We start from the raw sequence: 57,671 nt of genomic DNA on the forward strand, positions 1-57,671 counted from the left end.
TCAACAGGGGTTATAATCTGTTCTGCACGCGTTTCCTGGGTGAAATCGATGTCTGTAGAAACCGAAACGAGGACCTTATCACGGCCCATCATTGTCCCTAACATTTGTTGCAGATCCCGCTGCAAATCACGTTCAATTTCTCGTTTGATCGTCCTTTGCTGCTCGTAGGCAGATAACGACGAATCAATGGATTCACCATCTCTATATTCAAAATGCTCAAACATTTGATTCATAATGACGATATCTTCTATAGGAAGGTTAGGAACACTTTTTGCCACTAAGTGGTAAAGAGTCTTGACCTGTGTTTGGTCTAATTGATAACCAGGCGCCATATCAACCACAATCGATGCCGAAGATGTTTGTCCACTATCAGAGATCCATAAAGACTCTTCAGGTAGCGTGATCATCACATTCGCGTGATTGACGCCGTCCATGTTCCTAATTAAATTGGCCAGTTCTGTTTGCATGGCAGCACGTTCCATGACAGAAAACTCATTATCTGTCATTCCAAAGCCCATTTGATCTTGGATAAATGAGTAATCTATGCTACCACTCTCGGGAATTCCTTCTGCTGCTAATTCCACTTTCAGCGTATCGACCATTGTTTCAGGGACGCTAATCGTTGTCCCATTATCTGTGATTTCTGAAGTAACGCCCCTGGCATCTAACGTTTCTTTAATTTGTCCAGTTTCTTGGGCAGAAAGGTTCGTATACAGAGGTACTAAATGTGTTCTTGAACCTAACATCGTTAGCAGCACAAGGATGAGGATGAGAAGAAATACTGAGCCAAGAAGTATACCTTTTTGAAGCTTTGTTCGAGAAGTCCAAAATGCTAATCCTTTATCTTTATATATCATTAACTTTTCGTTCATGTCTCCTCCTACCCTGCAACACCAAACAAAGGTATGATTTTATCATACTAACTATACTTGCATCCTCATAACCTCTTGATAAGCTTCTATGACTTTATTTCGAACCTCTACCGTTGCTTGCAACGCAATGCTAGCTTTTTGACCGGTAATCATGACTTCATGTAGATTATCTGTTTCTCCTCGCGCCAGCTTTTCCGTCATTTCACCAGACTTCAACTGAGCCTGGTTTACTTCGTTAATTTTTTCTTTCAGAAGTGTTTTAAACTGGCTCTGTGCTTCAGCTGGAGTTACTCGTGGTTGCATCGGACTCTCACGATGTTGCAACCGTTGTAATGACTGTATCGATAACTGATCCATTAATCCCCCTCCTTATCGTCCAATTTCTAAAGCTTTCATCAGCATATTTTTAGTTGCATTTAATGTCGTCACATTGGCTTCATACGAACGAGTCGCCCCCATTAGACCCACCATTTCTTTTAAAGGATCAACATTAGGCATTTGGACATAACCTTGATCGTTAGCATCTGGGTGACCGGGATCGTATACCATTTTAAACGGACTTTGATCTTCAACAATTTGGGACACTTTTACTCCTGCGCCCACTTGATCATTCTGGTTCATCGCTTTACCCAAAAGAGAGGAAAAGTTCTGTTGATTCGGCTCCATCACGACCATCTTTCTTCGATATGGCTCCCATTCCCCATCAACCATTCGTCCTCTTGTTGAATCTACATTAGCCATGTTTGACGAAATTACGTCCATGCGTAAACGCTGTGAGGTAAGCGCTGATGACGTTGCATTAAAACTATTAAATATCGACACGGTTACCTTCCTCCTCCAAGTACTGTTTTAAGACTATTAAAGCGTCCATTGACTCGCTCTATTAAAGCATTGTAATAGATTTGGTTTTTAGATAACTCTGCCATTTCATGGTCGATATCGACATTATTACCATTGCTATTGTACATCGTATCCCTACTCGTCGTGACGATTGGTCCGCGACTTTGTTCTCTCTTAAAAGAAACATGACGTTCATCGGTTCGTTGAGCAATGAAATTTTGTTGTTCACTTGCTTGATCCAATGCTTGTTTAAAAGACACTTTCTTTGCTTTGTAATTTGGAGTATCTACATTAGCTATGTTTTGTGAAATAGCTTGCTGTCGTAATGCAGAGCCATTTAATCCTTGCTCTAAAACTCTCATCGTTGAACCTGAAAATAGATCCATCGTTCCCCACACCTTTACGTTTTGTACTAAATTATGTCTAACACCGTTACTACACTATAAAGATTGTATAGAACGTTGCACATTTTGTCTAACTTTGTTTTTAATTTCGTTTTTTTCAATGAAAAAGACCTAGTTTTTTCTCGGACGATGGTCATAAAAACCAAACCTTTGTCGAATCTTATTATATTATAGATTGAGGTGGATGTGTGTATATAAATATTTCCTATTTTTTAACGCCTAAATATATACTTATATAAAACATATTCACACTATAGCAAACATACAAAAAGGGCTTTCTCATTGCGTAATGAGCCAGCCCTACTTTTGTTACTGCTTAACTAGTTTTAATTTTTTCTAGTTCAACTAAAAACTTATCATTTAACACTTTAATATAGGTACCTTTCATACCTAACGAACGTGATTCAATCACACCCGCACTTTCGAGCTTCCGAAGAGCATTTACAATCACAGAACGAGTAATCCCCACTCGATCAGCTATTTTACTTGCAACTAGTAAGCCTTCCTTACCATCAAGCTCTTCAAAAATATGTTCGACCGCTTCAAGTTCACTATAAGATAACGAGCTAATCGCCATTTGAACAACAGCTTTGCTTCGCGCTTCCTCTTCAATCTCTTGTGCCTTTTCATGAAGGATTTCCATACCAACAACAGTTGCCCCGTACTCTGCTAAAATCAAATCATCATTCGAAAACGAATCACTCAAGCGAGCAAGTACTAACGTACCAAGACGCTGTCCCCCTCCGAGGATCGGCACAATCGTTGTCAAACCACTCATAAACAAATCTTTGTTTTCAATCGGGAATGCTGTGAATTCACTTTCGATATCAAGGTTTGCTGACGTTTCTTCAATTTTAAATAAGCCACTCGTATATTCTTCTGGAAATTGACGATCTTCTAGCATCTTCTTCATACGATCATTTTCAATTTCTTGTTTAATCGCAAACCCTAAAAGTTTTCCACGACGGCTGACTACGAAAATATTCGCCTCAATTACATCGCGTAATGTCTCCGCCATATCTTTAAAGTTTACATGTTGCCCTGCAGATTTTTGCAGCATTTCGTTAATCCTTCTCGTTCTTGTTAATAAATCCATTTTCCATCCTCCTGATTGAACTATAAAATAAATTGACTTAAATCACGATTTTTTGCAATTGAAGTAAGTTTTTCTTCTACATACTCTGGTGTGATCACAATTTCTTCTAGCGTAACGTCGGGTGCCTCAAAGGATAAATCCTCTAGTAACCGTTCCAATAATGTGTGCAACCTTCTTGCACCGATATTTTCTGTATCTTGATTGACCTCGGTGGCAATTGTCGCAATCTTATGAATAGCTTCGTCAGAAAAAGTAACTTTTATACTTTCTGTTTCCAATAATGCTTGATATTGTTTCAATAGCGCTTGATCAGGTTCAATTAAGATTCGCACAAAGTCATCAACTGATAAATTCGCTAACTCAACACGTATCGGGAATCTTCCTTGTAGCTCAGGAATTAAGTCAGATGGCTTTGCCATATGAAACGCACCTGCGGCAATGAATAAAATGTGATCTGTTTTAACTGGTCCATACTTGGTAACGATTGTTGATCCTTCCACGATCGGTAAAATATCTCGCTGTACCCCTTCTCGTGATACCTCTGCCGAATTTTGATTTTTCCCGGCAACTTTGTCAATCTCATCGATGAAGATAATACCCAAATGTTCTGCTTTTGAAACAGCTTCTTGTGTGACTTCATCCATGTCAATTAACTTTTGTGCCTCTTCTTCGGTCAAAACCTTACGCGCGTCTGAGACCGGCAACTTCCTTTTTTTCTTCTTTTTAGGCATCATGCTCCCAAGCATATCTTGCATGTTAATCCCCATCTGTTCCATCCCAGAACCTTGGAACATATCAAACATCGATTGACTCTGTTCTTCCACTTCAATCGTAACGATACGATCTTCGAGTTCCCCAAGTGCAAGTTGGTGTGCAACTTGCCTTCGTTTTTGCGCAATCGATTGCTCATCGCCTTGAGAGGTCGACGGTTCTGCTTCTGCTTGCCCTTGATTTCCAAAAAGCATTTCAAAAGGGTTTTTGTATTGATTCTGCTTTTTTTGCGATGGGACTAAAAGTTCGACGATCCGTTGATTGGCATGTTCTTCTGCCTTATCTTGTACTGCTACCATCTTTTCTTCTTTAACAATTCGAACCGAAGTCTCAACTAAATCACGAACCATTGACTCAACGTCTCGGCCAACATATCCAACCTCTGTGAACTTTGTCGCCTCGATTTTAATAAAGGGAGCACCTACTAATTTGGCTAAGCGACGTGCAATTTCCGTTTTCCCAACCCCAGTAGGACCAATCATTAAAATATTTTTAGGTGTTACCTCATCACGCAGTTGTTCATCTAACAAACTTCGACGGTAACGATTTCGGAGCGCAACCGCCACCGATCTCTTCGCCTGTTCTTGGCCGATAATATATTGATCTAACCGTTCTACGATTTGACGTGGTGTTAGCCGGTTTTGCATATCATCATCCTCCACTTTAAATTAAAGTTCTCACAGCTCTTCAATGACTAATTCATTATTGGTATAGACACATATTTCACCAGCAGTTTCTAACGCTGCTGTAGCAATGTCCTTTGCTGACAAATGTGGGGCATGCTTTTTGAGTACTCGACCTGCTGATAGCGCGTAATTTCCACCCGAGCCAATAGCTAAAACTCCATCATCAGGCTCAATCACTTCACCTGTTCCTGACACAAGTAACAAATGGGATTGGTCCATTACAATTAACATGGCTTCTAAACGTCTTAAAACTTTATCACTTCGCCATTCTTTTGCTAGTTCCACTGCCGCACGCTTTAAGTTCCCATTATATTCCTCAAGACGCCCTTCAAATTTTTCATACAATGTGAACGCATCGGCTACCGATCCTGCAAATCCTGCTAATACCTTTCCATGATAAATCTTTCTGACTTTTTTTGCTGTGTGTTTCATCACAACAGCATTCCCAAATGTTACTTGCCCATCTCCAGACATTGCACAGCGCCCATTATGTTGAACGGCAAAAATCGTCGTTGCATGAAAAGATTGTTCCATACAATCTCCTCCTTTCCAAGCCTTACGCTCTTGGGTGATGATTTCGATAGACTTCTTTTAATCGTTCTTTTGTTACATGAGTATAAATCTGCGTAGACGACAAATGCTCATGGCCTAACAACTCCTGAACCGCTCTTAAGTCAGCTCCTGCATTTAATAAGTGAGTTGCAAACGTGTGTCGTATTACATGTGGGCTTATATTTACAGTTAAAGATGTTTTATTAATCCTTTTTTTGAGCATTTCACGGATACTACGCGCCGTTAATCTACCGCCACGATAATTCAAAAACACTCCTCGTTCTTCTGTCTCCTGCGATTTTTTCAATAACTCTTTTCTTCCATCTAATAAATATGTATGTAAAGAGTCCAAAGCAAAACTCCCAATTGGAATAAATCGTTCTTTCCTACCTTTCCCGGTAACTAACAGCGTCCCAATAGAAAAATCAATATCAGAAATGTTCAGCTGCTCGCATTCACTCACACGAATGCCAGTCGCATACAACACTTCAAGAATTGCACGATCCCTTTGGTTCAGCGGACTTGTGCCAGCAAATGAGGTAAACAATTCCTCGAGTTCTTGTTCATAAAGGAACGTTGGTAATCGACTCGCTCCCTTTGGAATAGCAGTCATTACAAAAGGATTATCAACAATCCTTCCTTCTCTAACTAAAAACCGAAAAAAACTTCTGAGGCTTGAGACTTTTCGAGCAACAGTTTTTCTCGCGTATTGCTTTTCATGCAGCAAGGTTAAATACTTTCGTACGAATACATAAGAAACAGCAGCATAATCAAAAATTAAGTGCTGCTTCATAAACGTAAGGAAGTGATCTATATCTTTTTTGTAATTCATTATCGTATGTGGTGAACAGTTCTTTTCAACCTGTAAATAACGAACAAATGAATCCAGTTCTAAGCGAATCGCCTCATCGTTCAACTCAAATCACCTCTTTAGAGCCACTAAAGTCTATCATAATTCAATGACTCTGACAATAAAGTTTACAATTTATTCACAAAATTCTAAACCGACACAATGGTACATGTAGTGAGTTGTCATTTTCTTCCTTCTGTGACGAGGTTTTCCCTAGCGATAACAGTCAACATCCGCATTCATTGGTAGGAAATTGTCTGGACTTTCTGTTGTCATGCCTTTTGTCATACTTCCTAGTATGGTCGTCTCAGGTAAAGTTAAACCATTCAATCCCCATATCCACGAATAATTTTTTCAGCAACACCCTTTTTAAGTAAGTATGGGAACCAATCAAATAAACGTCCCTAATTAATTATCCTGGTGCAGTTGCCCAACGCCAGATTGGCGCTCATCGGTTGTGAGAACCTTCAAAATAACTTCCTTTATAGACACGATCTTTGCCACAATAAGTGTATCAATCAAAGAACCGACCGAACTTCCCCTCTGTTATCGGAAAATTAGGTAAGCTGCATCACCTTTATTATAAATTTAACGTAATTTCAAATAAAACCTTCGCACGACCAATGCTATCCATTTCAAAGGTCATTGCTGCAACCCACCGAAAATATAAATGACGGCTTCATTATCAACTAAACCAGAACTCGTTCCTCAGGTATGGTTGTTTATCAGCGTGAATAGTCTTCGGCAATATTGGAAATTCCTTTTGCCTTCAGTAGATCGATGCCGCTATTATCATAAACCATCACGTCTCACTGTTCAAGTAAAATGTAACGCTCGACTAGGAAGAAGCTAATTTGCCTCTTCCTTATAGTCACACGATGTACACTGTACATGGACACCTTTCTTTGTTTTCTTCTCAACCAGCAAGCTTTCACATTTTGGACACGGCCGGGCGATTGGTTTATCCCAAGAGACAAACTCACACTCAGGATAGCGGTCACAGCCATAAAATGTCCGACGCTTTTTACTTTTTCTTTCGACGATATTTCCTTCCTTACAATCGGGACATGTTACCCCAATTTGCTTCACAATTGCCTTCGTGTTTCTGCAATCTGGAAAGTTAGAGCAGGCCATAAACTTACCATATCGCCCCATTTTATAAACCATTTCGTGACCGCACTTTTCACAATCTTCTCCAGCAGGTTCGTCTTTAATTTCAACTTCTTTCATTTCCTCTTCGGCTACTTTTAATCGTTTTTCAAACCCTTGATAAAACTGATCGATAATTTCAATCCAGTTTTGGTTTCCCTCTTCAATATAGTCAAGGTCATTTTCCATTTTTGCAGTAAATTCAACGTCCATAATTTCAGGGAAGAATTCAACAATTAACTCTGAGACGATCTCTCCAAGCTCAGTTGGAACAAAACGTTTATCTTCTAAGGCGACATATCCGCGACGCTGAATCGTATCAAGCGTTGGCGCATATGTCGAAGGCCGTCCGATCCCTAACTCTTCCATCGTTTTTACGAGTCTTGCTTCAGTGTATCGCGGAGGTGGTTGGGTAAAGTGCTGATTGGGCGTAATTTCCTCTTTCTTCACTTTTGCTCCTTCTTCTAGGTCTGGTAAAAGGCGATCCTCTTCCTTTTTCCCATCATCATTGCCCTCCACATACACTTTCATAAACCCTTGGAATTTGACTTTTGAACCTGTCGCCCGAAACGTCACACCTTCATTTGTTAAGTCAACAGTCATTGTATCCATAACTGCTGGTGCCATTTCACTAGCGACGAGGCGCTCCCAAATGAGTTTGTAAAGGCGATACTGATCACGAGATAAATAATTTTTAAGCACTTTAGGATCCTTTAACACAGAGGTTGGCCGAATCGCCTCATGCGCATCTTGTGCTTTCTTATCTTTTTTGACGGCTCGTTTTCCTTGCCGAGCATACTCTTCGCCATACTGATCAACGATATACTGTTTCGTTTCTTCTTGGGCGGTTTCTGAGATTCGGGTAGAATCGGTACGCATATACGTAATTAACCCGACAGTACCTTCTTTTCCTAAATCAATTCCTTCATATAATTGTTGCGCGACCATCATTGTTTTTTTGGCACGAAAGTTTAACTTTCTCGCCGCTTCTTGTTGCAAAGATGATGTTGTAAACGGCGCTACCGGATTACGCTTTCGTTCTCGTTTCTTTACGGATTCGACTAAAAGCGTGTCTCCCTTAAGCCGCTGTAACACTTCATTTACTTCTTGTTCGGATTTTAACTCAACTTTCTTCCCATCTACTCCGTAAAATTTCGATTCAAAACTTTCTTTTCCAAGTGAAAGCTTTGCTTGAATGCTCCAATATTCTTCAGGTACAAAGGTTTGAATTTCCTTCTCTCGTTCGATAATCATTTTTACCGCTACGGATTGAACCCGACCTGCACTAAGGCCTTTTTTTACTTTTTTCCATAGTAAAGGACTAATATTGTAACCAACTAGCCGATCTAGAATACGACGTGCTTGTTGCGCATCAACTAAATCCATATTGATTTGACGTGGTTGTTTAAATGCACCCTTTATTGCATCCTTCGTAATTTCATTAAAAACAACGCGACACTTTGAATCTTCTTCAATATTTAAACTATGTGCTAAATGCCATGCAATCGCTTCCCCCTCACGATCGGGGTCAGCCGCCAGATAGATTTTCTTTACCTTTTTTGCAGCTGCTTTTAATTCTTTTAACACGGGGCCTTTACCACGGATCGTAATATATTTGGGGTTATATTCATTTTCAACATCGACACCCGTTTGACTTTTCGGTAAATCCCTTACATGTCCCATTGATGCCTTTACAATATATTTTTTACCTAAATATTTACCAATCGTTTTTGCCTTAGCGGGAGATTCAACGATTACTAAATAATCTGCCATATTTGTTTCCTCCCCCTTCAGAGATAATTTAAAAATCTTCCCTATTATTAAACAGACCTAAAGCTTTTGTCAAACATTAACTGAAAAATACCTTATTATTTGCATATTTGCCTATTTTTCTGGAATTAATTCGTTGACAATGTCAGTATCTGTCATAACCAATTTTGCCCCTTGTTGTATTAAACGATTTGTACCCATCGATCGTTCCTCTAATACTGAACCAGGCATAGCAAAGACTTCACGACCTTGTTCAAGTGCTTGATCCGCTGTAATTAGTGATCCACTCTTCTCTTTCGCTTCTACAATCAAGGTTCCTAAACTGAGACCACTAATGATACGATTTCGCACCGGAAACTGCCAACGTTGTGGTTTTTGGTGTGGTGGGTATTCGGAAAGTAACAAATGCTCACGTGATAGGTGGGCAGCTAATGATTGATTCTGCTTCGGATAAATATGAAAAAAACCTGAACCTAACACCGCGATTGTTCTCCCTTGTCCAACCAGTGCGAGCTTATGCGCATATGTGTCAATGCCGATCGCAAGCCCACTAATAATTGTCCAACCTTGTCCGATCAGAGGGGTTAGGATTTTTTTCATACTATGTAACCCATTGCTAGAAGGCTGCCTAGTTCCGACAACCGCTATTGTCAGCTGATGTTCGAGAAGTTGAAGGTCCCCCATACTATATAACACCCATGGTGGATCATAGATCTGTTTTAACAAGGTTGGGTAGGACTCATCAACAATTGTAATTGGAATAATATTCTTGCGTTCATACAAACTTAGCATAAATTGAATCGAATAGGAATGCAAATCTTCATAAAAGTATTGAGCATTCTCTGTTTTCATCTTAAATGTTTTCATCAACTCTGCTATGCCCATTGAATAGATCGATTGTAGTGTAGAATCGAATCGAACAAACCGTTGAATCGTTTTCCAACCAACACCGCGACAACTATGAATATGTATTAGCCTTTCTTTTGCCCCTTCCACCTCATCTACCCCCTATGATCATCATGAGAAAAAGCCCCCATTTCGGGGGCTTTTTGACCTATTTATGAGTTGTACACTTTTCTAATAGCCCTTTTTCCTTTAAAACAGAAATGAGTGTTTCACCCATGTCTGATGGAGTTGGAGCTACTTTTACGCCGCAGCTTTCAAGTGTTTTAATTTTTTCATCAGCAGTACCTTTACCACCAGAAATAATCGCACCAGCATGGCCCATACGTTTTCCTGGAGGTGCTGTTTGACCACCAATAAAGCCAACAACTGGTTTCTTCATATTTGCTTTAATCCACTCCGCTGCTTCTTCCTCAGCCGTTCCACCAATTTCACCAATCATAATTACTGCATACGTATCTTCATCTTCATTGAAAAGGTTCAATGTATCAATAAAGTCTGTCCCATTTACAGGGTCACCACCAATACCTACTGCAGAAGACTGACCAATACCTGCTGTAGATAATTGATGTACAGCCTCATACGTCAATGTACCTGAACGTGAAACTACACCTACATGACCTTTTTTATGAATGTATCCTGGCATAATACCAATTTTACATTCTTCAGGTGTAATGACACCTGGGCAGTTTGGTCCCACTAATCTTGTTTTCTTACCTTCCATGTAACGTTTCACATTAACCATATCCATAACTGGGATACCTTCTGTGATACAAATCGCTAAATCTAACTCTGCATCAACTGCTTCCATAATCGCATCAGCTGCAAATGCTGGTGGAACATAAATGACTGTCGCGTTTGCACCCGTTTCTTTCACTGCATCTTCAACAGTATTAAATACAGGAATACCCTCGATCTCTGTACCGCCTTTTCCTGGCGTTACACCTCCAACGATTTGTGTTCCGTATTCAACTGCTTGCTTTGTATGGAAGAGGCCTGTTGCCCCTGTAATCCCTTGAACAATTACTTTTGTATCTTTATTAATCAGGATACTCATTCTCCACGTCCCGCCTTTCCTATTTCACTAGAGATACGATTTTTTCTGCACCGTCAGCCATTGAATCAGCTGCAGTAATATTTAAACCAGACTCATTTAAAATCTTCTTACCTAAATCAACATTTGTTCCTTCAAGTCGAACAACTAAAGGGATTTCTAATCCCACTTCCTTCGTTGCTGCAACAACACCTTCAGCGATTACATCACATTTCATGATTCCACCGAAAATGTTAACAAAGATACCTTTTACGTTTTTATCTGAAAGGATAATTTTAAACGCTTCTGTAACTTTTTCAGCTGTCGCACCGCCCCCTACATCAAGGAAGTTAGCCGGGTCTCCATGATAATGTTTAATGATGTCCATCGTTGACATCGCAAGACCTGCACCATTAACCATACAACCGATGTTTCCATCAAGTGAGATATAGCTTAAGTCAAATTTAGAAGCTTCAATTTCCTTTGGATCTTCCTCATCAAGATCACGGAATTCTAAAATATCTTTTTGGCGATATAAGGCATTTGAATCGAAATTTAACTTCGCATCAAGAGCCATAACTTTCCCATCACCTGTTGTAACAAGTGGGTTAATTTCAGCAATTGAGCAATCTTTTTCAGCAAACACTTTATATAGACCCATCATAAATTTAACCGCTTGACCAACCAATTCTTTTGGAAGGTTGATATTAAATGCTAAACGGCGTGCTTGGAAGCCTTGAAGACCTACAGCAGGGTCAATAACTTCTTTGAAGATTTTTTCAGGAGTCGCTTCTGCCACTTCTTCAATTTCTGTACCGCCTTCTTCTGATGCCATCATGACGACACGAGATGTCGCACGATCAAGAACAAGACCGATGTAATATTCTTTTTGAATATCACAGCCTTCTTCAATTAGTAAGCGCTTTACCTCTTTACCTTCTGGACCTGTTTGGTGAGTTACAAGCGTCTTACCGAGAATTTCATCAGCGTATGTACGTACCTCATCAAGGTTTTTTGCAACCTTTACACCGCCAGCTTTCCCACGTCCACCAGCGTGAATTTGTGCCTTTACAACGCTTACATCTGAACCTAATTCTTTCGCCGCTTCTACTGCCTCATCAACAGAAAAAGCAACTTTACCGTTTGGAACAGCAACCCCATACTTACGAAGGAGTTCTTTTCCTTGATACTCATGGATATTCATTCTCTCTCCATCCTCCTATCAATTCCATACAATTTCTCATGCATGAGAACATGCATGTCTTTATAAACTATTCGCTATGTTTCAACAAATCCCTTTTTTTATTTTATTTTTTTATAAATTTTTTAATTTTTGTCGATTTTTTATTAAAGTTACTGAGATCTCAACAGTGAATAAGCTTCCAACGATAAAAAGAGAAGTAAGTACACACTCACTTCTCCTTACGTGTAGACTTTTTTATTGGTCTTGTCCCTGTCCAGGAATCATTTCCATAACTGACATTAATAGAAGGGTGCATAAACAAACTTTTTGGCGGCGTCACCTTTTCTTTAACCACGTCACACTCACCACTCTTGAACCAACCGATTTGTTCTAAGGGGGCATTTTCCATTTCAACCCAAAAGTCTCCTGACATAAGTGCTGGGTCTATGTTTTCGTCCCAATGATCGAGTGGCGTCTCCGGGTTGGGGTCAAAATCTCTCTTTTTTTTCATCGCTTAGCTGTCCTTACCTTCTTTCTCGTCTTCTGTTTGCATAAGAAGTTGCTTTGTCATATCTCTACTACTTGCATCCATTTCTTGGACCGACCGATACATACCAAATTCATGCGCAATTTCTTCCTTGTACGTGTTAAGAAAATCTTCTGTCCCTGGAACAAGTAGTAAGTTTTTCATAACCATTATAGAACCACTCCTTGTTATTGTTTTCGGTTGGTTCACAAATAGTATACCCAAATCATCGTTTCCTATCGTTAGCGGATGATTCAATATTTCTGTCGATCCGATAAATAAAAGCAAATACTTCAGCGACAATTTCATATAGCTCTGGTGGTATCGACTGGTTCAACTCTAACTGACTTAATAGTTGGACCAATGAGGGATCCTCTTGAACCGGAATCTGATGTTCATTTGCCAACCTGAGAATTTCTTTTGCAACCTCATTATGTCCTTTAGCTATAACTTTAGGAGCGTCCTGAATCGTCTCGTCATACCCGATGGCCACCGCTGTTGTTTTCTTACCATCTTTTTTCATACCCGTATATCCACCCCCTGATAATCAACCCTTTGATATGGATTATGTCGCTTGCCTTGTACTGGGGATTCTTTAATTTCCTTCCACGTTAACGAAGAAAGTTCAAACTGGCTTTCTTTTAATTTTTCTTTTAACAACGGTTGCATGCTTTCAAAAAGAAACGAAGGTCTTGGTTGCTCATTAAAAATTTGTAGCGTTACAACCTTGTTTTGAATTTGCATATCAACAATCGTTTCCTGTAATTGTTCGAGTTCCAAATAAAACAAAATCCGACAATGCTCCGGATCAATCTTTCCATCCTCCCGTTTACGCCCCTCCCATTGAACCGTCATGTTCGTCTGAAATTCTCCAAGTCGTAACGGGAGCTGCAAAGCAATCTGATGAAGCGGCCCCATTTGATCAACGGCTAACAGCTGTTGCCCAGTCATCCGCTGTAAAATCGCCTCTGCACGATCTTTAATGGATTGCGGAAGATCCATTTGCTGTGCTTGAAGAAGTAGCTGCTTAAGATGGTTTGGAACTGGTGGTTGTTCATTGCCCCCTTTTTGCTGACCTTGAAATAGCTGCAATAGCTCATTTTCATATTGTATACCTAAACTGCTAACCAACCGTGCTAATTGTAAGGCGATTTGCGATCTTCCTTCTTCCGCAACTGACTCATTGGGCACAGACATCTGAAGCATGTTTACCATCACCTGCTTTTCAGATGCCTGTAACTGTTGATACTGTCCAAAGAGTGATCTAAGCCGCTCGGTCATTAGACTGGGTTGCGCCTTGGGATTCAACAAAGATAGTAACTGCTGTAAGCGCTCCTGACCTACAGCCGTCTCCGACTGGCTTACTCTTGGAATTAGCAACTCAAATAAGGTCTTCGCCTCTATTGAGCCAAGATTTAAGTTACCGGTGTGCTGGTTAGCTAAGAAAGGCCATAATTGTTCAACGACGTTGCGGTTATTCGGATGAATGACTGCTTGTTTAAACTGCTCATAGACCTGCTCTTTCGTAGAGTTAGGATCGATCAACCCAACACGCTTCAATAGCTGATGCGCCCCCTCATGAGCAATCGGATCTTGATGCTGTGCAAACATGGCTAGCAAATGCCCCATGTTCTGTCCACCCTGCGGTACAACCGTCTGTTGAAAGTGTTTGCGCAACGCCTCTAGAAAGATACTCGTTTGTCCACTCTGTGAATGGCTCGTTGCTTCCTTCATAAGAGAAGACAACTGCTCCGCAAGAGGCTCTCCATATTGGACCGCACGCATCGCCTGAAAGGTTTCGAGCGTTAACGGCAAATTTCGCTGCAAAAGCGACTTTAACACCTCGATACCATGTTTGTCTCCTGCACTCGCTTGTCTAAGCAACGCAGCCCCCTGACTAATATCTTCTTTCGTAAAGGGTACTTGTTCTGCCGCTAATTGGCGCACGAGTAATTCATTCGTTTTCGTCGCAGCTAAACCAAATTGTTGTAATACATGTAAAGCAGAATTCTGAGAAGTGGACGCTTGTCCCCGGACTGTATTATCATCAAGCACTTGTAGACGTGGAATCCCCTCATCCGATTCCACTTGAAACCAATACGTTTTCCCAGCCGTTAACGCTACTTGCAGTTTAGCTGTTAATGATAACTGACCGATTCGAAGAGCAGCTAATTGATGTGGGAAGAACTTTTGAATCTGCCCTTGGAACACTTGTCCCGGCTTTAACTGTATAGATTTCGCTTGTGATGATTGTACGTTTCTTCCATATAAAGAATCGACTGTAATCATAGTGCCCCCCCTATTTACAACATCAATTTCAGGCATCGTCTTTCAACGGCCGGAACGATAATCGATGTTCAGGTGTTACGCCAAATTGTTCAATCGCATCTAAATGTTCTTTCGTACCATAGCCCATATGTTTCTCAAAATGATAGGCAGGGTATGTTCTTGCTAGCTTTTCCATATAGCGATCACGTGTTACCTTCGCAATGACTGAACTCGCTGCAATCGATATACTTTTTTGATCACCTTTTACAAGTGAAGTTTGCGGAAGCGGCGTAGATAGATCCATCGCATCGATTAGCAAATGCTCAGGACAAACGGCTAACTGCTGTACAGCGTCATTCATGGCCTTTTTTGTTGCTTGATAGATGTTAATCTCATCAATCTCTTTTGCAGAAACTACACCGATTCCTGTAGCAATAGCCTTATCGACAATTTGTTCGTAAAACTGTTCACGAATTAACTTGGATAACTTTTTAGAATCCGTTAACCCTAATAAATAAAAATCTTTTGGTAATATTACAGCAGCCGCCACTACAGGACCAGCAAGCGGTCCACGCCCTACCTCATCAATACCAGCGATATAGACAGTACCCTGCTTGCGAAGTGCAAATTCGTATGTACTCATCTCTTCAAATTGTGTTCGTAATTGTTGCTGTTTTTCCTGCTCACGATGATACTTTTGTAACAGTTTTTGCACCCCTTTACGTTCGTCTTGCGCGAGTTGCTCGACCAACTCTTGGGTACGTTTATGCTGCTTTTCTTCAAATAGGATTTCTTTAATCTCTTTGATTGCGTATGTTTTCATTGTTTCTCCCCACTAACTCCTTCTCCTCATTTATCTATTATATCGGCATAACCTTCTTAATTATGAATGATTAAGCTTAAAAATAACACCTTTAAACAACTTCTCCTACTCCAGTGTACTACCCTCATACTCCAATCTAAGGCGGTGCGAGTAAGCTTTCTTCTATGATTTCTCCTCATTGCTGGCGCACTCCGCCCCTTTACCAACAAAAAAAACACACGAACCATGTTCGCGTGCCCTTTTTACTCATAATCACTTGGACGCTCTAATGATAGTCGCCCTAACTTACCCGCTCGTAGTTCACGAAGAATAATCTCAGCTGCTTTATCATAATCAATATAACCACCACTCAGAAGACACCCTCGTTTTTTTCCGATATCATCGTATAGTTGCAAGGCATCTTCAGGAATCTCCTCAAGCTTATAGCGTTCCTTGATGCGCTCAGGATAATGAACCTTTAAATAGCGCAGGGCAAAGAGTGCAATTTCTTGAAAGTCTAAAAGCTCATCCTTAATCGCTCCTGTGGCAGCTAATCGAAAGCCTGTCGTCTGATCTTCAAACTTCGGCCATAAAATTCCAGGCGTATCTAATAGCTCCATTTCTTTGCCAACTTTGATCCATTGTTGTTGTTTTGTCACACCTGGTCGGTCGCCCGTTTTTGCAATTTTTTTAACAGCTAAACGGTTGATTAATGTCGACTTTCCGACGTTCGGAATTCCTAATATCAAGGCTCGAATCGCTCTAGGTTTCATCCCCTTCGATTTTAACTTATCTAAAAGCGGTTTTGCTAACTCTTTTGCTGCACCAGGAATTTCCCTGGCACCCTTACCTGTTTGTGAATCAATCGCTAACACTTTACTCCCCTGATCTTCAAAATACGCGGACCATTCATCCGTTATTTTTGGATCCGCTAAATCCGCTTTATTTAATAGCACTAGTCGTGGTTTATGGGAGACGATCTCATCAATCATCGGGTTGCGAGAGGAAAGCGGTACTCGCGCATCTAACAACTCGATGACGACATCAATCATTTTTAATTTTTCCGTCACTTCTCGACGGGCTTTTGCCATATGTCCTGGAAACCATTGAATAGTCACAACCAACACCTACCTTGCTATACGTATTTCTGACATGGGCCAGAAAACGAGATTTGCTTTGCCGACAACCTCATCATACGGAATCGTTCCAATGTTGCGGCTATCCTTACTGTGACGTCGATTATCCCCAAGAACGAACACATGTCCTTCTGGAACAACCTCTTCACCAGTCACTTCTTCTAACGTAAAATTTTGCGTTAATAACCCCTCACCATCGAGATCAGCCTTTAATGCATCAAGATATGGCTCTTCGACAGGCTCTCCGTTAATATAAAGAATATCATCTTCATAGGCAATTGAATCACCTGGTAAACCGATGACCCTTTTGATATAATCCTTGTCTGCTGTTGCATGAAAGACAACAACATCAAACCGACTAGGGTCTGAGATACGATAACCAATTTTATTTACAATTAATCGGTCTTGATCTTGGAGCGTCGGCATCATTGATTGACCTTCAACAATAATCGGCGCAAATAAAAAATAACGTATGACAACTGCTAATAAAAGCGCAACGACTAACGCTTTTGTCCACTCAAACCATTCACTTTTTCCTTTAGCCATCACGACTCCTCCAACCATAGAATTTAACAATCAACTAGAGGCTATACTAATCCCATAGCCTACATTATTTTACCATATGTAGTCTAAAAAAAGGAGCTTGCTACACAAGCTCCTTTCTTTTTCAGTATTATCGGATCTCTTTAATACGAGCCGCTTTACCACGAAGCGCACGTAAGTAGTATAGTTTAGCACGACGTACTTTACCGCGACGCTTCACTTCAATCTTATCGATTTTCGGTGAATGTAATGGGAATGTACGTTCAACACCTACACCGTAAGAAATCTTTCTAGCTGTAAACGTTTCACTGACACCAGATCCACGACGCTTAATTACAACGCCTTCGAATACCTGGATACGCTCACGAGTCCCCTCAACAACTTTCACGTGGATACGTACAGTATCCCCCGGACGAAATGATGGAAGGTCAGCTTTTAATTGATCCTTAGTAATTTCACGGATAATGTTGTTCATCGTATAATTCCCCTCCTTCCGTACAGATGCTCTTGCAGTTCATCTACAGCGGAACATCGTAATAGATGGCCAAGACCACAAAGAATATAATAACATAACGACAAATGAAGTACAAGGATGGTTTTTAAATAACCTTCACTACTTCATAAGTTTTTTTAGTGATGACCTTTAATTAACTACCTTACTCTCTCTCACGATCACTTTCAAACTCTTTTAACCATTGTTTTTCCTGACCTGTTAACGAGCGCTCCTCAAGTAAGTCCGGTCTTCTTTGGAACGTTCTTCGCAACGCTTGTTTGTGTCTCCACTCATTAATATTTTTGTGATGACCAGACAATAGTACATCTGGAACTTTCAAACCTCGAAATTCAGCTGGACGCGTATAATGTGGGTGCTCTAACAATCCAGTACTAAACGAGTCCGTTACCGCCGACTCATCATTACCTAAGACACTAGGTAGTAGACGTGTTACGCTATCAGTGATCACCATCGCTCCTAATTCTCCACCGGTTAATACATAATCACCAATCGAGATTTCGTCAGTAATTAACTGTTCGCGAATCCTTTCATCATAGCCTTCATAGTGACCACAAAGCATAATTAAGTGATCTTCCCTAGCAAACTCTTCAGCTTTTGCTTGTGTGTAACGCTCCCCTTGAGGGCAAAGTAAGATCACGCGTGGCTTCGTGTTTTTTTCGGCTGTTAAGTGTTCAACCGCATCAAAAAGCGGTTGCGGGCTTAAAACCATGCCTGCACCGCCGCCATACGGATAGTCATCAACCTTTTTATGTTTATTCGACGAAAACTCTCGAAAATCGATGACATTGTAAGAAACTGCACCCTTTTCCTGAGCTTGTTTTAAAATTGAATGACCAAAAACACCGGAAAACATTTCTGGAAATAACGAAAGAATGTCAATTTTCATCTTTTACTCTAACCCTTCCATCAAATGAATCGTAATGATCTTTTCAGCAACGTTAACATCCTTCACGACATCAGAGATGTATGGAACCAAAAGATCTTTCCCACGATTCTTGCGTTGCACCACCCAAACATCATTCGCACCAGGAGATAATATTTCTTTGACCTTCCCAATCGTTTCTCCTTTTTCGTCGACTACAGCACTTCCAATGATTTCATGATAATAGAACTCGTCTTCGTCTAACTCACCTAATTGCTCTTCAGATACTTTTAATAAGGCACCTTTGAATGATTCTACTTCATTGATATTGTGATAGCCTTCAAACGTTACTAGATCGAAATTTTTATGCTTGCGATGAGATGCAACGACGAGCGGAATGCGTTCATCTGTATTTTGTTGCTCTAAATACAAGGTTGCTCCAATTGCAAAACGCTCCTCTTCAAAATCTGTTGTGGCAATGACACGAACTTCTCCTCTTACACCATGAGTGTTTACGATTTTTCCTACTTTAAACCATTTTGTCATCATTAGACCTTCCTTTACGAATTTCATGGACAATTCCGTCTTTTATGATAATCTCTTGACCTGATACAACGTCATCCCAACGATCACCAACGTTAACTTCAATCATGGAGTCGATCGATCCATCGTTTATTTCTATTCCTATTTGTAATCTGTTCAGTTGTTCTCTTTTAAATTCAATCGCTTTTAACTTCTCTTTTCGTTTGTGAATTTCATATTGAAAGCTTTCCTTTACTTCTCGCTGTTTATGGATGCTAGTTGTATCATTTTTAAGCTTTTTATGTAATTGAAATGTTAATTGCTCAATCTCCCTCTCCGCTTGCTTGTACTCTTCGGCCAGCTGATCAAGCAGTCGTTGCTTTCGTGTTTCAGTTAAGATTTGTTTAATAACTACAGGTTTGATCACATTCATTGTCTACCCCCAAACCACTTTTTAGACAACCTTATTACTACTATAAACGATTTATACAACGAAAAAAAGGGAGAGGCTATCCCTCACCCTTTCATTTCAAGATTAAACAATATCAATTCGAACGCGTTTGTTTTGATTCGTTGCTGCCGCATAAGCAACAGAACGAATGGCCTTAACAATACGCCCTTGCTTTCCAATCACTTTACCTTTATCTTCGGCATCGACAGAAAGCGCAACTGTTATCATTTGTTCATCGACAGTTTCAGTCACATGAACAGCTTCGGGATGATCGACAAGAGCCTTTGCAATACACTCAATTAACTCTTTCATAGTCTGTCCCCTTAATCACGTAGTCTTTACGACTTACTTTTGATTTTTTGCGTTGTGTAGCTTTTCCATTAGACCAGCTTCAGAGAAAAGGTTACGAACTGTATCAGATGGTTTTGCACCGTCTAACATCCATTGTAATGCTTTCTCTTCTTCAATTTTCACTTGAGCTGGTTGAGATAGTGGATTATATGTTCCAATCTCCTCAATGAAACGACCATCACGCGGAGAGCGAGAGTCTGCTACTACTAAACGATAGAATGGGGCTTTCTTAGAACCCATACGCTTTAAACGAATTTTTACTGCCATTCGTTGACACCTCCAAATTTAATTACACAATTATTTATAATATAATAATTTCTACTAGTAATCAACTAGTAAAATTTGAAACCTACATAAATGGTAGCTTGAAACCACCTTTGCCTTTTTTCTTACCTTTGCCCATGTTCGTCATTTGCTTCATCATCTTTTTCATATCCTCAAATTGCTTCAGCAATCGGTTGACATCTTGAATCGATGTACCGCTTCCTTTTGCAATTCGTCGTCTACGACTTGCATTGATGATACTAGGGTCTGTTTTCTCAGCCTTTGTCATTGAGCGCACAATCGCCTCTACCCGACTAATTTGCTTGTCATCAAGCTGAAGATTTTTCATGCCTTTCATTTTGTTCATGCCAGGCATCATTCCTAAAATTTCATCGAGCGGACCCATATTGCGAACTTGATCTAACTGTTCTAGAAAATCATCAAACGTCAGGTCCATCGTACGCATTTTCTTCTCAAGCTCACGAGCTTTTTCTTCATCGACATTGGTTTGTGCTTTCTCAATTAAGGTAAGAACATCACCCATTCCCAAGATCCTCGATGCCATCCGCTCAGGATGGAACGGTTCGAGTTGGTCGATCTTCTCCCCCATACCGGCAAACTTAATTGGTGTGTTTGTCACAGCTTTGACAGATAAAGCCGCACCACCACGTGTATCCCCATCAAGCTTGGTCAACACAACACCTGTAATGTCGAGCTGCTCATGGAAGCTTTCTGCAACATTGACAGCATCTTGACCTGTCATCGCATCAACGACAAGAAGCGTTTCATCAGGATTCGCAATATCTTTCACTTGCTGTAACTCATCCATTAATTCTTCATCAATATGGAGACGACCTGCTGTATCAATAATGACGTAATCATGATGATCTTCCTTTGCCTTTTCAATCGCTTGCTTTGCGATTTCGACTGGGCTCACTTGGTTACCAAGCGAGAAGACAGGCATATTCAATTGTTTCCCTAATGTTTCTAACTGATTGATCGCAGCAGGGCGATAAATATCTGCTGCCACTAACATCGGATTGCGGTTTTGGCTTTTACGAAGATGATTGGCAAGCTTGGCTGTTGTCGTTGTCTTCCCAGCCCCTTGCAACCCCACCATCATAAGTACGGTCGGAGGCTTGTTGGCAACAGCAACCTTACTTTGTTCGCCACCCATTAATTCCGTTAACTCTTCGTTAACGACTTTAATGACTTGTTGGCCTGGTGTTAAACTTTTTAGTACTTCTTGTCCTACGGCTCGTTCTTTAACAGCAGAAACAAACTGTTTAACAACCTTAAAGTTAACGTCAGCCTCTAACAAGGCAAGGCGAACCTCGCGCATCATCTCTTTTACATCAGCTTCTGTTACTTTCCCTTTTCCGCGAATCTTCGTTAATGTATTTTGCAATCGCTCCGCTAAACCTTCAAATGCCATAGTCGTCGCCTCCTACTCTAATTTCTCAAGAGAATCTATAAGCTCAAACATCTCTTCAGGAGTCGCTTTTTGATCACGTATAGCTGTTTTTAACGTTGAAATAAGCCGCGAACGGTCCTCAAACTTTTTAAATAAGGAAAGCTTGTGTTCATACTCTTCAAGCATCGCTTCAGTTCGCTTAATATTATCATAAACAGCTTGACGGCTAACCTCATATTGGTCGGCAATTTCTCCAAGGGAATAATCATCTAAATAATAGAGCGACATATATTTACGTTGCTTGGATGTGAGGAGTGGTTGATAAAAATCAAATAGATAATTCATTCGCAATGTTTTATCTAACACAAAACCAACTCCTTGTTAAGTGAATTCCCTTTACGAATAAACATACTACACGAAACAAAACAAAGTGTCAAGTTTTTTTCTTAACATAACGATTCTTCCTAAATGAGAGGGTGTGTCTCATTCAACTCGAACTTATTTTTCCTTCTCCTCTTCTTCTTCTTCTTCTTCTTCTTCTTCTTCTTCTTCCGCAGCTTCCAATATTTCTTTAAACAATCCAAATACAAATTGCTCAGCGTCAAATTCTTGAAGGTCATCCATTTTCTCACCAAGTCCTACCAATTTGACTGGTATGTCTAACTCATGACGAATCGCCAGCACAATTCCACCCTTAGCTGTTCCGTCTAATTTTGTTAGCACAATTCCTGAAACATCTGTTGCTTCACCAAATGTTTTCGCCTGTGACATCGCATTTTGTCCTGTTGTTGCATCGAGCACAAGTAATACTTCATGTGGGGCACCAGGAACCTCACGTTCAATCACGCGCTTGACCTTTTCTAACTCTTTCATTAAATTCACTTTATTTTGTAATCGTCCAGCTGTATCACAAAGGAGGACATCTGCCCCACGTGATTTGGCAGCTTGAACTGCATCATACATAACCGCAGCTGGGTCTGAGCCGGCTTGTTGTTTAATGACATCGACGCCAACACGGTCACCCCAAACCTCAAGCTGTTCAATCGCACCGGCACGGAAAGTATCACCAGCCGCTAGGACAACAGACTTGCCTTCCGACTTAAACTTGTGAGCCATTTTTCCGATCGTCGTCGTTTTCCCAACGCCATTAACGCCAACAAATAAAATCACCGTCATCTCATCTGTCTGTATATTTAACCTGTTATCATCATCTTCTTTTTGCAATAATTCTGCTAGCTTCTCAGAGATCAACGGTTGGATATCTTGTGAGTCTTTGATATTTCTGACTTTTGCTTCTGACTTCAGCTCATCAATTAAATCCATGACCGTAGTCACTCCAACATCAGCACTAATTAACAACTCTTCAAGTTCTTCAAAAAATTCTTCATCAACCGTACGGTAACGGCTAACGAGCTCATTCATCTTCCCTACAAAAGAGTCGCGTGTTTTCTCTAGTCCTGTTTTAAACTTCTCCGTCACTGTTTCTGTCTGGTTTGTAATTTTATCTTTTAATTTTTTGAAAAAGCTCATCTTTTTACCTCCTAATTTTTGCGATTATTACAGGCCGCACGCTCATCCAGGCGCTGTTATCCCTCGACTAACTCTTCGGTGTCTTCAAGGCGGACCGAAACAAGCCTTGAAACACCAGATTCCTGCATCGTAACCCCATAAAGTACATCTGCCTCTTCCATCGTCCCTTTGCGATGAGTAATTACGATAAATTGTGTCTCTTTACTAAACTCTTTTAAGTAGTTTGCAAATCGGACGACATTCGCTTCATCTAACGCTGCTTCAACTTCATCTAGAACACAAAATGGAACTGGCCTTACTTTTAAAATGGCAAATAACAAGGCAATCGCCGTCAGCGCTCGCTCGCCCCCTGATAATAGCGCAAGATGCTGCAACTTCTTTCCTGGTGGACGTGCGACAATATCGACCCCTGTATTGAGCATTGTCTCGGGGTTCGTTAATACGAGATCCGCCTCACCGCCACCAAACAGCTCCTTAAATACCACTTGAAACTGAGCACGAATTTGCACAAACGTTTCTTCAAATCGCTTTGTCATCTCTTCATCCATCTCTGCAATGACGCGATAGAGTGTTTCCTTGGCCTCTTGCAAATCTGCTTGCTGCTCGGTTAAAAATTCATACCGCTCATAAATGCGATCATATTCATCAATCGCTCCTAGATTTACCGTTCCAAGTTCTTCAATTGCAAGCTTAATTAACTTCACTTTCATTCGCGCCTCTTTGGCATCAACTGTTAATGGATATTGCTGTTTAGCTGCTTCATAACTAAGTTCGTATTCTTCCCGAAGGTGGGAGAAACGGTTTTCTAGCTCGACATCGAGACGATTGACGCTCACTTCCTGCTCACGAATCTCATGTTCAATCACTTTTAACTGCTTCGACAGCTCTTTTAACTCACGGTCATGGTCGTCTACTTCATTTTGTAAATACAAGCGCTGTTGTCGTTTGCCTGCAATCGTTTCAACTGTTTCATTTTTACGTTTACGACTTTCATTGATCAGATCATCAAGCGACTCTTCACCTGAAGCATTTGAAGTCATTTCTTGTTCGAGTAGACTGAACTCTTCCTCATTCTCTTGTAAAAGCTCAACCGTATCTTTATACTCTTTTGTTAATCTTAGCACTGTCTGATTTTGGTTGGCAAAACGTTCTTCAATTTTTGCGTATTCAACCTTGATTTCGGTGACTGCCGCTTGTAACTCTTCCTTTGATGTTTGTTGGCGCTTCTTCTTTTCCGTAAGGTCATCAACATCTTTTTCTAGTTGCCCAGCAAGATCATTCACCCGCTCTAACTCGCCTTGAAGTTGCTCTAGTCGCATAGTCATGCGGTCTTGCTCAGCTTGATCATTCTCTTTATTACGATCATATAGACTCAGTCGTTCGTTTACATTTCTTACTTCAACCTCAACTTCACGAAGATCCGATTTTGTTTGTTGCTCTTGATTCCTTGCCTCTTCACCTCGTTGCCTCATGTCTTCGAGTGTCTGTTCACTCGCTTTTATCTCTTCTTTTTCCCTTTTCACTTGTTGTTCAAGCGTTGATGTTTTTTCTTCCATATCAGTAAGCTTGGCTGTTAATGTTTCTAACTCACGTTGCCTTCCTAATAAAGCATTGCTCTTCTGTTTAATACTCCCCCCCGTCATCGACCCACCAGGGTTAACGACGTCACCTTCTAAGGTAACAATCCGGTAGCGATAACGTAACTCTCGAGCAAGGGCATTCGCTCCTTGTAAATCTGTAGCAATCACAACATGCCCGAGTAAGTTTTTTATCACTTGAGCATAGCGGTCATCATATGAAATAAGTTCAGCAGCAACCCCAACAAAAGCAGGATGGTCCTGAATGAGACTGAGTTGTTCTCTACCAATTGACCTCGCTTTAATCGCTGTTAACGGTAAAAAAGTAGCGCGTCCAAAACGGTTTTTCTTTAGAAATTGAATCGCACGCCTTCCATCTTCCTCAGCCGTGACCACAATGTGCTGCGTCGCCCCACCGAGAGCAATTTCCAGTGCAGTTTCATACTGTTTTGGAGTCTTGACTAATTCAGCGATCGCGCCTTCAATCCCTGAAAGCTTATCTCCTCTAGCTTTTAAAATTTCTTTTACTCCTTGAAAGAAGCCAGAAAAGTCTGCTTGCATCTCTTCTAATACATCTTTTCGTGAGCGAACTTGCTGGATGTACTGGTACGCTTCATATAATTGCTTTTCTTTCTTTTGCCATGCAGTCTGCTTTTTTTCAAGCTCTATTTTGAGGTGGCGAAACGCCGTCACTTGTTCATCAACTACACGTTGGTGATCGGATAACCGCTGTTCTAGTTTGGCTTTTTTTTCATGGACTGATTTCCTAAGTGCTAACAAACTTTCATTATCATCGTCTAAGCGCTCATTTTTTTGTTTTTGTTGTGTTAATTGATCTTGTAAATAACGAATTTCATTACGGAGCGAGGCTTGTTCATTAACAACTTCAATGTAATCAGACTTTAAACGGTCTAATTCCGCCTCAAGGTCTTGCCCTGCAATCGTTAATTCTGATTCCTTTTCACCAAGCTCTTGCTTTGTCAAAGCAAGCTTCTCTTTTTCATCCGCTAATGTCGCTTCTTCTCTATCAAGTAGAGACTTCAAATCTGTGCGCTTCTCTCTTAGCTCCTTAATATTTTCAATTAGAGCGTCACGGTTTTGATGAAAGTTCTTTTTCCTTTCCTTCAAAACCTCTTTTTTTCCCTCTGTTTTTTCGAGCGCCTCACTCGCAGAAAGCAGCTGTTCTTGAAGCTGACTAACTTGTTTATCTAGCGCTTCAATGTCTGTCCGTTTACTTTCAACTTTCGCTTCCTCAGCTGTTATTTGCGAGGATAGCTTGATTTTTTTATCTTCTAAATCCTCAAGTGATTGTCGTTTTTGCTCCCATGTTTGATGTAGCTCTGTGATTTCATGCACCATTAAAGCCACTTCAATTTCTTTCAATTCTGCTTTTTTCTCAAGATAATCTCGGGCGACTGATGCCTGGATCTGAAGTGGCTCAATTTGCCCTTCAAGTTCATGTAAAATATCTTCTACTCGGTATAAGTTTTCTTGTGTTTCCGCTAACTTTCGCTCCGCCTTTGTTTTACGTGTTTTATACTTCAACACACCTGCGGCTTCTTCAAAAATTACGCGTCGTTCCTCAGCCTTACTGCTTAATATCTCTTCAACTTTTCCTTGACCAATAATTGAATACGCTTCCCGACCAAGGCCTGAATCCATAAATAAATCAACAATATCCTTTAAACGGCACGTCTGTTTATTAATTAAATATTCACTATCACCAGAGCGATAGATACGTCGTGTCACACTGACTTCGCTATAATCAATCGCTAAGTGTTGATCCTCATTATCTAATACGAGCGAAATCTCCGCGAAATTCACTGGCTTTCGAGAGTCACTACCAGCAAAGATAATATCTTCCATTTTAGAACCACGCAGTGATTTGGCTGATTGCTCTCCAAGCACCCAGCGGATCCCATCAGAAATATTACTCTTCCCGCTTCCGTTCGGTCCAACAACAGCTGTAACTCCACGAACAAAGTCGACCGACACACGCTCTGCAAAAGATTTAAACCCTACAATTTCTAAACGTTTGAGGAACATGATTTTTCCCCCTAAATCTTAATAACAACTTATCTATTTTATCACAAAACAATTCTGACGCGAGGTAAATATGTAGCAAACCCCCGATTCGCTCTTTCATCGAAAGTAAATCATGGTACAATAAGAGTAGTACGACTTAAGCTTTGTACAAAGAAAGGATGTTTCGATGAATTTAACTGAACAGAGCCGGGAAAATATTGAATATATGATTAATGAAATCATAAAAAAATTACAGGTCGTTAACGCAGGTGCGATGAAAGCAGAGAGCTTTGACACTGACGCATACGAAGACTTAAAAGACATCTATGAAATGGTAATGAGCAAGTCATCATTTAGTGTCAGTGAAATGGATGCGATCGTCTCTGAATTAGGCCGCCTCCGTAAGTAGTTCATTCCATACGGCAAACAGTGCAAAAAATGATTCCCAACATACACATGTATGAGCGGGAATCATTTTTTTTGGATCCTAACTTTTTCCCTCGCTAATGCGAATTAAAGCTTGCTGGGCTGCGTGCTGTTCAGCCTCTTTCTTCGATCGTCCTGACCCTTTCCCTAAGCTTCGATCATTTAGCATCACTTCTGACACAAACTCTCGACTGTGAGCAGGACCGCGTTCTTGTACAATCTCATAATGAACTTGTCCCATGTTATCTCGTTGGACGAACTCTTGCAATTGACTTTTAAAATCCATCATATGAGAAAAAGCACCCTCATTTATTTTGGGATAAACCGTCTGATTTAAAAACTTGTAAACAGCATCTAGCCCTTGGTCTAGATACAAGGCACCGATAAACGACTCGAACACATCTGCAAGTAAAGCAGGGCGTTCTCTGCCTCCCGTCATTTCTTCTCCTTTCCCAAGTAAAACAAGTTTACCAAACGACAGTTCATTGGCTAAATTGGCTAGCGATGCCTCACAAACGATAGCTGCTCGAAGTTTTGTCATATCCCCTTCGCTCATCGTTTCAAATTTCTTATATAAATACTGTGAAACCGCTAATTCCAAAACAGCATCCCCCAAAAACTCGAGCCGTTCATTATCATGAAACGGACGGATACGATGCTCATTCACATAGGATGAATGAGTAAAAGCCTGAATTAATAACTTTTCCTTATGAAAGGATAGCCCAATACGTGATAACATTTGCTCAAATCTTTGCTTTTGGTTTGTACTTAACGTTACTTTACGCACGTGTCTTCTTCTCTCACTAGTTAATACTCGTTTTCGATTATTTCTTGAAGAGTGTGGCATTGGGACCTCCAAAACTATTGAACACAGTTCAGTTTAAATTAATTTTCATATCCATGAACGTATACAACTAAACGAGAACGTGTCATCCTCCTATTATTATACCAAAAGAAAACCAAATCATCATGTAAATCAAGTCCCACATCCATCGATATGGGACTTGAAGTGAAACTACTGTTGATTGTTTATGTAGTCTACTACATCCGAAACAGTAGAGATCTTTTCCGCTTCTTCATCAGAAATTTCTAAGTCGAACTCATCTTCTAATTCCATAACAAGCTCAACAACATCTAATGAATCTGCACCTAAGTCGTCTTTAAAAGAAGCTTCAGGTTTCACCTCTGCTTCATCAACACCTAGACGATCGACAATAATCTTTGACACACGAGCTAAAGTATCAGCCATTTTCGATTCACCTCCTCTCAAGAATTCACCCTCAAAACATTATAGGGGATTTCACGCAAAAAAACTAGCTTATTTTGATGAACCTTTAGTGTATCCAAGATTCATCTATCCTACATCACCATACCACCATCGACATGAAGGGTTTGTCCTGTCATATAACGACTATCTTCAGATACTAAAAACCGAATGACAGAGGCTACTTCTTCAGGTTGGCCGAGCTTTGCAAGCGGAATTTGCTTAAGCATTTCAGCTTTTACATCTTCATTTAGTTCATCAGTCATATCTGTTTCAATAAACCCAGGGGCTACTGCATTGACCGTAATATTACGATTCGCCAACTCACGAGCCATCGTTTTCGTCAATCCAATGACCCCTGCCTTTGCTGCCACATAATTCGCTTGACCAGCGTTCCCTAAGACACCAACGACAGAGGCAACATTAACAATACGCCCTGAGCGTTGTTTCATCATCTGTCTAGTAACCGCTTTTGAGCAGTTAAAAACACCTTTTAAGTTTGTATCAATGACTGAATCCCAATCTTCCTCTTTCATACGCATGATCAAATTATCACGAGTAATTCCAGCATTGTTTACTAAAATATCTAACGAACCAAATGCAGAAATGACTTCCTTCACCATTTGTTGTGTCGCATTCGCATCAGCAACATCAGCTTGAATAGCAAAAGCCTCAACTCCTAATTGCTTTACTTCTTCAACAACGGCTTCCGCTCGTTCTTGACTGCCCGCATAGTTGATCGCAACATTCGCTCCGTTTTTAGCCAATTCAAGCGCAATCGCACGCCCAATTCCACGGGATGCTCCTGTCACTAGGGCTGCCTTACCTGATAACATCTACATCTCTCCTTTTAGCTTCTCGATCATTTTTGTTAAGCTTTCCCGATCACTGACAGCAAATACTGTTGCGCGTCGTTGGACTTTTCGTACAAGACCACTCAAGACATTACCAGATCCGACCTCGATAAATGTATCAACACCAAGGTCCATTAAACGACGAACAGTATCTTCCCATAGAACCGGTGAATACACTTGTTCAATCAACTTTTCACGAATAAGACCTGCATCTGTCACTTCTTTTGCATCAACATTAGCCACTACTGGCACCTTGGCATCCTCAATCGTTACGTTTGTCAGAACATCTGACAACTTCTCAGCAGCAGGCTTCATTAATGCAGAGTGAAACGGACCACTAACTTGAAGTGGAATCACACGTTTTGCTCCTGCCTCTTTTGCCTGATCAGATGCCTGCTTGACCCCTTCAGCTGTACCAGAGATGACAATTTGGCCCGGGCAATTCAAATTGGCAAGCTGGACAGAATCCCCTGATTCAGTTACCTCATTTGTGATCGCCTCGAGCGGTTCTCGTTCCATGCCCAGAATCGCTGCCATCGCACCAACACCAGCCGGAACAGCCTCTTCCATAAATAGCCCACGTTGTCTAACAGCATAAACCGCATCTTCAAACGATAATGCCCCTGCCGAGACAAGCGCACTGTATTCACCTAAGCTATGGCCAGCCACATAGTCAGGTGTAATCTCATAGTCTTCGAGTGCTTTTAAAACAGCAACGCTCATCGTCAGTAGAGCTGGTTGTGTATTTTCGGTTAATTTTAATGTGTCTTCAGGCCCATTAAAAATAACATCTGATAATGAAAATCCTAACCGTTCGTCGGCACGTTTAAACACATTGTTTACTTCTTCTTTTTCAGCTGCTAATGCTTGGCCCATACCAACATATTGTGAGCCTTGTCCTGGAAATAAAAAAGCTACCTTCCCCATGGTTCATCTCCTTTTTTAATCTTGCATCACACCTTTTAAGTGCGATGCTATGCTTGTATTTTTTTCACTTCACTCTTTATCGTCGTTACCACTTGCTGCTCGACCATCTCTCTAGCTTGGCGTATCGCATTTAATACAGCAACGTCATCTGATGAGCCATGCGCTTTAATCACTGGCGCCTTTAAACCAAACAAACCCGCACCACCGTATTCAGAATAGCTCATTTGACTTTTAATATTTTTGAAGCTGGATTTAAGCATCCCAGCTGCAAGTTTATTGACAAACGAACTCGTTAATTCTTTTTTCAACAAAGAAAATAAAGTTCCTGCTGTTCCTTCGATTGTTTTTAAAACGAGGTTGCCATTAAAGCCATCACAAACGACAACATCTGCGACTCCCGTTAGTAAGTCTCTTGCCTCAACATTACCGACAAAGTGAATCGGTGCTTCCTTAAGCTTGGCATACGTTTCCTTCGTTAACTCATTTCCTTTACTATCTTCTGTTCCAACATTTAGTAATCCGACCCTTGGTTGTTTTACACCTCTAACCATATCAGCATAGATGCTTCCCATGACACCGTACTGAACCAAATGCTCTGGTTTAGCATCCATATTTGCCCCAACATCTAGGAGTAGAAAACCTTCACCACCAACAGTCGGAAGCATTGGAGATAATGCTGGACGATCAATCCCTTCAATTCGTCCGACTAGTAATAGTCCTGCTGTCATTAAGGCCCCGGTATTCCCTGATGAAATACATGCATCAGCTCGTCCCTCTTTGACCTCTCGGACAGATAATACCATTGACGACTGCTTCTTCCGTCGGACGGCCATCGTTGGTGAATCAGTGTCTTCAATCTTTTCCTCAGTATGTAAAATCGTTATCCGTTCGTTTGAAGTAAGATGTTGTTTTATGTTTGCTTCATTACCGACGAGTGTAACTTCTAAATCCGGATAAGCTTTAACGGCAGCCATCGCTCCATCCACTTGTGCTTTAGGGGCATTGTCTCCACCCATCACATCAATTGCTATCTTCATCTTGTAACCCCCCTTTATCTCTGTCTCGCTCCGGCCTATTTACAGAGCGGTACATCATAAATTGTCCAGAAAAAACGGCTTCTTGTTCAACAAAGCTTTCGACATCCACAACCGTTCGTTCCTTTTCAAGCATCGTGACCTTTGCCTTAGCAACGACACGTTCCCCCGCTTTCACTTGACGTGTGAACCGAATCGTTGCTTTTGCGGTTAAGGCCAGCTCATCATTAATAATTGCAACCGCAAGAGAATTTGCTTGTGCAAATAAATGATGCCCTCTTGCAATTCCCGTTCGCGAAAACACATGCTCAGGCTTTATCTCTAATATGGAGATCGCGCTTTTATCTAATTGCAAATCGATGATCTCACCAATGACTTCATCAAGTGGCAATGCTTTTACTTCATCTAACTGCTGCTTGGCAACATCTTTGATCCGTTCCCTTAATTCAGGGATCGATAGTTGCAAGCGATCCAATCGTATCGTTTGAACACTACAAGAAAAATAATTAGCAAGTGCTTCATCAGTAATAAATGGGTTTTGCTGGATCTTTTCTTTCAATAACTGCTGACGTTCCTTTTTCGATCGTTTCATCGATATAGCCACCATCCAATGTTATGACTAGGTACTAAGAGTAGTATATATATTACAACATTATATTTCAATAGATTAATCAAGTTTTTCTCCTGAAAGAACGCCCTCCTCTTCTAAGTACATTCGTAGCGGCAAATACTGCTCGTCCTTCCAGAACGAATCGCTATGAACGAGGTTTGAAGCGTCATCTCGCGCAACTTCAAGCGCCCGATAATCATGCACAACATCCGCCACCTTAAAATCCGGCAATCCACTTTGTTTTTGTCCAAAAAAATCACCAGGGCCTCGAAGCTCGAGATCCTTTTGCGACAATTCAAACCCGTCATTTGTTTCCGTCATCATCCTCATTCGCTCTTTACCAACCTCCGACTTCGGATCAGCTAATAAAATACAGTACGATTGATGTTCCCCACGTCCAACTCGCCCACGTAGCTGATGGAGCTGCGAAACACCAAAACGTTCTGCATCATAAATCACCATCATGGTTGCGTTGGGAACGTTAACACCAACTTCAACCACAGTCGTCGAAACTAAAATTTGCGATTTATTTTCTGCAAAATCCTCCATCACTTGGTCTTTCTCATCCGGATGAAGTCGCCCATGCATTAAACCAACTCGAACGCTTTTAAAATGTTGCTGCAGGATCGCATGAACATCAATCGCATTTTGCACATCGAGTTTCTCTGACTCCTCAATTAAAGGACAAATCACATACGCTTGTCTCCCTTTTTCAATTTCCTTTTCAATAAAAGATAGGACGCGATCAAGCATGTCATGTTTCGCCCAATACGTTTCAATCTCCTTACGCCCCGCTGGCATTTCATCAATAATAGAGACATCCATATCACCAAAAACCGAAATCGCAAGTGTTCGTGGGATCGGTGTAGCAGTCATAAATAAAACATCTGGGTTCTCCCCTTTATCACGTAAAACTCTACGCTGCTCAACCCCAAATCGGTGCTGTTCATCTGTAATGACTAACCCGAGCTTGTGAAAATAGACATCATCTTGAATCAATGCATGGGTCCCAACAACAACATCCACTTCACCATTTGCGATCCGTTCGAGACGCTCCGTTCGCTTTTTGCCTTTGAGTGAACCTGATAACAATTCTACCGTGAGCCCGTGAGGTTCTAGCAGTTGCTTTAGAGATTCAACATGCTGTTCAGCTAATATTTCCGTCGGCACCATCAATGCCGCTTGAAACCCTGCTTTTACAGAAGTAAACATACAGATAGCTGCAACAACGGTCTTCCCAGAACCAACGTCCCCTTGTAAAAGTCGATTCATTCGGTGCGGTGAAGTCATATCATTAATAATTTCCGTAACAACCCGTTGCTGTGCCCCTGTTAATGGGAATGGTAGCTGCTTTTTAAACTCCTCTACTTGTTGGTGATCAACAACATGAGTAGTACCCATCGCTTGCTCACGTTGATGTTTACGGAACGCTTGCATTTTTAATTGGAATAATAAAAATTCTTCATAAACAATCCTCCTTCTTGCTTGTTTCGCATGTTCAAAGTTAGCTGGATAATGAAGCCGTTTGATTGCTTCTATTTTCGGCAATAATTTGTATTGTATTAAAAACTGCTCAGGAAGGTTTTCTTCAATCGCATCACCAAATTGCCTAACCGCTTCATAGATCATTTTCTTTAACGCTTTAACCGTCATCTTACCCGCGACTGAATAAACCGGCTCAAATGGCTTGCTGTTCTCTTGAACCCCTTTTTTATACTCACTAACCGTTAGCGTCATTCGGTGCTGATCCCATTTACCCGTTAGCGTTATTTCATCACCTAATGTCAGCTGTTTTTTTACAAACGCTCGGTTAAAAAACACAGCTGTAATTAACAATGAACCAACAAGAACGCGGACAGATAAACGAGACTTCCTTTTTCCAAAATAACGGACAACCGGTTCTGTATGCACTTTCCCCGCAACGGTTACCCGCTCCTCATGTTTTACTTCAGATAAGTCTTTCAAACGATAATCTTCATAACGATAAGGGTAATACTCAATCAAATCCTGGACTGTTTGGATCCCTAATAGTTTTAAATCTTTTGCTTTCTCTTCTCCTACTCCTTTAACTACTGTTACCGGTTGATTTAATGTTGTACTCACTCTTTTTAAGCGCTACCCGAAACACTAGCGTAGCGACCAACCCTCCTTATGACTTTTCTGATATCAACTCACATGAAACTCTTCTCCTTTACATTTTATCGTACTGTCCACTATAGTCGCCACCGTTGTAACAAAAAAGTCAGTCACTCATGTTCACGCCCATATTCCCGCCTTCTTCCCTGCTCCGCCCAATAATGCCATATCAAAAATTCCTACCCGCATCCATCAGGTAGGAATCATTATACTTACTCTGCTGTTGTAACCGCAATCGATACCGTACCTGGCCCGACATGTGAACCAATAACAGGTCCAATATCTGTAATCACTTCAGAGACCACCGTAAACTCTTGCTTTATGCGTTCAACAAGGTCAGCTGCCACTTCAGGGGAAACAGCATGAGAGACACCGATATGAATTGGCTCGTCCTCATATTGCTGTTTAAACGCCTCGATGATCCGATTAATGGCCTTCTTCTGACCACGAACTTTTTCATAGGGATACACTTCACCCTCTGCTGTTAATGATAAAATCGGCTTAATTTTCAACAATGAGCCTAACATAGCTGATGCTTTTCCAATTCGGCCATTCTTTTGCAGAAATTCAAGCGTATCAACCATAAAGTAAACGGTCGTTTCCTCAAGTAGCTTTTCAAGATGACCGATACATTCAGTACGTGACTTACCAGCCTTTACTAGTCGGGCAAGTTCGACAACAATGATCCCTGTAGCATATGAGGCTCGCTTCGAATCAATAACGGTGACATTTACTTTTTCGTCAACCGCATTTTTAGCAATCGTTGCCGCTTGGTATGTCCCACTCATCTTAGACGATAAATGAATGGAAAGAATTTCAACATCTTCACCTTCTTGTCCGAGACGCTCATAGACCTGTTCAAATTGAAAAGGTGTCGGTTGTGACGTTGTCGGAATCGTGTCCTCTTCTGCTAATTTTTGATAAAACTGAGCGGGTGTTAGATCAACCCCATCTTCATACGTCTTACCTTCACTGAAGGTAACATTCAAAGGCACAACGGTAATATCAAGCTCCTCAATGATTGATGTTGGTATATCTGCTGTACTGTCTGTAACAATTTTTAAAATTGACAAACCCTTACGAACCCCTTCCTATCGTCAAACGAAACCACCGCAACTTAAGCGATGGTTTTGTTTAAATAATCTCTATTCTACCGAAAAAAGGTAGGAATATAGAGGTTGGCTTCCAGTATGCACTTCAACTTCAACCTCATCATATGCCTCTTCTACAAATGAAACTAATTCATTTGTTTCGGCTTCACTTGCATCTTCACCTTGAATAATCGTTACGATTTCTGCATCATCATCAAGCATCTCCGCTAACAAGTTTCTTGCTACTTCTAATTGTTCAGAACCTGAGCTGACGATCTTTTTATCAAAAATCCCCATGTAGTCATCTTTTTTAATTTCAATGCCATCTATGGTTGTATCACGTACAGCATAAGTCACTTCGCCTGTTTTCACTTCAGACATTGCCGCTTTCATCGTCTGTACGTTTGCATCAATGTCCTCTTGCGGATTAAATGCTAACAGAGCCGCCAATCCTTGAGGTACGGTTTTTGAAGGTACGACCTTTACATTGCCATCAGCAACTTCAGCCGCTTGTTCAGCTGTCATGATAATGTTTCCATTGTTTGGTAAAAGGATCACATTTTCCGCATGAACCTCTTCGATCGCATTCATTATATCTTCTGTACTCGGGTTCATCGTTTGGCCACCAGCGATAACAACACTAGCTCCAAGCCCCTTAAATAGCTTTTCGATTCCCTCACCCATCGAAACAGTGATAATCCCAAATGGTGCTTTCTCTTTCCTTTTCTCCTCTTTTGGAGGTAGAGGACTCTCTCCTTGTGTTCCTTGCTCTTCAATAAGGTTTGTATGTTGCTCACGCATATTATCAACTTTTACATTTATTAGACTGCCATACCGCTGGGCTTTCGTTAATACTTCACCCGGCTGTTCAGCATGTATATGTACCTTTAACAATTGATCATCAGAAACGACAAGTAGGGAATCCCCTAGCTTATTTAACTCTTCGCGAAACGCATTTTCATTAAAACTCTGGTTAGCTAGTTTGTCCTCTTCAAACTGAACCATCACTTCCGTACAATAACCAAATTCAATATCTTCTGTAGCAAGATGACTTTGCGCATTGTGGTGTTCAACCTTCACTAAATCATCCATCGTCGGTGCTTGTGGTGCTGCATCGGAAATGGTTTCGCCTTTGAGGACGGCAAGCATGCCTTCATAAATATAAACAAGCCCTTGCCCTCCTGAATCAACTACGCCAACTTCTTTAAGCACGGGCAACAAATCTGGGGTGCGCTCTAGGGATCCTTTCGCTTCTTGAACGACCTCTTCCATAAGAACAATCATGTCATCGTTTTTCTTAGCACTTTTTTGCGCGTGTTTAGAAGCATCCTTAGCTACGGTCAGAATCGTCCCCTCTACTGGTTTCATGACTGCTTTATAAGCCATCGCAACTCCTTCATCAAAGGCTTGTGCAAATTCCACCGTATTAACCTCATCTTTATGTTCGAGACCTTTTGCAAATCCTCTAAATAATTGTGAGAGAATCACACCCGAATTTCCGCGCGCACCCATCAGTAACCCTTTTGAAAAAGCTTTTGAAACCTCAGAGACTTTTGTTCCTGGATGCTGTTTCACTTCTTTCACACCAGATGTTATAGATAAATTCATATTCGTACCTGTATCTCCATCCGGAACAGGGAAAACGTTTAAGGCATCAACGACCTTTGCATTTCTTGATAAATTCGCTGCACCTTCAATAAACATTTGCGCTAGCTTTTTTCCTTCTAAAACCTTCATTGACACTCGTACTCCTCCTAACTACCTAGCTGTTCGTCACGCGAACACCTTGAACAAAAATATTGACAGAATCAACCACTAGCCCTAACATTTGTTCAAGTTGATATTTTACTTTTGTTTGTACATTATGAGCGACTTCAGAAATTTTCGTGCCATAACTAACGATGATATACATATCGATATGTACCTCGTCATCTTCTTGACGAATTTGAACACCGCGACGGAAGTTCTCTCTGCCAAGCAATTCACTAATACCATCTTTTATTTGTTGTTGTGAAGCCATGCCAATAATCCCGTAACAATCAACAGCTGCCCCACCAGCGATTGTGGCAACAACCTCTTGCGAAACGTCAATTCCTCCTAATTGTGTTTTCATTTCAATTGACATTATTATTCCCCCTTCTCAAATCGTTAGTTTAGACTATCGTCATTTTACTATATTATCTCTGAATTTAAAAGAAAGATTCATTGACAAGTACACCAACAATGTTCGATAATACTCGAGTTGTTATTATATACATATACCAAGTGAATCGTCGCTTATTCATGTCAAGCAAGATTACTTGATATCTTTTCACTGAAAGTATTGCATAAGTTTTATGCCTATGCTATGATTATCAAGTATGATTTCCGATGATGAAGGTAACGATTCATCTCATAGTTACAAGGAGGTGCAATCAATGGCACGTAAATGTTATATTACTGGAAGAAAAGCTCGTACTGGAAACAAGCGTTCCCATGCTCTTAATAAAACGAAGCGTAAATGGGGTGCAAACGTACAAAAAGTACGTATTTTAGTAGACGGTAAGCCAAAACGTGTTTACGTTTCTGCTAGAGCATTAAAATCTGGCAAAGTAGAACGTGTATAACTAATACACAACAAAAAAAGCACCAAGTATTGGTGCTTTTTTTGTTTACCCTTTTTTAATTGACCCTAAAATCGCTTTAACAAACCCACCTAAAAATTTTGGCAGCTTAATCGTATAAAATTTCATAGCTCCTCCTCCTCAACATGGATTGCCACCGGCATAATTGAAGGATGATGACAACATAAAAGCTTATTTATACTAGTATATTCATCTTGGATGAAATAGTACCCTTTTTTTGATTCAAACGCCCTTAACTCTCCTCTAGTCATGCTTATGCCTATACCATATCATTATGCAAGATCATAACAAAAAGCCAATCAACCGAAAGATAAAAGCATTGAAACCTTTAGATTTCAATGCCCTTACGACACTCTCTTATATTATACTCAAGCACAATTTAATTGTGAGAATTACTTACGAATTTCCGCTATCGCTTTGGCACGGTCCTCTTGACTATAAATAGCCGAGCCAGCGACAAGAACATTTGCACCTGCTTCTACACATACTTGCGCCGTCTCTGCATTTACACCACCATCGACTTCGATATCAATCTCTAAGCCTTTAGATTTCGCCATTTCCGATACAGCCTTAATTTTGGGCACAACACTTGAAATAAACGATTGTCCACCAAAACCTGGATTGACCGTCATTAATAAAACAAGGTCAACATCATCAATGACATGTTGAATGGTGTCTACAGGTGTAGCTGGATTTATCACTACCCCAGCCTTCACACCTTCTTGTTTAATTAATTGGATCGTTCGATGAAGGTGGGGACATGCTTCGACATGAACAGAAATAATATCCGCACCTGCTTGAGCAAATTGTGGGATATAGCGATCTGGATGTTCAATCATTAAATGAACATCTAAAGGAAGTTTCGTTACAGGTCGAATCGCCTCAACAAGGAGTGGTCCAATCGTAATGTTTGGAACAAAGTGTCCGTCCATCACATCAACATGTATGTAATCGGCCCCGCCACGCTCAACATCATGAATCTCTTCTTTTAATGTTGCAAAATCTGCAGATAAAATGGATGGTGCAATTTTAACCATAAAATTAGTACCTCCGCTTTCGATTTTTTATTTCCTCTAAAAACTCCAAATAATGCTCATAACGATACTTTAAAATCTCATCCTGCTCAAGCCCCTCTTTTACCATACACTTTGGCTCTGAGACGTGTGTACACCCTCTGAACTTACAATCTGGGAGCCTCACCCTCATCTCTGGGAAACAGCTAGAAAGCTCTTTAGCTTCAATTGTTGTAAAATCTAACGAACTAAACCCTGGCGTGTCAGCAACAAGACCATTCCCAATCTCAATTAACTCCACATGCCTTGTCGTATGTTTCCCTCGACCTAAATGAGTTGATATTTGATTCGTCTCAATGGCTAAGTCCGGTCGAATCGAATTTAGTAACGACGATTTCCCAACCCCTGACTGACCAGCAATGACACTCACTTTCTCTTCAAAGTACGGTAGCAATTGCTCGAGTCCATCTTTCGTCTCTGAAGACGTCATAACAACATCATAACCGATTGCTTCATAATCCTTTCGGTATTGCTCAATTTGCTCAAGACGCTCCGGTTCATTAGCAATGAGATCAAGTTTTGTCAGGCAAATCACAGGCGCGATTTGATGAGCTTCAATATGGACGAGAAACCGATCTAACAGCAACGTGCTAAATTGAGGCTCGATCACAGAAAAAACCAAGATCGCCTGGTCAATATTTGAGATCGGCGGTCGAACGAGCTCATTTTTTCGTTCAAATACGTCTAAAATGTACCCATCGGTTGGATTTTCTGCCTCAAACTCAACGTCATCACCAACGAGTGGTTTGATCTTCCTTTTTCTAAAATTCCCTCGACCTCGACATTGAACGATTCCATCATCATTTTGAACATAGTAAAATCCACTTAATGCCTTAATAATTTTACCTTCAGCCATGCACTCCTCCTACTTATATATTTTTTTATTCATCATACTCAACCGTGCCTTCCTCTTCAATATTACTATTCAGAAAAATAATATACGACCCTGGTTTCTCGCGACTCACTTCAAGAGGAATTTGATATACTTTCGTTTCAGTAATCTCCTCCTCGACAAATAATTCGAAGTCATCTGTCGTTACATCATCAAAATGGATTTCGACATGAAAGCTCTGCCCTTCTTCAAGATACTCGTGGAACACTTCAATTGGATAATGAATCAATTTACTTCTAACTTCTGGTTCAGGCTCAGGCTCTGGTTCAGGACCTAATGAAACGACAAGATCGACTTTTTGGCCGGCTGTTACCTCGCTACCTTGTTCAGGTGATTGCCTTATGACCGTTCCCTCTGTTCGATCTGAATGTTCCTGTTGAATATCTCCAATGACTAACCCTTCTGAACGAATGATGTCGAGTGCCTCCTGTTCATCTACCCCTCTTAAATCACTAAGCATCATTGACGGGGGCGTTCGAACCGTTAAGATCACGGTCGTTTCCTCAGGGACAATCTCATCTCCTTCTTTCGGTTCTTGATCGATGACAACATTTTTTGTACCAGTTTCTTCCTTTTTGACCCGCTCAACCTTATAGCCAAGACGCGTTAACTGGGTGTGTGCACGATCATAGTCAAAACCTATCACATTTTGCATCGGCACCGTTTCTTTACCAAGACTTACAACGACTGTTACCGATGTGTTTACCTTCACCGATGTATTGGCTCTTGGATTGGTTCTGATAACATAGTTTTCTGCAACTTCGTCATCCCAATCCTCCTCACGATCCACCTGTAGCCCTAACTCTTCTAGTGTCTCGACAGCCTCTTCAAATTCCATTTCAGTGACATCAGGTATACGAACATCATCTACTTTAAATAAACTCGGTAGAATAACAACCGCAGTTGCGACAGACCCTATAAGTAAGAAGGTCAGTAAAAATAGCCAGGTCATGATCTTCTTCTTTTTATTTTTTGGTTTTTTTTCAGGCGCGTCCCTTGTTGATGAACTCGGTTTAGGGGGACGACTTACATTAATCGTCTTGTCCAAGTCTTCATCATTTGTCGGTTCTTTTACGATCGGAATCGCCTTTGTCACTTCATCATCTGCCAAAAGCTCGATTTTTGGCTCGTGCAGACGTTCTGGGTCAAGGGCTGTTGAAAGATCTTCCTCCATCTCTTGAACACTTTCATACCGCTCGAACGGATCCTTGGCTGTTGCTTTTAAAATCACATTTTCAATGCTTTGAGGTACCAAAGGATTAATTTCCTTCGGGGATGGCACTTCATTTTGCAAATGTTTAATGGCGATCGACACAGCTGTGTCCCCAAAAAAGGGTACGTTTCCAGTTACCATTTCATATAAAACAATTCCAAGTGAATAGATATCTGATTTGGCATTCACAACACCACCACGCGCTTGCTCAGGAGACAAATAATGAACCGAACCCATCACAGAGTTTGTATGGGTAATCGTCGCTGAAGAAATCGCCCGTGCAATACCAAAATCAGTAACTTTTGCCTCACCATTCGAACTAATTAAAATATTATGTGGCTTAATGTCACGATGAATAATTTGATTGACATGCGCGTGAGCAATCGCTGATGTCACTTGAACGAAAATCTCTACCGTTTGCTCCATCGATAAACGGCCTTGTTCTTTGATAAATTCCTTTAACGTCGAACCCTCTACATATTCCATAACGATATAATAGATTGCATCTTCTTGGCCGACATCGTAAATCGAGACAACATTTTCATGCGCTAAGCTCGTTGCTGCTTGGGCTTCACGGCGAAAGCGTTTAATAAACTCCTCATCATCTGAAAATTGTGGCTGGAGTACTTTTACTGCCACATACCGATCCAAAATGCGGTCGATGGCTTTATAAACATTAGCCATCCCTCCACCGCCGATCGTTTCCAATATCTCATAGCGGCCGTTTATTCTTCTTCCTATCATCGTCGCGTTCACCTATCTTCTGCTGCTTCAACAGAAAAATGAATAAGAGCTAATGTAATATTATCCTCTCCTCCGCGATCATTTGCTAATTCAACAAGTTGATTGACTTTCACATCTGTGGCCGCTTCACTCACTAACACTTGTTTCATTTCCTCGTCGCTTACTTTGTTGGATAGTCCATCCGAACATAATAACAAATAATCCCCTTGCTCCCAACTAACTGTACTGACATCAACTTTAATTTCTTCCTCTGTACCTAACGCCCGTAACAACACATTTTTACGTGGATGGTTTTCTGCTTCTTCATCTGAAATCTGCCCCGTACGAACTAACTCGTTGACTAATGAATGATCGGTCGTTATTTGAACAAAACCATTGTTGTTAAACAAATACCCACGGCTATCACCAATGTGAGCGATCGTAACAAACTGTTTCGTACAAACAGCTGTTACGATGGTCGTTCCCATCCCTTGACACTCAGAATGGTTATTAGCATGCTCAAAAAGATGCTTATTCACATCGGTAATGGTTGAAAGTAACCACTTTTCAGTACTTGCCGGCGTCTCAAGCGTCTCAGCATCTTCCCATTTTGCCGATAAATATCTATTTGTCATTTCACTTGCTACGTCACCTGCTTGATGTCCGCCCATTCCATCAGCGACAACCGCCAGAACAGCTCCATCTTCACGTGTATAAATTCCCCCATTATCTTCATTGTGGGCGCGCAATTGACCTACATCAGTTTTAAAAGCAGATTGCATACCATCACCTCGTCTCCTCTTTACGCTCCTTCGCTCGTAACTGTCCACAAGCTGCATCGATATCATGACCTTGCTCACGACGAATCGTTACATTTACTCCACGTTTTTTTAACGTACGTTCAAATTCAAAAATTTGCTCTTTTGGCGTTCGAACATAATCGCGCTCTAAAACATGGTTGACAGGAATTAAATTCACATGACATTTAATATCTTTAATTAATTCAGCCAATTCTTCCGCATGTTCCGTTTGATCATTCACACCACCAAATAAACCATACTCAAATGTCACCCTTCGTCCTGTAGTTTCGATATAATAGCGAATCGATTCCATTAATCTTGGCAACGGCCAAGCACGGTTGACAGGCATGAGCCGACTGCGGATCTCGGTATTCGGGGCATGTAGCGAGATCGCAAAGTTAATTTGCATCTTTTCATCGGCAAATTTGTATATCTTCGGTACAACCCCACTTGTTGATACGGTAATATGACGAGCTCCAATATTTAAGCCCTTATCATGGTTAATCGTTTTTAAAAATGAAACAAGCTCATCATAATTATCAAATGGCTCTCCAATCCCCATGACAACGACAGAACTCACTCGCTCATCCACTTCATCCATTGCACGTTGTGCTTGAACGACTTGTGCAACAATTTCTCCAGCTTCTAAATTACGTTTTAAGCCACCAAGTGTAGATGCACAAAACGTACAACCTAAACGGCAACCAACTTGAGTTGTCACACAAACACTATTTCCATAGTCATGCCTCATCACAACCGTTTCAATCGAATAACCGTCATGTAATTCAAATAAAATCTTTACAGTACCGTCACTAGATTCTTGCTTTAACACTTGCTTTAACGTTGTCAACGAAAAATTGGCACTAAGTTTTTCACGTAACTCTTTTGATAAATTTGTCATCTCATCATAATTCAGCACACGTTTTGTATAAAGCCAATCAAAGATTTGACCTGCTCTGAACTTTGGCTCGCCATTTTCTTTTAACCAATCCTCTAAATCACTATATTGCATCGAATAAATCGACGGTAATGTCGACGTTTCTGGACGCTTTACTTCCGTTTTTAATTCTTCCATTCTTACACACCTTTCAATTTCTAAGTTGTTCTCTATTGTCGCCTTCGTTCCACGCACTTATCTCGTTAAGTCACTTTTTGTAACGATGCAATAAAAAATCCATCGGTTTGAAAATCATTTGGTAATAATGTTATTGAACCTTCTTCTAAGCGCTTCGTTTGTTGTATGGACATAGGCAGACGTTCCCGTAAGGTCTCATCATAACGAAACGATTTATTTTCTGCAAGAAATGCGTTTACCACATCCTGATTTTCTTCGCGATCAATCGTACATGTACTATATACTAAGCGCCCACCTGGCTTCAGGAGTGGGGCGACAGCCATTAAGATCTCCTGTTGAATCGAGGCTATAGACGCGAGATCACTTTCCTTTTTCGCCCATTTTAAGTCAGGTTTGCGGCGAATCACTCCGAGTCCAGAACACGGAGCATCCACTAAGATCCGATCAAAACTCTCCTCTTCAAACTGCTCACGAACCTTCCTTGCGTCAAGCTTTGCTGGAGAAATGTTGGTTAGCTTAAGGCGGTCTGATTGCTCTTGAATCAACTTGACTTTGTGTTCATGAAGGTCAAGCGCCGTCACATGACCAAGGTTGTCCATAAGTTCAGCTAAGTGTGTTGTTTTTCCACCCGGAGCAGCACAACTATCAAGAACCTTCATCCCCTGCTCTGGTGCTAATGCACGCCCAACGAGCATGGAACTCTCATCCTGAATCGTGATAAGTCCATTTTTAAACGCATTTGTATGCGTAACATTACCCTTGACGACTTTTATTGCGTCACTCGATAAATCACCATGCTCAACAGTCACGCCTTCTTCTCGAAGGTGCACAAGCATCTCCTTCACCGTTGTACGAGCACTATTCACCCTGACCGTAACAGAGGGAGGGGTTAAATTAACTTCACACATCGCTTTGGTATCTTCCTCACCAAACTGACGAACCCAACGTTTAATCATCCATTCAGGGTGGCTTGTTTCAACGGCAAGCCTTTCCACAGAATCCGTTATCTCATCAAAAGAGGGAACCCCTTCTCGTTGGATGCTACGTAAGACGCCATTCACCATACCAGAAATGCCACGATGGCCCCTTTTCTTCGCAATATTAACCGCTTCATGAATAATGGCACGCTCGGGAACCCGATCCAAATAAACGATTTGATAACAGGATAACCGCAATAGTACAAGAACCCAAAGATCAAGTTTATCTAATCCCTTTTTAAGAAAAGGCGTTAAAAAGAAGTCTAATGCCGCTTGTCGTTGGATCGTCCCATAAACCATTTCTGTTAGTAGTCCAACGTCCTTTGTTGATAGCTTTTCCTTATTTACGGTTTGATTTAATAATAAATTACTGTATGCTTGATTTTTTTCAATTTGCATTAATAAATCTAGTGCAACTTCCCGGACATTTTTTTTACTCATCTTATTCTCCTAGTTTCATTCCTGGTTTAAGCTGTGAACCACTTCCGCGTAAAAATTGCTCCGCATTCATTCGTTTCTTTCCTGAAGGCTGCAATTCAACAATTTTAATGGCGGTGTCATCACCTGTGGCAACGACCATTCCATCCTCCTTCACATCAACAACGACTCCTGCTGGTTGCTGTTGTTTAGAAGGAACTTTCTCTGCCCACCAAATTTTCATCGTTTTGCCTTCAAATGTAGTGTAAGCAACTGGCCATGGATGTAACCCACGAATTTGATTGTAAATTTCTGTTCCTGTCTTTGACCAATTGATCACTTCTTGATCACGAGTAATATTTGAAGCAAATGTCGCTTTGGAGCCATCTTGTTGGATCGGGTCAATCTCACCAGCAACTAACGCTGGAATCGTTTGTGATAACAACGCAGCACCAGCTTCACTTAACTTGTCGTGAAGACTACCGACATGATCATGCTCCAAGATGGGCACTACGGTTTGTGTTAAAATGTCTCCCGCATCAAGTTTCTCAACCATATACATAATCGTTACCCCAGTGTTTGTCTCACCATCAATAATCGCTTGATGAATCGGTGCACCGCCTCGATATTTTGGTAAGAGCGAAGCATGAACATTAATGCAGCCATACGCTGGTGCCTCCAATAACTTCTTAGGGAGAATTTGACCAAAGGCTGCCGTAACAACGAGGTCTGGCTTTAAAGCTAGGATTTCTTCAAGCTCTTGTTCATTTTTAATTTTTTCAGGTTGAAAAACAGGGATCTCATGTTGCTGTGCCTCCACTTTAACAGGAGGTGACGTCATCACTTTTTTACGTCCTTTTGGTCGATCAGGTTGGGTCACAACACCAACGACTTGATACTTTTCGTCAATTAATCTCTTTAAAACAGGGACCGAAAAATCTGGGGTCCCCATAAACACAATTCTCATTAAACATTCCTACCTTTCGTTCGACCTTTTACATTCACATCATCATATATGGATTCATATCAATGGATAGGTGTAAGTCTCCTTTTGTCGTTTCGCGTACATAGTGTTGCTGAACTTCTCGTAAAACTTTTACCAAACTTGGTTCATTTTTGTATTTTATCATGCATTGATAGCGATATCTATCTTTAATACGAGGGATCGGTGAAGCGACAGGTCCTAAAATCACCGTGTGATTCGATTGCAGTTGTTCATGTAAAAATCGCGTGATTTTCTCGGTGACAGAGACGACGTTTGCTAGTTCCGAATGAGATACCGTTACAACCGTTAAAAAATAATACGGGGGATACCCACTCTGCTTGCGAACGTTCATCTCTTCTTGAAAGTAATCAAGATAGTTATGCTCCCTTACCTGTTGAATACTGTAATGCTCGGGCGTATAGCTTTGGATAATCACTTCACCTTCTTTTTCATGCCGTCCCGCACGACCACTAACCTGAGTGAGTAACTGAAAGGTACGCTCGGCAGAACGAAAGTCGGGAATATGTAGCATCGAATCTGCTGCTAACACACCGACGAGTGTGATGTTGGGAAAATCTAAACCTTTGGCAATCATTTGCGTGCCAAGAAGAATATCCGCTTTCCCTTCACCAAATGCCGTTAATAATCGTTCATGTGACCCTTTCCTTCTCGTTGTATCCACATCCATTCGTATCACTCGCGCTCCTGGTAATACCTTTGCCAACTCTTCTTCAACCTTTTGTGTTCCTGAACCAAAAAAACGAATATGCTCACTTTCACATGATTGACAAGTGGATGGCATCCGTTCTTGATGACCACAATAATGACATTTCATCGCATGTTGACTACGATGAAATGTTAATGAGATATCACAATGTGGACATGTCGCTACATAGCCACAGTCTCGACACATCACAAATGTAGAATACCCTCTTCGGTTTAAAAATAAGACACTTTGCTCTCCTTTTTCTAGTCGGTCATTCAGCCTGTCATATAAAGCTCTAGAAAACATCGAACGATTCCCTTCGCGCAACTCCTCACGCATATCAATGATGTCGACCGAGGGCATCTTAATGTCATTTACACGTGTGAGCAGCGGCAATAAGTGATAAACCCCTTTTTGCGCCCTCGCATATGTTTCAAGTGACGGTGTCGCACTACCTAATACGACAGGGCAACTATAATAGTGACCTCGATAAATCGCAACATCCCTAGCATGATATCGGGGGTTCTCTTCTTGTTTATAGCTACTTTCATGCTCCTCATCAATAATAATGATGCCAAGGTTTTCAAATGGAGCAAAAATCGCAGACCGTGCACCGACGACCACACGTACCTCACCTCTGTGAATCTTTCGCCATTCATCATATTTTTCTCCTTTTGACAACGCACTATGAAGAACGGCTACTTGAGACCCAAACCGACTTTTAAAGCGGTTAACCATTTGCGGGGTTAACGAAATCTCAGGCACAAGCACAATCGCTTCTTTTCCTTTTTCAAGGACTCGCTGAATTGATTGTAAATAAATTTCAGTTTTTCCACTACCAGTGACGCCATGTAATAAAAAAGTCTTGTGCGATTGGTTTTCCACTGAATCTAAAATCGGTGCAATCACTTGTTGTTGCTCATTTGTTAACGGTAATGGCTTTGTCGGTTGAAAGGTTCGTTCTTTATAAGGATCTCGATATACCTCAACCTCAGATTCGATAAGCATTCCTTTTTGAACTAACGCTTTAATCGTTGTCCGGGAGACTTTGAGTTTCTCCACTAAGTCATGAACCGGAATTTCTTGTCTTTGGTCAAGGAAATGTTCCATGACTAGCTTCTGCTTGTCCGCTCGAGCATCAAACCTAGCAATTGCGGCTTCGATATCGTCTCCTTCCCCATTTGGTCGTACTACTTTATGAGTTTTCTTAGACACCTGATCTTTGACATGATAGAAAACGTCAAGTCTACCTTTTTTCAATTCATGTTGGAAATCTTTTAATAAACCTGGATCAGATTGGACAATCTCTTCCCACCGAACAGATGAGCGCTTTTGAAACCACGTAGCGACAGATGCAGGCAACTTATCGCCATCTGAGAGTATTCGTATTTCTTTTTTCACTTTCGACCGCATCGCAGCAGGAAGCATCACTTGGTAGGCTGAAATTTTGAAACAAAGAGTCGTCTCTGTTAACCATTCTCCTAGTTCGAGTAACTCTTCCGTTAACACCGGTGTTAAATCAAGAACATCGACAATCGATTTCAATTTCTTAACTTCAGAGCTTGACGTAATATCAATGACGAAACCTTGAATATGACGCGGCCCAAACGGTACGACGACACGCATACCAACGTTAATGACCCCTTGCCATTGATTAGGAATGAGATAATCAAAAAGACGGTCAGTTTGCCCAGTTGGAACATCGACAATGACTCGAGCAATCATTCGTGACGCGGTCCTTCGAGGAGGGCGACAACCTCTTGCATCAATTGTCGTGCCACCTCAGTTTTTGATAGGATCGGAAGCTCTACCTTCGTTTCATCTCGTTTGTATAATGTAACGATGTTTGTATTGGCTTGAAAGCCTGCGCCCTCTTCTGAAATGTCATTGGCTACAATCATATCGAGATTCTTCATTGCCAGTTTTTTTCGAGCATACCCTTCGACCCGTTCAGATTCGGCCGCAAAACCAACTAATAGCTGGTGTTGTTTATTCTTTCCTAAAGTAGCTAAAATGTCTGTTGTCCGTTCCATTTCGACATACCACTGTCCAGGCTGTTTTTTCATTTTCTCAGCATATGTATCCTTCGGTTTGTAATCAGCAACCGCCGCTGCTTTTATGACAACATCACTAGTTGGAAAACGCTCCATCACTGCTTCATACATGTCAGCGGCTGAAACAACATTGATGAAATTCACCCCTGCAGGTGCCTCTAAGCTCGTCGGACCACTAATGAGTGTCACATCAGCTCCTAGCTTTGCAGCTGCCTCAGCTACCGCATAGCCCATTTTTCCAGATGAATGATTTGTAAAATAGCGAACGGGATCTACTTTTTCTTGTGTAGGTCCTGCAGTAATTAAAACCTGTTTTCCATTTAACGGTTTTACCGATTCAGAGCTTATAACGTCTTCTAACACACGAATAATTTCTTGCGGTTCGGACAAGCGTCCTTTACCAACATACCCACAAGCTAAATAACCTTCTCCAGGTTCAATAAACTGATAGCCAAACGATGCTAACGTCTTCAAATTCTTCACAACTGCAGGATGCTCGTACATATGAACATTCATTGCTGGAGCAACATATACCGGTGCGGTTGTAGCCAGAAGTGTCGTTGAAATCATATCATCAGCAATCCCATTGGCAAGCTTACCTATCATATTAGCCGTTGCTGGTGCAATCAAAATAAGGTCTGGCCAGTCAGCTAAATCGATATGGGCAACACCACGTGGATCTTTTTCATCAAAGGTATCCACATATACCGGTTGTCGTGATAACGTTTGAAATGTTAATGGAGTAACAAACTTTTGTGCTGAATCCGTCATCATCACCTTTACTGTTGCCCCAGCTTGAGATAATTTACTCGTTAATGCCGCCGCTTTAAACACAGCAACTCCGCCTGATACACATAATAAAATCTTTTTATCCTTTAACATGACATCTTTTCCTCCATCCCTTGTAAAAAACAGTTCTCAAATTCTTACTTTACTATCAGTATAAAGAATCTACTTTAAGATGGCGATCATCTTCTTTGAATCTGTTTTCATTTTCTGCAAACTAAGGAGCTGCATCGATAAAATCATCGTTAGTTATGCCTCTTGTTGGCAACATCCGGTCCTGTCGACTATAAAAAATGGGGACGGGACAAAACTAGTTAAACTATTGGCAAAGGCTTCGAGGCTGTGACAAAAGGTAAAACCAATCTTTTGTCACAGCCTCATAAAAATAACAACCTATTTAAAGAATAGGTTGTTATAGATTAATTATTTTTCAATCCGCTTATACTCAAGTTGATTGTGCAAAATTTCCTCTAAGGCCACACCAACATACTTCTTTGACTTTGGGCGATCCACAAGTGGTCCTCGATCGTGATCTTCACGAATTTCTCTTGCTCGCTTCGCTGATACCGTCACAAGTGTATATTTTGAGTCAAGCTTCTCCATTAATGAGTCAATTGATGGGTATAACATTTAATCAACCTCCACTAATTGTTTATATTTATGAATTAAGCGGTCTTTCTTACAATGCTCAGCCGTTACGATCGCCTTAATACGATCTACAGCTAAATGTATCTCATCATTTTCAACGACGTAATCATACTTCTTCATCATTTCAAGCTCTTCTTTAGCAACATTCATTCGTTTATTAATTAAATCTTCGGTTTCTGTACCACGACCAACAATTCGATTACGAAGTTCCGCTAAACTTGGAGGCATCAAGAAAATAAAGACACCCTCAGGGAAACGTTCGCGAACTTTCAATGCTCCTTGGACTTCGATTTCTAAAATAATATCTTTACCTTCATCTAATGTTTTTTGGACATAATCAATCGGTGTTCCATAATAATTGCCGACATATTGTGCCCATTCAAGAAGTTGATCGTGTTCAATCATGTTTTCGAATTCTTCCTTTGTCTTGAAAAAATAATTGACACCATCGACTTCACCTTCTCTCGGATTGCGCGTTGTCGCTGATACCGAATACTGAATGTGAGTATCCTCTTGGCGTAACGCAGAGCATACCGTACCTTTTCCTACCCCAGCAGGACCAGAGAGGACAATCAATAAGCCTTTATCTTTTTTCATACTTACCTCCACAAATTCATCAAAGTTTCATCGTACAGCTCTTACACTAAAGTGAAAGGCTGTTATCATTCTTCAGTAAGATCATCTTTCGTTGTTAATCGCTGCGCCACTGTTTCAGGTTGCACCGCTGACAAAATGACATGGTCACTATCTGCAATAATGACTGCTCGTGTTCTTCGGCCATACGTTGCATCAATTAACATATTCCGATCTCTAGCCTCCTGAATAATCCTCTTAATCGGAGCTGATTCTGGACTAACAATCGAAATAATTCGATTTGCCGAAACGATGTTACCAAAGCCAATATTAATTAATTTTATATTCATGCCGATTCCCCTCACTTTGGAGAGCTAAAGGACTCTCTCTATTTTTACCAACTACTCTCGACGATATACGAAAATGCGTTCGTTCCCATTAAATTATTCAACATTTTGGACTTGTTCTTTAACTTTTTCAATTTCGCTCTTTAATTCTACAACTTGCTGACTAATATGTATATCATTTGCCTTTGAACCAATCGTATTAGCTTCTCGGTTCATTTCTTGAACAAGGAAATCTAATTTACGTCCAACGACTCCGCCAGTTTTCATAATCGCTATAAACTGTTTCGTATGTGCACTAAGTCGCGTTAACTCTTCTTCTATATTGGCTTTATCAGAAAAAATAGCAACTTCATTCACCATACGATTTTCATCAATCTCAGCATTTCCGTCGAGAAAATCTGCCACCCGTTTTAACAACCGCTCGCGATAAGCCGACGTCACTTTAGGCGCATGCTCAAACAGATCACGTACGATTGTATTAATCGTTGCTACACGTTCTTCGAGGTCAATCATTAATGATTCACCTTCACGGTTACGCATCGTTTTCAATTGAAGTACCGCCTGCTCCGTCGTTTCCAGAAGAACTTGAGCGATCTGACGAGTATCTTGTTCCTGTTCACAAATAGACACAATATCTTCATGTAACAAAAGGGATTGAATCGATAATCCTTCATCTGTCTCGCAAACTTTTTGCATCTGTTTAGAAGTGGCAAGATACTGTTTGACTAAGTCCCAGTCAACCGAAAGCGTTCGCTTGATAAGTCCTTCACCTTCAATGGTTATGTAAACATCAACTTTTCCGCGTTGAACATGTTGGCCAATCATTTTTTTTAGATCGTCTTCTACTGAGTAGTACTGACGAGGCAAACGTATCATCATTTCACAAAAGCGATGATTATATGACTTCATCTCAACAGTAACCTTGAACCGTTCATTCGTCGTTGTTGCCTGCCCATACCCTGTCATACTAGTAATCATCATTTATCACATCCACTTTTTCTATTTTAAACAATTTTAGCACCTTCAACAAGTATCAGAAATGACAAACGAGCATCAATTATATAAAAATTAGTAAAAAATATGGAGGTCGCTACATCCCGAGAGAGGAATCACGGAATCAACTTCTATTGCTTTAGTACGCACACCCTACAAGCTTCGGCACGTTAAGTAAACCTTTGATTTTGGCGCATGTACAGAACAGGTCCTCTTATTCTCAAAAAACTCTTACTCAAGGGAGTATGCTTTCCTCGACGTATGTACCTCACTGCTAGCACACTCCGTCCCTGATCCACCTATGACATTAACTTCTCCCACTACAGGGAGACGCTAAATACTCAATCACAGGCGGTGCGAGTAAGCTTTCCTCATCGTTTCACCTCACTGCTAGCGCACTCCGCCCCTGATCCCAAAACAAAAGTGGCAGAGCTCAAACCCTACCACTTTATCATGTCCTCAGTTTGTTGGCTACTAGCTAGCCTTTTTTTCTGAACGAGTAAACAAATGAACGCCACCAAGAGCAACTGTTGGAATCGCTGCAAAACCTAAAATCAAGAGCCATTCTCTAGGTGTAACAGCAGTCGTATGGAAAATCGTTTGTAATGGTGGATAATAGATCACAACAAGCATCAATAAGATCGATGATAAAACCGCAAATACGAGATATATGTTTTCAAATGGATTTCGGTGGAACACCGAATGTTCACTACGACAATCGAACACATGAATCAACTGCGCCATCACTAATGTCACAAAGGCAATTGTTTGAGCCCGTGTTAAATCATCAGGGTTCGCTTGTAGACTTATCGCAAATGCCGCTAATGTAACGATCCCGATCATAAATCCACGACTAATAATTTTCCAACCGAGCCCTCGAGCAAATACACCTTCATTAGGGCTACGCGGTTTTCGTTTCATCACGTCATCTTCCGGTTGATCAAGACCTAAGGCCATCGCTGGAAGTCCATCCGTCACTAGGTTAATCCATAAAATTTGAATCGCCACTAATGGTAATGGCATTCCGAGCATCATCGCAAATAACATCACCAAGATTTCACCGACATTTGAGGCTAACATATAGCGAATAAATTTACGGATATTCTCATAAATATTACGTCCTTCTTTAATAGCTGCTTTAATTGTAGCAAAGTTATCATCACTTAAAATTAATGACGACGACTCTTTGGCAACGTCGGTACCTGTGATCCCCATTGCAATCCCGATGTTAGCTGCCTTTATTGCAGGTGCATCATTAACTCCATCCCCTGTCATCGCAACAATGTGCCCCTTGGCTTGCAAAGCTTTAACGATTTTTAATTTATGCTCAGGTGACACGCGGGCATAGACATACACATCATCGACAATCTCTTCTAATTGCTTAACACTAATCCGAGATAATGTATTTCCGTCAAGCACTTTCCCATTTTCAGGCAAAATTGAAAGTTGCTTTGCAATCGCTTTTGCTGTCACAACATGATCACCTGTAATCATGACCGTCTTAATCCCAGCTTGACGACACTCTTTAATTGATTGAGCGACTTCTGGACGTGGAGGATCAATCATCCCTTGAACACCAACGAAAGTAAAGTCCCGTTCAATCTCCACTTGATGTAACGGTTGGTTTGTAGCTAACGGGCGGTAAGCGATCGCAATCGTACGTAAAGCTTGGCTTGCTAAGGACGTGATCGCACCTTCCACTTCTTGTTTTCGTTGATTCGTAAGATTCTCTGTCCGACCATTCCAAGTAATCGATTTACTATTCGCTAAAATCACATCAGGCGCCCCTTTAGTGACGACAAACCGTTGTCCATTGGTATCTTCAACTACGACACTCATCATTTTTCGTGTCGACTCGAACGGAAACTCTTGAATAAGCTTATAGTCTTTCGTCAGTGATTCTTTCGAAATCCCTGCTTTCATTCCACTAACAAGAAGGGCTCCTTCTGTCGGATCCCCGTCAAGAACATACGTGGACTTCTTCTTTTTTAGCAACCCATCCTTTACCGATTTTTCCTGGATCGCAGCATTGTTACACAACACGCCATACGTCACAAGTTGCTCAAGCGTGCGTTCCTTCCGAGGATTAATTTTCGTTTGTCCGCTGTAAAACTCACCACTTGGCTCATAACCTGTTCCTGTTACATTCCACACACGTCCACCAGACCACAAATGAGTGACCGTCATTTTGTTTTGTGTTAACGTTCCTGTTTTGTCTGAACAAATCACCGATGCACACCCGAGCGTTTCTACAGCCGGTAATTTCCTTACAATCGCTTTGCGCTTGATCATCCGTTGCACACCTAGTGCAAGTGCCACGGTAACAATCGCTGGCAAACCTTCAGGAATCGCGGCGACGGCGAGTGATACCCCAGCTAAAAACATCGTATAAACATCATGACCTTGTAAAACACCAAAAACAACAACAAGTGCCGTTAATAAAAGCGCAACCGCAATTAACACCTTTCCGAGCTGCTCCAGTCGACGTTGAAGTGGTGTCGCAAGTGTTTCCGTTGATTGTAGTAAGTGGGCAATTTTACCCATTTCGGTTTTCATCCCAGTGGCAACGACAATTCCAAGGCCACTTCCTTGGGTTGCCATCGTACCCATGAACGCCATATTCTCTTGATCACCAATCGCTAAATCTTGTCCGCCAATCGGACGATCATCTTTCTGGACCGGCACCGATTCACCCGTTAATGATGATTCTTCAATCTGAAGTCCATTTGTTTCGATTAAACGTAGGTCAGCACCAACACGATCCCCACTCGTAACTTTAACAAGATCCCCAACAACAACTTCACGAGATAAGACACGCGTCCACTCACCATCTCGAAAAACTGTCATCTGCGGAGCAGATAGCTCTTTTAAAGCTGTTAACGATTTCTCGGCTTTTCGTTCCTGCACAAAGCCGAGGATCCCATTTAAGAGCACAATGATCATAATTGTAATGGCATCAATATACTCACCTAATAGCCCCGAAATCAGCGTTGCTGCAAGTAAAACGAGCACCATAAAATCTTTGAACTGCCCTAAAAAAACAAAAAAAGCAGATGGTTTCTCTCCTTCATCGAGCATATTGTACCCGAATTTTTTTAGGCGCTTCCTCGCTTCCTTGTCAGATATCCCTTCCTCAATGTTTGCTCCGGTAGCTTTTTCAACCTCGTCTATCTGTTTTTCATACCACTTCATCACCACACCCCACATCTCAATCTTCTCTTCTATACAAGCCATCTATATTCAGACATGTCCTAAAACATGCTATACTGATTGAAGATCTAGTTAGCAAACGTAAGATTTAAACGAAAAGAATGAGTCGAGGTGGTACATATGTCATTTGATGGCGTTGTGACAAAGGCCGTCACAACAGAAATAGATCAAGCATTAACGTCAGGGAGAATATCCAGGGTCTATCAACCCTACAAAACCGAACTCGTTCTTGCGGTACGTGCACACGGAAAAAACCAACAATTATTCTTGTCAGCTAACCCCAGCTTTGCAAGAGTTCATTTAACCAGAGAAAAATATGCAAATCCAAAAGAGCCTCCGATGTTTTGTATGCTACTTCGAAAGCATATTGAAGGAAGCATCATTGAAAAGATCGATCAGGTCGATATGGAACGGATCATTACTATTGACTTAAAGGGAAAAGATGAAATTGGCGATATCTCGTACAAACAACTGATCATTGAAGTGATGGGGCGTCATAGCAATATTATTTTAGTAGACAAACAGACTGGAAACATTCTTGATAGCATTAAACACATCACACCAGCTGTCAGCAGTTATCGTACCGTCATGCCCGGTCAAACCTATATCGCTCCCCCGAGTCAAAATAAACTCGATCCGTTAGACACTGACAAAGAAACATTTCTAAAAAAAATTGACTTTAACCAAGGGAAGCTTGACCAACAAATCGTGGGTGCCTTCTCTGGGATCTCACCAATGGTCGCCAAAGAGGTCCTCCACAGGGCAGGGTTAGCCAACCGCGAGAGCTTAAGTGCATCGTTCTTGGAGATAACCGAACTCATCCGTAATCATCAGTTTGAACCTATGATGATTACATCAGGTCAAAAAGAATATTTCACCGTCATCCCTCTAAGTTATGTAGATGGTGACAGGCGCAGATTCACCACAGTTAGTGAATTGCTTGATCGCTTTTATTACGGAAAAGCCGAACGTGACCGGGTCAAGCAACAAGCGTATGACTTGGAACGATTTTTGCGAAATGAATTACAAAAGAATAAAAAGAAAATTAAAAAACTCGAAAAAACGTTAGTAGATGCCGATAAAGCAGAAAAATTCCAACGCTACGGGGAGTTATTAACGGCAAACCTTTATGCGGTCAATCGGGGTGATAAAGAAATTGAAGTCATCGATTACTACGATGAGGCAGGACGAACCATTAGCATTGCTCTCGACCCGCAAAAAACACCTTCTGAAAATGCACAACACTACTTTCGCAAGTATAATAAAGCAAAAAATTCTGTTGCCGTTGTAGGCGAACAAATCGAAAAAGCAAAGGAAGAAATTAATTATTTAGATCAGTTGATTCAGCAAATGGAATCAGCCTCACCAAAAGATATTGATGAAATCCGCGAAGAGCTTGCTGAAGGCGGCTATATTCGTAATCGCCAAAAAACGAAGAAAAAGAAGAAGCAAGACCAAAAGCCGCAACTAGAACGGTACGTATCAACAACTGGCATTGAGATCTTCGTTGGGAAAAACAATAAACAAAATGAATATTTAACGAATCGGTTCGCACGTCAAGATGAGACGTGGCTCCACACGAAAGATATTCCAGGTTCCCATGTGTTAATTCGCAGCCTAGATGTTGATGAACAAACATTATTTGAAGCAGCAAACCTTGCCGCCTATTTTAGTAAAGCGAAGCACTCCAGTTCCGTACCTGTCGATTACACGAAAATACGACATGTCAAAAAGCCAAATGGGGCGAAACCAGGATTTGTTACTTACGAGAATCAAACGACCATATATGTGACCCCTGAAGAGGATTTAATTGTCAAATTAAGAGCGTACTAATCCAAAGATGTGAATTAAAAACAGCACTGCCTCCCTCCTAAAATTGGAGTGACAGTGCTGCTTTTTTATCCACCAATATGAGACATTTCAACTTTTGGCCGTTCTATGTCTGTCCGTTCAAACCTCTCATCCGAGTAACGATCGTCTCTCGTCTGCCAGATCTCACGAATCAACTCTAGTAAGTAATCGTCACTTTTCTGTTCCCTTAACGGCCGCTTCAAATCATGACCTTTTGACCCAAATAAACAAGTAAAAAGCCTCCCCTCAACAGATAAACGGGCTCGATTACATGTTGAACAAAATGAATCGGTGACAGAAGATATAATTCCAATCTCTTCATTTGACCCTTTATATCGATACCTCGTTGCGACTTCACCACGATAATTTGCATCAATAGCCTCTAATGGCATTTCTTTATTGATTGTTTCAATAATTTTTTTCTTCGAGAACACTTCGTCTAACTTCCAACCGTTTGAATTCCCAACATCCATATATTCAATGAAGCG

Annotated in this window: 58 protein-coding genes (2 of these 58 cut by a window edge); 3 read left to right on the forward strand and 55 right to left on the reverse strand. The window is 41.0% G+C overall.

All coding sequences use genetic code 11. The features are described 5' to 3' along the window. The 29 genes from fliF to smc form a co-directional block, all read right to left on the reverse strand. Positions 1–872, reverse strand: the 5' portion of a protein-coding gene (gene fliF / locus KH400_RS10385) for a flagellar basal-body MS-ring/collar protein FliF (RefSeq protein ID WP_217224450.1). Its footprint begins 715 nt before the window's first position; 872 of the gene's 1,587 nt are visible here — the first part of the coding sequence; the start codon lies at positions 870–872; the stop codon falls past the left edge of the window. A 51-nt stretch (positions 873–923) separates the two neighbouring features. Beyond that, positions 924–1,175, reverse strand: a complete 252-nt coding sequence (gene fliE, locus KH400_RS10390) for a flagellar hook-basal body complex protein FliE (RefSeq protein WP_246589515.1) — start codon at positions 1,173–1,175, stop codon at positions 924–926. A 66-nt stretch (positions 1,176–1,241) separates the two neighbouring features. Then, on the reverse strand, positions 1,242–1,688 hold the full coding sequence (gene flgC / locus KH400_RS10395; protein WP_438821113.1) for a flagellar basal body rod protein FlgC: 447 nt from the start codon (positions 1,686–1,688) through the stop codon (positions 1,242–1,244). An 8-nt stretch (positions 1,689–1,696) separates the two neighbouring features. Then, complete coding sequence (gene flgB, locus KH400_RS10400; protein ID WP_217224455.1) at positions 1,697–2,098, reverse strand: flagellar basal body rod protein FlgB; 402 nt, start codon at positions 2,096–2,098, stop codon at positions 1,697–1,699. 334 nt (positions 2,099–2,432) lie between these two features. Next, on the reverse strand, positions 2,433–3,212 hold the full coding sequence (codY, locus tag KH400_RS10405) for a GTP-sensing pleiotropic transcriptional regulator CodY (RefSeq protein ID WP_217224457.1): 780 nt from the start codon (positions 3,210–3,212) through the stop codon (positions 2,433–2,435). A gap of 20 nt (positions 3,213–3,232) precedes the next feature. Further along, a complete protein-coding gene (gene hslU, locus KH400_RS10410) occupies positions 3,233–4,630 on the reverse strand; it encodes an ATP-dependent protease ATPase subunit HslU (RefSeq protein ID WP_217224458.1) in 1,398 nt (465 codons plus the stop codon). Positions 4,631–4,660: 30 nt separating this feature from the next. After that, positions 4,661–5,203: an ATP-dependent protease subunit HslV gene (gene hslV, locus KH400_RS10415; RefSeq protein WP_217224459.1), complete on the reverse strand. Its 543-nt coding sequence runs from the start codon at positions 5,201–5,203 to the stop codon at positions 4,661–4,663. Between the two features lie 22 nt (positions 5,204–5,225). Next, entirely contained in the window at positions 5,226–6,137 is a 912-nt protein-coding gene (gene xerC / locus KH400_RS10420; protein ID WP_217224460.1) for a tyrosine recombinase XerC, read from the reverse strand. Positions 6,138–6,920: 783 nt separating this feature from the next. Next, on the reverse strand, positions 6,921–8,993 hold the full coding sequence (gene topA / locus KH400_RS10425; protein WP_217224461.1) for a type I DNA topoisomerase: 2,073 nt from the start codon (positions 8,991–8,993) through the stop codon (positions 6,921–6,923). A 111-nt stretch (positions 8,994–9,104) separates the two neighbouring features. After that, positions 9,105–9,986, reverse strand: coding sequence for a DNA-processing protein DprA (gene dprA / locus KH400_RS10430; RefSeq protein WP_217224462.1), 882 nt, complete (start codon positions 9,984–9,986; stop codon positions 9,105–9,107). Positions 9,987–10,044: 58 nt separating this feature from the next. After that, complete coding sequence (gene sucD / locus KH400_RS10435) at positions 10,045–10,950, reverse strand: succinate--CoA ligase subunit alpha (RefSeq protein WP_217224463.1); 906 nt, start codon at positions 10,948–10,950, stop codon at positions 10,045–10,047. Positions 10,951–10,969: 19 nt separating this feature from the next. Continuing rightward, complete coding sequence (gene sucC / locus KH400_RS10440) at positions 10,970–12,130, reverse strand: ADP-forming succinate--CoA ligase subunit beta (protein WP_217224465.1); 1,161 nt, start codon at positions 12,128–12,130, stop codon at positions 10,970–10,972. A gap of 208 nt (positions 12,131–12,338) precedes the next feature. Beyond that, positions 12,339–12,620, reverse strand: coding sequence for a DUF3905 domain-containing protein (locus KH400_RS10445; protein ID WP_217224466.1), 282 nt, complete (start codon positions 12,618–12,620; stop codon positions 12,339–12,341). 3 nt (positions 12,621–12,623) lie between these two features. Further along, positions 12,624–12,806: an alpha/beta-type small acid-soluble spore protein gene (locus KH400_RS10450; RefSeq protein WP_217224467.1), complete on the reverse strand. Its 183-nt coding sequence runs from the start codon at positions 12,804–12,806 to the stop codon at positions 12,624–12,626. Positions 12,807–12,861: 55 nt separating this feature from the next. Next, positions 12,862–13,158, reverse strand: coding sequence for an EscU/YscU/HrcU family type III secretion system export apparatus switch protein (locus KH400_RS10455; protein ID WP_217224468.1), 297 nt, complete (start codon positions 13,156–13,158; stop codon positions 12,862–12,864). After that, positions 13,155–14,924, reverse strand: coding sequence for a hypothetical protein (locus KH400_RS10460; RefSeq protein WP_217224469.1), 1,770 nt, complete (start codon positions 14,922–14,924; stop codon positions 13,155–13,157). Before KH400_RS10460 ends, KH400_RS10455 begins: the two co-directional genes overlap by 4 nt. Positions 14,925–14,952: 28 nt before the next feature. Beyond that, positions 14,953–15,726 (reverse strand): ribonuclease HII, encoded by a 774-nt coding sequence (gene rnhB, locus KH400_RS10465; RefSeq protein WP_217224470.1) that lies wholly within the window; start codon positions 15,724–15,726, stop codon positions 14,953–14,955. Positions 15,727–15,968: 242 nt separating this feature from the next. Further along, complete coding sequence (ylqF, locus tag KH400_RS10470; protein WP_217224471.1) at positions 15,969–16,823, reverse strand: ribosome biogenesis GTPase YlqF; 855 nt, start codon at positions 16,821–16,823, stop codon at positions 15,969–15,971. A gap of 9 nt (positions 16,824–16,832) precedes the next feature. Beyond that, entirely contained in the window at positions 16,833–17,387 is a 555-nt protein-coding gene (lepB, locus tag KH400_RS10475) for a signal peptidase I (protein WP_217224472.1), read from the reverse strand. Positions 17,388–17,514: 127 nt separating this feature from the next. Beyond that, positions 17,515–17,859, reverse strand: a complete 345-nt coding sequence (rplS, locus tag KH400_RS10480; protein ID WP_217224474.1) for a 50S ribosomal protein L19 — start codon at positions 17,857–17,859, stop codon at positions 17,515–17,517. A 181-nt stretch (positions 17,860–18,040) separates the two neighbouring features. Continuing rightward, positions 18,041–18,784, reverse strand: a complete 744-nt coding sequence (trmD, locus tag KH400_RS10485; protein ID WP_217224475.1) for a tRNA (guanosine(37)-N1)-methyltransferase TrmD — start codon at positions 18,782–18,784, stop codon at positions 18,041–18,043. 3 nt (positions 18,785–18,787) lie between these two features. Continuing rightward, on the reverse strand, positions 18,788–19,306 hold the full coding sequence (gene rimM, locus KH400_RS10490; RefSeq protein WP_217224635.1) for a ribosome maturation factor RimM: 519 nt from the start codon (positions 19,304–19,306) through the stop codon (positions 18,788–18,790). After that, entirely contained in the window at positions 19,290–19,715 is a 426-nt protein-coding gene (locus KH400_RS10495; RefSeq protein ID WP_217224476.1) for a YlqD family protein, read from the reverse strand. The genes rimM and KH400_RS10495 overlap by 17 nt, the downstream gene beginning before the upstream one ends. A 102-nt stretch (positions 19,716–19,817) precedes the next feature. After that, the gene (locus tag KH400_RS10500) at positions 19,818–20,045 is read right to left on the reverse strand and encodes a KH domain-containing protein (RefSeq protein WP_217224477.1); all 228 of its coding nucleotides are present in this window, start codon (positions 20,043–20,045) and stop codon (positions 19,818–19,820) included. A gap of 33 nt (positions 20,046–20,078) precedes the next feature. Next, entirely contained in the window at positions 20,079–20,351 is a 273-nt protein-coding gene (gene rpsP, locus KH400_RS10505) for a 30S ribosomal protein S16 (RefSeq protein ID WP_217224478.1), read from the reverse strand. An 82-nt stretch (positions 20,352–20,433) separates the two neighbouring features. Continuing rightward, positions 20,434–21,783 carry a signal recognition particle protein gene (gene ffh / locus KH400_RS10510; protein ID WP_217224479.1) on the reverse strand — a complete coding sequence of 450 codons (1,350 nt, stop codon included), beginning with the start codon at positions 21,781–21,783 and terminating at the stop codon, positions 20,434–20,436. A 12-nt stretch (positions 21,784–21,795) separates the two neighbouring features. Further along, positions 21,796–22,128, reverse strand: coding sequence for a putative DNA-binding protein (locus KH400_RS10515; protein ID WP_217224481.1), 333 nt, complete (start codon positions 22,126–22,128; stop codon positions 21,796–21,798). Positions 22,129–22,260: 132 nt separating this feature from the next. Then, positions 22,261–23,292, reverse strand: coding sequence for a signal recognition particle-docking protein FtsY (ftsY, locus tag KH400_RS10520; protein WP_217224483.1), 1,032 nt, complete (start codon positions 23,290–23,292; stop codon positions 22,261–22,263). Between the two features lie 56 nt (positions 23,293–23,348). Next, positions 23,349–26,915, reverse strand: a complete 3,567-nt coding sequence (gene smc, locus KH400_RS10525) for a chromosome segregation protein SMC (protein WP_217224484.1) — start codon at positions 26,913–26,915, stop codon at positions 23,349–23,351. Positions 26,916–27,081: 166 nt separating this feature from the next. Here smc and KH400_RS10530 point away from each other — a divergent pair, with 166 nt between their 5' ends. Then, positions 27,082–27,303 carry a DUF1128 domain-containing protein gene (locus KH400_RS10530; RefSeq protein WP_217224485.1) on the forward strand — a complete coding sequence of 74 codons (222 nt, stop codon included), beginning with the start codon at positions 27,082–27,084 and terminating at the stop codon, positions 27,301–27,303. A 78-nt stretch (positions 27,304–27,381) separates the two neighbouring features. Here KH400_RS10530 and rnc read toward each other — a convergent pair whose 3' ends face one another. The 10 genes from rnc to KH400_RS10580 form a co-directional block, all read right to left on the reverse strand. Beyond that, positions 27,382–28,167 carry a ribonuclease III gene (gene rnc, locus KH400_RS10535; protein ID WP_217224486.1) on the reverse strand — a complete coding sequence of 262 codons (786 nt, stop codon included), beginning with the start codon at positions 28,165–28,167 and terminating at the stop codon, positions 27,382–27,384. Between the two features lie 168 nt (positions 28,168–28,335). Next, a complete protein-coding gene (gene acpP, locus KH400_RS10540) occupies positions 28,336–28,569 on the reverse strand; it encodes an acyl carrier protein (protein WP_217224487.1) in 234 nt (77 codons plus the stop codon). A gap of 110 nt (positions 28,570–28,679) precedes the next feature. Beyond that, the gene (fabG, locus tag KH400_RS10545; RefSeq protein ID WP_217224489.1) at positions 28,680–29,420 is read right to left on the reverse strand and encodes a 3-oxoacyl-[acyl-carrier-protein] reductase; all 741 of its coding nucleotides are present in this window, start codon (positions 29,418–29,420) and stop codon (positions 28,680–28,682) included. Continuing rightward, positions 29,421–30,365 (reverse strand): ACP S-malonyltransferase, encoded by a 945-nt coding sequence (gene fabD / locus KH400_RS10550; protein ID WP_217224490.1) that lies wholly within the window; start codon positions 30,363–30,365, stop codon positions 29,421–29,423. A gap of 47 nt (positions 30,366–30,412) precedes the next feature. Beyond that, on the reverse strand, positions 30,413–31,402 hold the full coding sequence (gene plsX / locus KH400_RS10555; RefSeq protein ID WP_217224491.1) for a phosphate acyltransferase PlsX: 990 nt from the start codon (positions 31,400–31,402) through the stop codon (positions 30,413–30,415). Further along, positions 31,386–31,991 carry a transcription factor FapR gene (fapR, locus tag KH400_RS10560; protein ID WP_217224492.1) on the reverse strand — a complete coding sequence of 202 codons (606 nt, stop codon included), beginning with the start codon at positions 31,989–31,991 and terminating at the stop codon, positions 31,386–31,388. The genes plsX and fapR overlap by 17 nt, the downstream gene beginning before the upstream one ends. A gap of 75 nt (positions 31,992–32,066) precedes the next feature. Beyond that, a complete protein-coding gene (gene recG, locus KH400_RS10565; protein ID WP_217224493.1) occupies positions 32,067–34,112 on the reverse strand; it encodes an ATP-dependent DNA helicase RecG in 2,046 nt (681 codons plus the stop codon). A gap of 245 nt (positions 34,113–34,357) precedes the next feature. Next, positions 34,358–35,218 carry a DegV family protein gene (locus tag KH400_RS10570; RefSeq protein ID WP_217224495.1) on the reverse strand — a complete coding sequence of 287 codons (861 nt, stop codon included), beginning with the start codon at positions 35,216–35,218 and terminating at the stop codon, positions 34,358–34,360. Between the two features lie 72 nt (positions 35,219–35,290). Beyond that, positions 35,291–36,979, reverse strand: coding sequence for a DAK2 domain-containing protein (locus tag KH400_RS10575; RefSeq protein ID WP_217224497.1), 1,689 nt, complete (start codon positions 36,977–36,979; stop codon positions 35,291–35,293). A 19-nt stretch (positions 36,980–36,998) separates the two neighbouring features. Then, positions 36,999–37,361 (reverse strand): Asp23/Gls24 family envelope stress response protein, encoded by a 363-nt coding sequence (locus tag KH400_RS10580; RefSeq protein WP_217224498.1) that lies wholly within the window; start codon positions 37,359–37,361, stop codon positions 36,999–37,001. Positions 37,362–37,653: 292 nt separating this feature from the next. Between KH400_RS10580 and rpmB the strand changes: the two genes are divergently transcribed. Continuing rightward, a complete protein-coding gene (gene rpmB / locus KH400_RS10585) occupies positions 37,654–37,842 on the forward strand; it encodes a 50S ribosomal protein L28 (protein WP_217224499.1) in 189 nt (62 codons plus the stop codon). A 45-nt stretch (positions 37,843–37,887) separates the two neighbouring features. Here rpmB and spoVM read toward each other — a convergent pair whose 3' ends face one another. The 15 genes from spoVM to KH400_RS10660 all read right to left on the reverse strand — a co-directional run bounded on the left by spoVM (position 37,888) and on the right by KH400_RS10660 (position 55,314). Further along, the gene (spoVM, locus tag KH400_RS10590) at positions 37,888–37,968 is read right to left on the reverse strand and encodes a stage V sporulation protein SpoVM (RefSeq protein ID WP_217224636.1); all 81 of its coding nucleotides are present in this window, start codon (positions 37,966–37,968) and stop codon (positions 37,888–37,890) included. 284 nt (positions 37,969–38,252) lie between these two features. Then, a complete protein-coding gene (gene rpe, locus KH400_RS10595) occupies positions 38,253–38,897 on the reverse strand; it encodes a ribulose-phosphate 3-epimerase (protein WP_217224500.1) in 645 nt (214 codons plus the stop codon). A 4-nt stretch (positions 38,898–38,901) separates the two neighbouring features. Further along, the gene (gene rsgA / locus KH400_RS10600; protein ID WP_217224501.1) at positions 38,902–39,789 is read right to left on the reverse strand and encodes a ribosome small subunit-dependent GTPase A; all 888 of its coding nucleotides are present in this window, start codon (positions 39,787–39,789) and stop codon (positions 38,902–38,904) included. A 25-nt stretch (positions 39,790–39,814) separates the two neighbouring features. Beyond that, a complete protein-coding gene (gene pknB, locus KH400_RS10605; RefSeq protein ID WP_217224502.1) occupies positions 39,815–41,782 on the reverse strand; it encodes a Stk1 family PASTA domain-containing Ser/Thr kinase in 1,968 nt (655 codons plus the stop codon). An 8-nt stretch (positions 41,783–41,790) separates the two neighbouring features. After that, positions 41,791–42,543, reverse strand: a complete 753-nt coding sequence (locus KH400_RS10610; RefSeq protein WP_217224503.1) for a Stp1/IreP family PP2C-type Ser/Thr phosphatase — start codon at positions 42,541–42,543, stop codon at positions 41,791–41,793. A gap of 4 nt (positions 42,544–42,547) precedes the next feature. Continuing rightward, positions 42,548–43,636, reverse strand: a complete 1,089-nt coding sequence (gene rlmN / locus KH400_RS10615) for a dual-specificity RNA methyltransferase RlmN (RefSeq protein WP_217224505.1) — start codon at positions 43,634–43,636, stop codon at positions 42,548–42,550. A gap of 65 nt (positions 43,637–43,701) precedes the next feature. Further along, positions 43,702–45,054, reverse strand: a complete 1,353-nt coding sequence (gene rsmB / locus KH400_RS10620; protein ID WP_217224506.1) for a 16S rRNA (cytosine(967)-C(5))-methyltransferase RsmB — start codon at positions 45,052–45,054, stop codon at positions 43,702–43,704. A gap of 1 nt (position 45,055) precedes the next feature. Further along, positions 45,056–45,997 carry a methionyl-tRNA formyltransferase gene (gene fmt, locus KH400_RS10625; RefSeq protein ID WP_217224508.1) on the reverse strand — a complete coding sequence of 314 codons (942 nt, stop codon included), beginning with the start codon at positions 45,995–45,997 and terminating at the stop codon, positions 45,056–45,058. Between the two features lie 34 nt (positions 45,998–46,031). Continuing rightward, positions 46,032–48,446, reverse strand: coding sequence for a primosomal protein N' (gene priA, locus KH400_RS10630; protein WP_217224510.1), 2,415 nt, complete (start codon positions 48,444–48,446; stop codon positions 46,032–46,034). Next, positions 48,443–49,657, reverse strand: coding sequence for a bifunctional phosphopantothenoylcysteine decarboxylase/phosphopantothenate--cysteine ligase CoaBC (coaBC, locus tag KH400_RS10635; protein ID WP_217224512.1), 1,215 nt, complete (start codon positions 49,655–49,657; stop codon positions 48,443–48,445). The genes priA and coaBC overlap by 4 nt, the downstream gene beginning before the upstream one ends. Positions 49,658–49,984: 327 nt before the next feature. Next, positions 49,985–50,191, reverse strand: a complete 207-nt coding sequence (gene rpoZ / locus KH400_RS10640) for a DNA-directed RNA polymerase subunit omega (protein ID WP_217224513.1) — start codon at positions 50,189–50,191, stop codon at positions 49,985–49,987. Further along, positions 50,192–50,806 (reverse strand): guanylate kinase, encoded by a 615-nt coding sequence (gmk, locus tag KH400_RS10645; RefSeq protein WP_217224514.1) that lies wholly within the window; start codon positions 50,804–50,806, stop codon positions 50,192–50,194. A 65-nt stretch (positions 50,807–50,871) separates the two neighbouring features. After that, positions 50,872–51,132 carry an extracellular matrix/biofilm regulator RemA gene (remA, locus tag KH400_RS10650; protein WP_217224515.1) on the reverse strand — a complete coding sequence of 87 codons (261 nt, stop codon included), beginning with the start codon at positions 51,130–51,132 and terminating at the stop codon, positions 50,872–50,874. Between the two features lie 93 nt (positions 51,133–51,225). After that, positions 51,226–52,110, reverse strand: a complete 885-nt coding sequence (locus KH400_RS10655; RefSeq protein WP_246589501.1) for a YicC/YloC family endoribonuclease — start codon at positions 52,108–52,110, stop codon at positions 51,226–51,228. 486 nt (positions 52,111–52,596) lie between these two features. After that, positions 52,597–55,314: a cation-translocating P-type ATPase gene (locus tag KH400_RS10660; RefSeq protein WP_217224516.1), complete on the reverse strand. Its 2,718-nt coding sequence runs from the start codon at positions 55,312–55,314 to the stop codon at positions 52,597–52,599. Between the two features lie 138 nt (positions 55,315–55,452). Here KH400_RS10660 and KH400_RS10665 point away from each other — a divergent pair, with 138 nt between their 5' ends. Continuing rightward, complete coding sequence (locus KH400_RS10665; protein ID WP_217224518.1) at positions 55,453–57,165, forward strand: Rqc2 family fibronectin-binding protein; 1,713 nt, start codon at positions 55,453–55,455, stop codon at positions 57,163–57,165. 65 nt (positions 57,166–57,230) lie between these two features. Here the strand turns inward: KH400_RS10665 and moaA are convergent, their stop codons facing one another. Next, on the reverse strand, positions 57,231–57,671 hold the 3' portion of the coding sequence (gene moaA / locus KH400_RS10670; protein ID WP_217224520.1) for a GTP 3',8-cyclase MoaA. It continues 582 nt past the right edge of the window; the window shows 441 of its 1,023 coding nt (coding positions 583–1,023); the start codon falls outside the window, past its right edge; its stop codon occupies positions 57,231–57,233.

It is taken from the genome of Desertibacillus haloalkaliphilus (assembly GCF_019039105.1).
GTDB lineage: Bacteria > Bacillota > Bacilli > Bacillales > KJ1-10-99 > Desertibacillus > Desertibacillus haloalkaliphilus.

Coding starts and splice junctions, on each gene's coding strand:
- fliE (WP_246589515.1), bottom strand. CDS start 1,175: ATGCAACCACGAGTAACTCCAGCTGAAGCACAGAGCCAGTTTAAAACA.
- flgB (WP_217224455.1), bottom strand. CDS start 2,098: ATGGATCTATTTTCAGGTTCAACGATGAGAGTTTTAGAGCAAGGATTA.
- codY (WP_217224457.1), bottom strand. CDS start 3,212: ATGGATTTATTAACAAGAACGAGAAGGATTAACGAAATGCTGCAAAAA.
- hslU (WP_217224458.1), bottom strand. CDS start 4,630: ATGCAAAACCGGCTAACACCACGTCAAATCGTAGAACGGTTAGATCAA.
- hslV (WP_217224459.1), bottom strand. CDS start 5,203: ATGGAACAATCTTTTCATGCAACGACGATTTTTGCCGTTCAACATAAT.
- topA (WP_217224461.1), bottom strand. CDS start 8,993: ATGGCAGATTATTTAGTAATCGTTGAATCTCCCGCTAAGGCAAAAACG.
- sucD (WP_217224463.1), bottom strand. CDS start 10,950: ATGAGTATCCTGATTAATAAAGATACAAAAGTAATTGTTCAAGGGATT.
- sucC (WP_217224465.1), bottom strand. CDS start 12,130: ATGAATATCCATGAGTATCAAGGAAAAGAACTCCTTCGTAAGTATGGG.
- KH400_RS10445 (WP_217224466.1), bottom strand. CDS start 12,620: ATGAAAAAAAAGAGAGATTTTGACCCCAACCCGGAGACGCCACTCGAT.
- KH400_RS10450 (WP_217224467.1), bottom strand. CDS start 12,806: ATGGTTATGAAAAACTTACTACTTGTTCCAGGGACAGAAGATTTTCTT.
- KH400_RS10455 (WP_217224468.1), bottom strand. CDS start 13,158: ATGAAAAAAGATGGTAAGAAAACAACAGCGGTGGCCATCGGGTATGAC.
- KH400_RS10460 (WP_217224469.1), bottom strand. CDS start 14,924: ATGATTACAGTCGATTCTTTATATGGAAGAAACGTACAATCATCACAA.
- rnhB (WP_217224470.1), bottom strand. CDS start 15,726: ATGAAAACATACGCAATCAAAGAGATTAAAGAAATCCTATTTGAAGAA.
- lepB (WP_217224472.1), bottom strand. CDS start 17,387: ATGGCTAAAGGAAAAAGTGAATGGTTTGAGTGGACAAAAGCGTTAGTC.
- rplS (WP_217224474.1), bottom strand. CDS start 17,859: ATGAACAACATTATCCGTGAAATTACTAAGGATCAATTAAAAGCTGAC.
- trmD (WP_217224475.1), bottom strand. CDS start 18,784: ATGAAAATTGACATTCTTTCGTTATTTCCAGAAATGTTTTCCGGTGTT.
- rimM (WP_217224635.1), bottom strand. CDS start 19,306: ATGACAAAATGGTTTAAAGTAGGAAAAATCGTAAACACTCATGGTGTA.
- KH400_RS10495 (WP_217224476.1), bottom strand. CDS start 19,715: ATGAATGTGATCAAACCTGTAGTTATTAAACAAATCTTAACTGAAACA.
- KH400_RS10500 (WP_217224477.1), bottom strand. CDS start 20,045: ATGAAAGAGTTAATTGAGTGTATTGCAAAGGCTCTTGTCGATCATCCC.
- rpsP (WP_217224478.1), bottom strand. CDS start 20,351: ATGGCAGTAAAAATTCGTTTAAAGCGTATGGGTTCTAAGAAAGCCCCA.
- ffh (WP_217224479.1), bottom strand. CDS start 21,783: ATGGCATTTGAAGGTTTAGCGGAGCGATTGCAAAATACATTAACGAAG.
- ftsY (WP_217224483.1), bottom strand. CDS start 23,292: ATGAGCTTTTTCAAAAAATTAAAAGATAAAATTACAAACCAGACAGAA.
- smc (WP_217224484.1), bottom strand. CDS start 26,915: ATGTTCCTCAAACGTTTAGAAATTGTAGGGTTTAAATCTTTTGCAGAG.
- KH400_RS10530 (WP_217224485.1), top strand. CDS start 27,082: ATGAATTTAACTGAACAGAGCCGGGAAAATATTGAATATATGATTAAT.
- rnc (WP_217224486.1), bottom strand. CDS start 28,167: ATGCCACACTCTTCAAGAAATAATCGAAAACGAGTATTAACTAGTGAG.
- acpP (WP_217224487.1), bottom strand. CDS start 28,569: ATGGCTGATACTTTAGCTCGTGTGTCAAAGATTATTGTCGATCGTCTA.
- fabG (WP_217224489.1), bottom strand. CDS start 29,420: ATGTTATCAGGTAAGGCAGCCCTAGTGACAGGAGCATCCCGTGGAATT.
- fabD (WP_217224490.1), bottom strand. CDS start 30,365: ATGGGGAAGGTAGCTTTTTTATTTCCAGGACAAGGCTCACAATATGTT.
- plsX (WP_217224491.1), bottom strand. CDS start 31,402: ATGAAGATAGCAATTGATGTGATGGGTGGAGACAATGCCCCTAAAGCA.
- fapR (WP_217224492.1), bottom strand. CDS start 31,991: ATGAAACGATCGAAAAAGGAACGTCAGCAGTTATTGAAAGAAAAGATC.
- KH400_RS10580 (WP_217224498.1), bottom strand. CDS start 37,361: ATGTCAATTGAAATGAAAACACAATTAGGAGGAATTGACGTTTCGCAA.
- rpmB (WP_217224499.1), top strand. CDS start 37,654: ATGGCACGTAAATGTTATATTACTGGAAGAAAAGCTCGTACTGGAAAC.
- spoVM (WP_217224636.1), bottom strand. CDS start 37,968: ATGAAATTTTATACGATTAAGCTGCCAAAATTTTTAGGTGGGTTTGTT.
- rpe (WP_217224500.1), bottom strand. CDS start 38,897: ATGGTTAAAATTGCACCATCCATTTTATCTGCAGATTTTGCAACATTA.
- rsgA (WP_217224501.1), bottom strand. CDS start 39,789: ATGGCTGAAGGTAAAATTATTAAGGCATTAAGTGGATTTTACTATGTT.
- pknB (WP_217224502.1), bottom strand. CDS start 41,782: ATGATAGGAAGAAGAATAAACGGCCGCTATGAGATATTGGAAACGATC.
- KH400_RS10610 (WP_217224503.1), bottom strand. CDS start 42,543: ATGCAATCTGCTTTTAAAACTGATGTAGGTCAATTGCGCGCCCACAAT.
- rlmN (WP_217224505.1), bottom strand. CDS start 43,636: ATGGAAGAATTAAAAACGGAAGTAAAGCGTCCAGAAACGTCGACATTA.
- rsmB (WP_217224506.1), bottom strand. CDS start 45,054: ATGAGTAAAAAAAATGTCCGGGAAGTTGCACTAGATTTATTAATGCAA.
- fmt (WP_217224508.1), bottom strand. CDS start 45,997: ATGAGAATTGTGTTTATGGGGACCCCAGATTTTTCGGTCCCTGTTTTA.
- priA (WP_217224510.1), bottom strand. CDS start 48,446: ATGATTGCTCGAGTCATTGTCGATGTTCCAACTGGGCAAACTGACCGT.
- coaBC (WP_217224512.1), bottom strand. CDS start 49,657: ATGTTAAAGGATAAAAAGATTTTATTATGTGTATCAGGCGGAGTTGCT.
- rpoZ (WP_217224513.1), bottom strand. CDS start 50,191: ATGTTATACCCATCAATTGACTCATTAATGGAGAAGCTTGACTCAAAA.
- gmk (WP_217224514.1), bottom strand. CDS start 50,806: ATGAAAAAAGATAAAGGCTTATTGATTGTCCTCTCTGGTCCTGCTGGG.
- remA (WP_217224515.1), bottom strand. CDS start 51,132: ATGAATATAAAATTAATTAATATTGGCTTTGGTAACATCGTTTCGGCA.
- KH400_RS10655 (WP_246589501.1), bottom strand. CDS start 52,110: ATGATGATTACTAGTATGACAGGGTATGGGCAGGCAACAACGACGAAT.
- KH400_RS10660 (WP_217224516.1), bottom strand. CDS start 55,314: ATGAAGTGGTATGAAAAACAGATAGACGAGGTTGAAAAAGCTACCGGA.
- KH400_RS10665 (WP_217224518.1), top strand. CDS start 55,453: ATGTCATTTGATGGCGTTGTGACAAAGGCCGTCACAACAGAAATAGAT.